Here is a 57671-nt window from a genome sequence, read left to right as displayed (position 1 = left end):
ATTTTGGTAATAATATACTACATGGCCTATCCCATCGCCAGCGATGAGATCTACATCACCATCATTATCAATATCCAGGATCACAGGTATATCTGTTCCTAATACCGATAAATTTATTTCACCAGATGAACTTTCTGTCATTAATAAATCCGTTACCAAAGTCCAGTTTAGTTGTCCGTTGGCAGATGTATTTCTGAAAACCTGGACGCCAAATTCTGTGTAGGTAAATAAATCTCGCTGCCCATCATGGTCATAATCGACAAGCAACATCCAGTTACGGATACCTGGAAATTGTGTTTCATAATAAGGCGCATATTTCCATCTGTAACTATTGTTATGTGGCTCCGCAATAAAAGTATGTACCTTATAGGTTGCTCTATCAAAAACAACAAGGTCTTCTATCGGGTCATTGTTTAATTTTATTCGATTGTATTGAGGTGAGTTTATCCCTCCTGCCCATGCATTTAGTAATGTATCTGACTCTGAATTTACTACAGGGATGGAAGTGTCCAGTTGAAAGCGTATTGTTTGAGAGATGGCTCTCGAAGAGAAACCTAAAAAGAAAAATATAGGTATGAGCAAGGTATATAAATTAAAACCAGCTGAGATCTTATTGAAAAGATAAAATACTATTATGTAGAAACGATGCATATTCTATTGTGTGCTAGCCTTTAAAAAGAAATTTGTCCCAAAAAATACGATCTTGTATTTTTGAGCACTCATTAGTGTTTTTCCACTGACATTCTTATTGCAGAAATGAATATAGAAACTTTATATCAAAAGTATTTACAATGTAATGCTGTTTCAACTGATACCCGAAAGATAACGCCAGACTCTCTCTTTTTCGCATTGAAAGGCGGTAATTTTAATGGTAACACATTTGCTGCTGATGCGATCTCCAAAGGTGCAAAATTTGCAGTGGTTGATGAAGATCAGTATGCACTAAATGATCGATACATTCTGGTTGATAATGCCTTAAAAGCATTACAGGAGTTAGCCCGTTACCATCGACAGCAACTATCTGTGCCTATCATCGCTATGACAGGTTCAAATGGAAAAACTACTACAAAAGAACTTATTCAACGGGTGCTAGCCAAGAAATATAGTGTTTATGCAACACAAGGCAATCTGAATAATTACATAGGGCTTCCCTTAACACTGTTATCAATTCCCAAAGATACTGAGATTGTAGTACTGGAAATGGGCTCTAATCAGATTGGAGATATCAACGAACTGACCACTATCTGTGAACCTACACATGGCCTGATAACTAACATTGGAAAAGCACATCTGGAAGGATTTGGCGGATTGGAAGGTGTGAAGCAGGGAGAAGGTGAGTTATATGATTATTTCAAAACCCATTCCGGAACTATCTTCGCTAACTCACAGAACACTATTCTGCAGGAAATGCTGGCAAATCGTAGTCTTCAGGCTGTAATGTATCCCTCTGCTGATGATTTTCTGCATTGCCAGTTGCTGGAGTTTGCTCCTAATGTAGTGTATCAGGACGAAGATGGTGAAATTGTAAGAACACATCTTCCGGGAAAGCATAATTTTGAAAACATCGCAGCAGCCTTATGTATCGGAAAATATTTTGGAGTGCCACTACCCTTAGCTAATGAGGCAATCAGTGGGTATATTTCACAAAATAACCGTTCACAGGTACTCCAGAAAGGCTCCAATACTATATTGTTGGATGCATATAATGCCAATCCAACATCCATGCAGGCATCTTTGGAATATTTCGCTGCATTAAAAGCTGATCATAAGATTGTCATACTGGGAGACATGGCTGAGTTGGGTGAAGAAAGTGCTCAGGAACATTTACATATAGGAGAAGTAGCAGGGAAGGGAAAGTTTGATAAAATACTTTTATGTGGAAAGCTGATGCAAAATGCCATTGTTGGCGCCCCAGACGCTTATTACTTTATCGACAAGTTTTCATTGAATAACTGGTTGATGGATTATAAGTTTGAAAATACTCACTTTCTAATTAAAGGTTCTCGCAGTATGGCAATGGAGACAGTTGTACAGTTCTTGTAAAAAATACTGAAACATCTTGGTCGCCTCTACAGATTACTAGTTTGTGGAGGCTTTTTTATTATATGGGCCTTACGAAATCGGATTGCTTCATTGGTTATAGTAAAAATATTTTTTCAACGAAAAAGTGTAATTCATATCAGGAGAGATACCAATATTTCTTTGTGACTTTTTCAATAAAAAATTAGATTGTTTTAGAGAAGTGTTTAGTGTAAATTAGGAGCCTGTTAGTCTACGTGTCAGATTAACATTTATAATTGTATACGCTTTAAATAATCTATTCTCATGTTTCAAGTCTTACAAACCTGCCGAACGATAGTGTGGATGGGTGTTTTTGTGATACTCAATCTTCAGACGTATGCGCAAACCAAGCCACAAACGAAAACAGCCTCTGCTGCAAAACCTATGAAATTACTGGTCTTTTCCAGAACAAAAGGTTTTCGACATGCTTCTATTCCAGCAGGTAAGCTGGCCATTATTAAGCTGGGAAAGGAAAAGGGATTTGCTGTAGATACTACAGAAGATGCAAGCAAAATCAACGAAAAAAATCTGAAACAATATCGGGCAGTCATCTTCCTGAGTACTACCGGAGATGTATTGGACAATAACCAGCAGGCTGACTTTGAAAGATATATTCAGTCCGGAGGCGGATTTGTTGGCATTCATGCGGCTACAGATACAGAATATGACTGGCCCTGGTACAATAAGTTGGTAGGGGCTCAGTTTGCCTCTCACCCAGGAAATCCCAATGTGCAGAAAGGAACAATGCATGTTGTAGACAAAAACCATCCGTCTACAAAAGACTTACCTGAACAGTTTGATCGTACAGACGAGTTTTATGATTTTAAATCCTATCAGAAAGATCTGGTTAAACCTCTGATTACTGTTGACGAGAAAACGTACAAAGATGGCAAAATGGGTGATTTCCATCCTATGTCCTGGTATCATGCTTTCGATGGAGGTAAAGTCTTCTACACTAACTTCGGTCACACCAATGAAACCTTTACTGAAGATCTATTCCTGAAGCATTTGTGGGGAGGGATTCAGTATGTAACAGAAGGGCAGACAATCGACTACAAGAAAGCCAAAAGTATGAGGGTTCCCGAAGAAAACCGGTTTAATAAGATCAATCTGTCCAGCAAGTTGGATGAGCCTACCGAGTTAGCTGTATTAGATAATGGAAAGGTATTATTTACAGAGCGGAAAGGTGCAGTAAAACTTTACAATCCCAAAACGCAAAAGACCAAACTGGTTGCTACTATTCCTGTATACAAAAAGTTTGAATATGGTTTAATGGGTTTAAACATAGATCCTAATTTTAATCAGAACCAATGGGTATATATGTATTACTCTTATGATGTGGCTCCTGATACAGCCAATCGTTTGGTTCGGTTTAAATTTGATCCAGTGAAAGACACTATCTTACTGAGTACAGAACAGGTAATTATGAAAGTCCCGGTAAAACGGACAGATTGTTGTCATACAGGAGGATCCATTGCATTTGATAAACAAGGTAACTTGTACTTGTCTACAGGAGATGACACCAATCCATTTACACAAAAAGGCTATGCCCCATTGGATGAACGGCAGGGACGTGAAGGTTGGGACGGACAGTATACATCAGCTAATAGTAATGATCTTCGTGGTAAAATTCTGCGGATTAAAGTGAACGAAGATGGCACCTATTCTATTCCGGAAGGAAACTTATTTCCCAAAGGTACTCCCAAAGCCCGTCCAGAAGTATATGTGATGGGAAATCGTAACCCTTACCGGATATCAATAGATCAACATACAGGCTATCTGTACTGGGGAGAGGTAGGACCTGACGCAGGTGAAGACAGTGAAAGACAAGGCCCTCGTGGCTATGATGAAGTAAATCAGGCTCGCAAAGCAGGTTTCTTTGGCTATCCTTACTTTATTGGCGATAACAAACCGTATCGTCATTTTAATTACGCAGATAGTAGTTCGGGTGAGTGGTTTGACCCTCTGCATCCGATTAATAATTCACCCCATAATACAGGCGTAAACCAATTGCCTCCTGCACAAAAGGCCTTTATCTGGTATCCTTACGCTGAATCGCCAGACTTTCCCATTGTGGGTAAGGGGGGGCGTAATGCAATGGCAGGTCCTGTATACTATCCCGAAGATTATCAGGATTCTAATGTGAAGTTCCCTGCTTACTATGCCGGTAAGTTCTTTGCTTACGATTGGATGCGTGATTGGGTTATGTCTGTGACCATGAATGAACAGGGAGACTTTGTGAGTATGGAACGTTTTCTACCAAATACAAAATTCAGCCATGTCATTGATATGCAATTTGCCAAGGATGGTTCTTTATATACTCTGGAATATGGACCCAACTGGTTTGCTCAAAATGATGAAGCGATGTTAAGTCATATTACCTACAATGCAGGTAATCGTACTCCTGCGGTTGTCGCTACTGTTTCAAAAAAAGCAGGAGCAGCTCCTCTAACAGTAAGTTTTTCCTCCAAAGGAACTGTAGATTATGACAATGATGCATTGAAATATGAATGGACTTTTGCGCCAGGAGCTCCTAAAAGTGAATTGCCTAACCCTTCGTTTACCTTTGCGAAACCAGGAGTGTATAAGCCTCTTCTGAAAGTAACAGATGCGAAAGGCAATGTTGCTACAACACAACTAGAAGTAAAAGTTGGAAATGAAGTACCTCACGTAGATATTGTAGTAAAAGGAAATAAGTCCTTCTTTTGGGATAATGAGTCGGTTGATTATGAAGTAAAAGTATCTGATAAGGAAGATGGAGATTTGACCAAAGGAACCATTCATACAGAGGATGTAGCTATGAATATTAACTATCTGGAAGGCTTTGACAAAACAATGATTGCACAAGGTCATCAGATGAATACAGGCTTTATTACAGGGAAACGTCTTATTGAATTAAGTGATTGTAAAGCATGTCATTCCATCGACAAAAAGTCTATAGGCCCAGCTTATTTAGATGTTGCCAAAAAATACAAAGGCAAATCGCGCATTGCACCGCAACTGGCAGATAAAGTAATCAAAGGAGGAGGTGGTGTATGGGGTGAACAAGCTATGAGTGCACACCCTCAACTGACAAAAGATGAAGCTACTGACATGGTAAAATATATTTTATCATTGGCAGACGAAAAGAAAAGTGATCCACTAAAAGGAATATATGTAACCAAAACAAATGGAAAAAATGGAACCTATTTGTTTACTGCCTCTTATACCGACAAGGGTAAAGGTGAGATTGGACCTGCTACTGCACAAAAGACGCTTGTATTGCGCAATGCAAAAATGAAAGCAGCTGATTTTGATGGATCTAAAGAAATCATGAAATACAAAGCACCTACAGGTAGCGAATTGGCTGTAGGGACTGCTCACAATAGCTACCTGATGTACAATGGCATAGATCTGACAGGAATTGAAGGAGCGGTTATAACCGTTTTTAGTAATCCAGCTTATACCAAAGGTGGGACACTGGAAATACACCTGGATGCACCTGATGGCAAGTTAATCGGACAAGGGGAAGTCGCGGCAACTGCTACAGGAGATGTCAAAATACCATTTGCTACTGCAACAGGAGTTCATTCACTTTTCTTCGTATTTAAGAATGAAAAAGCAGGAGCTCAGGGTGTATTTGCATTGGATACAATTTCCTTCCAGAAAAAAGCATCCTTTCAGAGTTTGAAATAGATAACATTCGTAACTTTTGGAAATCGGTTTGCACCAGAATGATATCTGAGCAAACCGATTTTTGTATGTATAGTAGCCCTGTTATCAACTTTTCCGGATTACTATTTGTTACGAGAAGTAGAAAGCAAATCCCAACCTGATAATGAAGTGTCCAGTTTCTTCACATTTTAATAAAAGATTCGCATTTTTGTGAATCTGTAGCGAGTTATACCTATTATGCAATCCTTATATCAACAGTTTCAGGTCAGATTTCAATATCCCGTACATTTTACCAACGGATTATTCAAGCTGGATAACCCTCTTTTTGCACAAACTATACAGCCTTCTTATCCAGGAGCTATTGGTAAGGTTTTATTTATAATTGATAGTGGGGTGGCCCTTGCATACCCCCAACTGGAAGAGCAAATACAAACCTATGCAGAAGCAAACCGAACCATTTTCCAGCTTGCGGGAAGTCCTATTTTCGTAGAAGGTGGTGAAGCTTGCAAAAATACGACAGAGTGGGTAGAAAAGATAGAGCAGGCTGTAAATGAGTTTGGCATAGACCGACACTCCTATATTGCTGTCATAGGTGGTGGTGCAGTATTAGACATGGCAGGGTTTGCTGCGGCGGTTTCGCATCGTGGTGTACGTTTGATACGGATACCAACAACAGTATTGGCACAGAATGATTCCGGCATTGGAGTGAAGAACAGTGTAAATGCATTTAACAAAAAGAATTTTCTGGGCACCTTTGCTCCACCTTTTGCCGTTTTGAATGATTTTGACTTTTTAGCAGCATTACAGGATAGAGATTGGCGGAGTGGAATTGCAGAAGCAGTTAAAGTAGCATTAATTAAGGACTCTGCTTTCTTTTCATTTCTTTTTGAAAATGCCTCTGCCCTGGCAACGAGAGACATGCCTGCTATGCAACAACTGATTCACCAATGTGCAGAGTTACATCTGAATCATATTGCGGGTGGAGATCCATTTGAGATGGGATCGTCTCGTCCCTTGGACTTTGGTCATTGGTCTGCTCATAAACTAGAAGCATTGAATGGCTACCAGATACGGCATGGCGAAGCTGTAGCCATTGGGATTGCATTGGATAGTATTTATTCTCAACTTGTAGGCAAACTGTCAGCTGAGGAGTCAGATCAGATAATAGAGCTGTTGGAACAATTAGGTTTTGAGTTATATATCCCTGAACTATCAGCCAGAACATCTACCGGAGAGTTGGCAGTAATTCGAGGCTTGCATGAGTTTAGAGAACACTTAGGCGGGCGCCTTACAATTATGTTGCTGGAGCGAATTGGAAAAGGGGTAGAAGTCCACGAAATCAATACCGAATTAATGACAAAAGCAATTGGTATTCTGGAGACACGAAAACAGAAAACCGAAGTTAATATTTAGTTTGAAACAGGTAGATGATGTATTTTAAGTGATAGATACTTCATCTACCTTCACTTTTTGATTATTACCCCATGCATCTGAGTAATAATATTCATCTCACCTACTGCACCAATATTCATGCAGGTGAATCCTGGAAAGATATATTTCAAAGTCTTCAGGAGTATGTACTACCACTTAAGGAATCTATTGCACCAGATAATGCTTTTGCAATAGGTCTACGATTACCAGATCAAGCCAGTCGAACACTCATTCAACCAGCCGAACTGGATGCTTTCAAAAAGTGGCTTATGGAAAACAACTTGTATGTGTTTACCATGAACGGCTTTCCTTATGGAGGTTTTCACCGACAACGGGTAAAAGATGATGTACATCGTCCTGACTGGACAACAACGGAGCGACGGGATTATACTATCAGACTAGCACAGATCCTGGCAGAGCTACCTAATGTACCCGATACTTGTGACAAATGTGATGCAGGTATCTCTACTTCTCCTTTTTCTTATCGGGGATGGTATACTAATCCGTCTGCACACCAGGATGCTATCCGAAAAGGATGTCTGCATATGGCTGAAGTAGTGAAGGAACTGGTGGGACTGTCTCTGGAAAAAGGAAAAGTGATCCATATAGACATAGAACCAGAACCTGATGGCTCTATTGATCATGTACAGGATACGATTGAGCTTTTTAATAAAACGTTGATACCTATTGTCGCTGCTTATTTGGTAGATAATCTTTCAGTTAAACATGAAGCTGCAGAAGAGCTAGCCCGCACGCATATACAGTTATGCTATGATGTATGTCATTTCGCTGTAATGTATGAAGAGCCAGCTGCGGCAGTAAAAGCCTTTAAGGAAGCGGAAATCCGTATTGGAAAGATTCAGATTAGTGCTGCCCTCAAAGCGGATTTGCCTACACCTGTTGAGTCCAGAGGACCTTTACTACAAGCCTTTCAAAATCTGTCAGAATCGACATATCTTCATCAGGTTGTGGCCAGAAAAACAAATTTACATGCAAATGAGAATTGGTCTGCTCGTCAGCAGTATCCAGACCTTTCCGACGCCTTGCCACATATTTTTGATCCGGATGTGGCAGAGTGGCGTACACATTTCCATGTACCCTTGTTTATTAAGGATTATGGTCTACTACAATCTACCCAGGAAGATATAGAAAAGGTATTGCGTATTCAAAAAGCCAGTCCATTTACAAATCACCTGGAGGTAGAAACCTATACATGGGAAGTATTACCTGCAGAATTAAAAATAAATTTAAAAGATTCTATTGAGAGAGAGATGAAGTGGGTTTTGCACAAACTAATTGAATAACAAACAGATATAGCAGCTCAAAAAGCATAATCCTGTATATTACATATACAGGAGCAGACTTATTAAAGCTAGTTTACTTACTTTATAAAGGCATAGTTATCAAGTGATAGCAATGCCTTCATCTTTAAGAGATATTTATCTTAATATCCAACTAGTACTCATGTGGAAAAAGTGAAGAAATGAAATTCATGCTCAATGGAAATTAAGTATAAATACTTGTGTGATATGCTTTGTGAAATATTTATTAATGCTTGTTTGTCAGAGTGTTAGTTGATTAAGAAAAGATATCGGTAGATGTATTTTTTATAGTATTTTTACTCTGAAAAAAACTTCTAATCTATTGCCTTTTACAATTTTTTCAGGAAACTTTATATCTCTGATACCAAACCTCTCACCAACCAATAATACAGGGCTTGAAAGTCACTTTTCTGTATTCCCTGGTATTTTGACAAGTATTTCTTTCAACATTGCAACCTTTCATGAATAGCATTCTTTACTTTTCATTAGGTAATAGAAATACAAGTCAGCAGTTCAATACTAATTTGAGTTAATCGATAATGTAAGAAACAATAATTTCTTTCCCATTTTATCATTTTAAGCTCTAATCATATGTACGGAATTGTCAATAAAGCAATCCAAGGTCTCGTTACTGAAAATTTCGGTCTTGAGAAATGGAATCAGATCAAAGTTCATAGTGGTATTGCAGATGATTTATTCATTAGCAATGAACCCTACGACGATTCGATAACCTATAAGTTAGCAGGCTCTGCCAGCCATATATTGGGTTTGAGCCTGCGTGAAGTATTACTTGCTTTTGGTAGATATTGGATACATAATACGGGCCATCAGCATTATGGCTCTTTGATGCTTACCGGAGGAAGGAACTTGCGAGAGTTTTTAATTAATCTGCCAAACTTTCACAGTCGTGTCATGCTTGTCTATCCCAGTATTACCCCTCCCGAATTCAGAACCCAAGCTATCAATGAGAAAGAATTACATATACATTATTATTCTACCCGAATGGGATTGACTGACTTTGCGGAAGGCTTAATTATTGGCTTGGCAGAAGCATTTCATGAGTCTGTATCAGTAGCATTACTTCAGGCTAAAAAAAGTAAAGACGAAGCAGATATCTTTAAGATAAGTTGGTAAGATATTATCTTCTCGTCCAAGAGTGTAGGTCTGAAAACTTATACCCTATCATCGAAAATATTTCTGACCTGTGTTTTTATAAGGGAGAATATTTACACAAATAGTATTCTCTTTGACAAATTTTCAACTTTCTCTGTAGAAATATGGAATTTCTATATAATAGTAATTCTATTGATGTGGATTTATTGTTCCCTTTCTTTTTTGAAATGGACCAATCTTTGATTATTAAGAAATCTGGGAAAAGCTTACAGAAGATCAATTCTCAAGTAGCCTCCTGTCCATTATTTTCAGCTTGTTTTCATATTCAGAGACCATGGAGTGCAAAGTACACGTTTGAAAGTATATTGGAATATTCTTCACAAATATTTATTCTCACAGAATCAACAAAAGGGCTTACTCTGCGTGGGCAATTTATCTTCTTAAACAAAAGTCATACACTTTTGTTTATAGGAACGCCTTGGCTTACCTCAACAGATCAGTTAGCACAATATTCACTAAGTGTTCCAGACTTTGCACTTAGTGATTCATTCACAGACATGATTCAGTTTCTGAAGATACATGAGATAAATACATCTGAAATCCGCTCATTAGCAAATAATTTAAAAGAGCAGAAACAGATAATAGAGCAGAAGGAGCTTCTTTTTCGTCAACTTGTTGAGAATGCAACTGATATCATTTTTCGGTATAATACACAAGGAACGATTACATATATTAATCCTGCAACAGAAGATATTACTGGATATACAGCAGAAGAAATTATTGGACAAAAGATACAATATGTAGTTTCACCCTCTTTTAAAGAAGAAGTAATACGAATTTTTTTGGATCAGATTCATAGACAATTACCTAAAGTCAGCTTTGACTATACCTTTACACATAAAGATGGCCGACAGAGATGGCTATCTCAGAATAGCATAGCCATTTTTGAAAATAATCAGATCGTAGGAATTACAGCGGTTGCCAGAGATATTACATATAAAAAGGAAGCAGAAGAAGAATTACTACTCTCACGTCAGAAGGCACTTGAACTGGCTGCTACCAAGGAAAGGTTTTTAGCCAATACCAGCCATGAAATCAGGACGCCTATGAATGCGATCATTGGGCTTAGTGATTTGCTACGGGAAACACCTTTAACTGAAAAACAGCAAGAATATGTGCATTCTATTCATACATCTGCTGAAAACTTATTAGTTATTATCAATGATATTCTTGATCTGTCTAAAATAGGTGCAGGTAGATTGGAACTGGAACATATCGATTTTGATCTCAATGAAAAGCTGTCAAGTCTGATACGTTCACTGCAAATTAAGGCTTCTGAGAAGAACATTACACTTTCTTCTTCTATTGATCATCATATAAACAAGTACATAAAAGGCGATCCTTACCGGTTAAACCAGATTTTAATGAATCTGCTGAGTAATGCTATTAAATTCACAGATCATGGACGAATTACTCTTACTGCTACATTATTAGAAGAATTGTCCTCCCATCAGATAATCCGTTTTTCTGTAGAGGATACAGGGATTGGAATTTCGTCCGATAAGCTATTCTCTATTTTTGAGGATTTTACACAGGCTGATACTTCCACTACCCGTAAATATGGTGGCACAGGTTTAGGGCTCTCTATTTGTAAAAAGTTATCAGAGTTAATGGAAGGATCGCTGGACGTAAGTAGTACACCTGGCAAGGGATCCATTTTCACACTGACTGTAACACTTGAAAAAGGTGTAGAAATAACTGCCAATAAAGAATCTATCCATGAAGCCAATTCTGATTTCCTTAGTGGAAAATCTGTACTCCTGGTGGAAGACAATGAGTTTAACCAACTCCTTGCAATCACGATTCTGCAGCAGTGGAATACAAAGGTTACGCTGGTTCCCGATGGCTTGGCTGCAATTGCGGAAGTACGAAAGCAGGAATTTGATATTATTTTAATGGATATTCAAATGCCTGTTATGGGAGGTATTGAGGCAACAGAGATTATACGAAAAGACTTGTGTATCACTACTCCTATAATTGCCCTGACAGCAGATGCTATTGTTGAGAATATAAAGGAGTATCTGGATAAAGGAATGAATGCCTGTGTGACTAAACCCTTTCAGCGAGATAACTTATTTAAGGTTATGTATGATCTGCTCAGTAATAAAGCGTTGACCAAAGTAAATAGCCGGATGATTTAAAAGGATTTTATAGATAGGGCGTTCAGGCTATTTTCTACCAGATTCGCGATTAGCTTTATTTCCATGTTTTATTTATGACAAAGAAGTCCAATGTGCATAGTTGTTGGCAAGCAATAGTTTTGCGGTGAATTCCGATCAGATTTTGTTTGTGCCGTGAATTATGCGCAAAACGAAAAATGAACGGAATTCCGATCATAACTCAACTTGTCGTGAGTTATGCGCAAAAGAAAAAGTGATTGTAGTTACAGGCAAACTCTTTATTAATTGAACAGATGATACTACCTTCACTGAAAAATCTTTTGCACTGAATTATGCACAAACAAAAAATCTGTGTTAAAGGATACTCATCCTAACATTAGAAAAGTGTATAAAACAGCAGTACTTCGCTCTTTTTCATTTTCTGCATTTAAATGCGTACTTTGGGTGCATGTTAACACTTCTGAAAGCATACCAAAAACGGCTAACTAATCTTACCTCATCCAATAAGTCACTGCTTTTGTTGACACTACCTTCAGAGCAGTTTTTCGATCTTCATGAATTGGATTTTCTTGATAATAAACCTTCATTTGATATCATTCGCCAACTGATTGCAGGAAAGAATAAGATTGCCCTTTGTGATGTATTGGACAGTCGGTATGACAAAGTGAATGAAGCAACCAAACGATTACGACGTATCGTGCGGACGGCTACATTTATTGAACAGGAACGTGGTGCTCAGGATTTGTATGTTGGTTATCCCATGATACATGGTAAACTCATTGATGGCACACCCGTTCGATGTCCATTATTATTTTTTCCTGTACACCTGGGACAATCTGGTAACCGTTGGGAATTATATCAAAGAGAAGGTGAAGAGATCCAATTGAATAAAAGCTTTTTACTAGCCTATTCCTACTTCAATAATGTAAAGATTACAGATGAATGGATAGAGACGGACTTTGATGATTTTAGTAAGGATAGTCTGGAATTTCGAACCCGACTATATGAATTATTAAAACAAAGCCCTCTTGAGATCAATTTCAATCAGGATACTTTTACAGATAAGTTGCAACCGTTCCAAACATTTAAAAGAGGGGATTTTGAGGCTTTGCAACGTAATGGAGAGATTAAATTATATCCTGAAGCAGTTCTGGGAATTTTTCCACAAGCAGGATCTTATTTAATGCCTGATTATCAGTATCTGATTGAAAAGGATGAGTTCAAAGAAACTGAAGACTTTTTTCTTCGAAAGATCACAGAGGAAAAAAGTCGTAAGATTGCGAATGAAGAAAATTTGTTGACGCCATTGCCTTTAGATGCCTCACAGGAGCAGGCTATGCAAATGGTAAAGTCAGGTAAGTCGATTGTGGTACAAGGACCTCCTGGAACAGGTAAATCGCAGTTTATTGCCAATCTCATGGCAGACTATGCCGCACAGGGGAAACGGGTGCTGTTGGTTTGTCAGAAACGGGTTGCACTGGATGTCGTATATGAACGACTTCGGCAGGTGGGGATTACAGATTTTCTGGCGTTAGTCCATGATTTTAAACAAGACCGCAAGGCTCTTTATGAGCAGATAAATCGGCAGATAGAACGTATAGACGAATACAAACGTCTCAATCTGAGTCTGGATGCTATCTATCTGGAACGTAACTTTACACAAGAATGCCGGCGAATTGATAAGCTTACTCAGGAACTGGAAGAGTTTCGGAAAACATTATTTGATGAGACAATTTGTGGTATCTCAGTAAAAGAACTGTATTTGACCAGTAGTCCTGAAAAGCCAGGTGTTTCTCTTAAAAAGGAATATAAACATTTTCGGTTTGGAGAAACGGATGATTTTATGAGACGTTTGGCTGTATATGAATCCTATTTGCCCTTAGAAGCTGAATTTTATCCCTTGCATGATCGTGTTTCCTTTCATGCGTTTACTTATTCTGACCAGGATCTACTTACAGAATATCTTCAGGAAGTACCTGCTACTGCACAAAGTGTATTGACACAGGCAGATCGAATAGCCAATTTGAAGCTAAGTATCTCAGATCTGGAAGTATTGACAGAAGAAGAACGAAAGATGCGGCAGGTATTTGAATTGATCCCAGATGAATCTGTATGGCAGATTTTTCTTCACTATTATAAAGGCAATAACGCATTTGTGACATCTAAGTGGTTAGATAAACATGAGAAAGAGATATTAAAATGCCTTAAGGGAACAGGTATCGAGAGGAGTCTTTCTGTGGATCAACTAACTCGTGCATTGGAGTTATGTATGAATGCGCTGGAAGCACGACAAAATCTGTTCTCTTGGATCAGGTGGAGTTGGTTTTCAGGAGAAAAAAAGGAAGTACAATCCATTGCAAATGATAATGGATTATCTCTGGAACGGAGTGATTTAAAGAAACTGGTAGAGAAGATTAAACGACGAATATCATTCGAGAAAGTAAAAGATAATCTTACTGTTGCCTGGAATACTGAAAATCTGTATGATCCAGATCTGGCTAAGCAATGGTTTGAAAATCAACGGACTGCCCGGAAAGCCTACAAACTATCCAAGAAACTGGCTTCCTTCTATCCGTTAGCAGCTTTATTACAGGGCTCTTATAGAGTATTTCAGGAGAAACTCTATCAATTGCAGGCAATAGCAGATGAGTGGAGGCAAAGTAAAGTGAGATGGAGACGGTATCTGACACAGGAACAGGTGACACGTGCCTGGAAAAATCCGATGAGTATTCAGGATCAACTCATTGCTCTTGCAGAAGACTTTGATGCTCTTTGCGAACTGGATAAGATTAAGATTAGTTTTTCCTCACAAGAACGTGATGTATTAACCAAGCTACATACTTATTATACTGCATTGAGTAAAGATGACCTTTCACAAAATACTTTCTCTGGATGGGCCTCTCTTTTTGACAATAGCCTTCGACTGGCATGGATTGATCATATAGAAGGACAATATCCTGTGTTACGGGCAGTATCAACACATAAACTCAAGCAGATGGAGGATGAGCTACAGGAAGCTCTGTTAAAAAAGCAAAATCTGAGTCGGGAGATGTTGTTGATGAAACTGAGGGAACAGACCTATCGGAATGTGGAGTTCAATCGATTAAATAATCTGGTTACCTATCGTGATCTGAAACACCAGGTCTCAAAAAAACGTCACATTTGGGCTTTGCGGAAATTATTTGGAGCGTTAGGAGATGAAATATTTCAACTGGTTCCTTGCTGGATGGCTTCTCCTGAGTCCGTTTCTGCTATTTGGGATATTCAATCTTCGGATATTGGTTCTGGTGAAGACAACTCTGCTGTTGCAAAGGCCGGAAAAACAATATTTGATCTAGTAATTTTTGATGAAGCTTCCCAGTGTTTTGCGGAACGTGGCTTACCTGCCATGGCTCGTGCTCAGCAGATAGTTATCACAGGTGATAGCAAACAATTGCAGCCGAATGATTTGTATCAAATTCGGTATGAGGAAGATTCAGAAGATGTGCCTGACCTGGAGGTTAATTCTTTGCTGGACTTGGCATCAAGGTATTTGCCTCAAACTCAACTTAAGGGACACTATCGTAGTCAATCGTTAGAATTGATTGATTTTTCTAATCGTTACTTCTATCAGCAGAACCTGGAACTACTTCCTGACTTTAATCTGATTAACAAAATAGATCCTGCCATCCATTATGTTAAAGTAGATGGTGTTTGGAAAGATAGCCGGAATTATGAAGAAGCAGATGTCGTTGTTGCATTGGTTCAAAAGCTGGTTCTGCAATATCCTGAGAAACAAATAGGGGTAGTTACATTTAATTACAAACAACAGGGCCTGATACAGGATAAGCTTGATGCAGTCACTATAGAACATGGGTGGTTGTTGCCAGATAGTTTATTTGTCAAGAATATTGAGAATGTTCAGGGAGATGAACGAGATATAATAATTTTCTCATTAGGTTACGCTCCGGATAGTGCTGGACGACTGATGATGCAATTCGGTAGTTTAAACCAGCAAGGAGGGGAAAACCGATTGAATGTTGCTATTACTCGGGCCAAAGAACGTATTTATGTTGTTTCCAGTCTTCATCCACAACAATTACGTACAGATGATGTCTTACATGAAGGACCTCGGTTGTTACAAAAGTACCTGGAATATGCATGGCAGGTCTCTGCTGGGGAGTATGTCCCTAAACCTAAAATATCAGATAGGTTTGTATCTAAAAAATTACTAAAAGATAGGATTGCAGACTCACAATCTGACGCGATAAAAGAATTACCCTTTGCTGATATCACTTTAAAACAGGAGGGAAGATATGAGGCTTTGATCCTTACAGATGATGATTTATATTATCAAAGCCTTTCTGCTAAGGATGCACATGCTTACACACCTTTTCTACTAAGCGCTAAGCATTGGAAATTTAAGCGTGTATATAGTCGGGAGTGGTGGAAGAAGTCAGGACGCTTGCCTAAACAATAAAAGTAAAAGCCCGTACTTTACAGATACGGGCTTTTACTTTTTCTACTTCTTATTCAGTAATTTACTATATCTCGCAGGATCATTCAGAACTTCTACGGCTGCTTTTAATTCTTTATCATTATCAAAAGAAGCTTCTACCATACCCTTCTCAAAATAATAACGGGCTACTATTTCTTCTTCCAGTGCTTCTTTAACCTCTGTCTTGAATTTTTGCAGGTCAGATTCCTTGTTATGATACATCTTGTTTTTCAAGGCTTTGATCTGTTCCTGAATATCCTCATAATATTTTTCCTTTTTTGCATAAGCGATCAGATCTTCTACGCTTCTTTCTACCTGGGTAGTATAATCATAATCTTTACTGCCAAGCCATTTTACAAATTCCTGATATTCAGCATCTGTAAGCTTAAACTCTTTCGGGGACTTTATAGAAGCATGTTCATTCGTATACTTATTGGCATAATCGAATAGTAAATTCTTATTATCCAGGCTGAAAAGAATCTGAGGAATCAGCGACTTTTCTACTTCTACATCAGGTGAAATACCTCCTCCATCATATACTACACGCCCACTTTTAGTTTTAAATGCAACACGTAAGGAATCAGGAATCTTGCCAACGCTGCCATCTTCATTGCGATGACTGTAATCTATTGCCTGAATACAACGGCCACTAGGAATATAATATTTAGCTGTCGTCACTTTTAGTTGTGAGTTATAAGACAATGGACGGGTAACCTGAACAAGGCCTTTACCATAAGTACGTTGTCCTATCAAAACACCTCTATCATAATCCTGAATTACGCCAGACACAATTTCTGCAGCAGAAGCACTCCGGCTACTGGTTAATACTGCTACAGGAATATCTGTATCTACTGGCGGGTTCAGTGCTGTATAGACTTTGTTCCAGTCTGTAACCTTTCCTTTGGTGCTTACAATCTCAACATCTTTAGAAACAAACAGATTGGAAATATTAACAGCCTCACTTAATAAACCACCCGGGTTGTCTCTTAAATCCAACACGATTTTCTTAGCTCCCTTACCTTTAAGTTCAATCAAAGCATTTTTTACTTCACGAACAGCACCACTAGTAAAGTCTTCCAGATGAATGTAGCCAATATCATTAGTTACCATACCATGATAAGGTACATTATCGATCTTAATATTTTCACGTGTCAGAGGAACTTCTATTGATTTATCTTGTCCATATCTCTTAATTGTGAGCTTCACCGGAGTTCCTGCCTGCCCGCGGAGTAGCTTATTTACATCCAAGTAGGTTTTATTCTTCAGATCAATATCGTCAATCTTGGTAATCTCATCACCTACTTTTAATCCTGCGCGAACTGCCGGAGAGTTGTCGTGAGGCATGATCACGTAGGTTTTTCCCATGCGAGAACCTACAACTGCACCAATTCCTCCATACTGTCCGGTAGTCATGGTTCGATAATCTTCAATTTCATCTTCAGGAATATAATCTGTGTAAGGGTCCAGAGATTTTAACATGGCATCGATGCCTACTTTCATCACATGATTGGGATTGACTTCATCAACATAGAAGTTATTTACTTCACGGAAAAGTGTACCAAAGATCTCCAGATTCTTCGCTATTTCGAAGTAACGCTCTCCTGGATCAGAGAATGCAAAGCCTCCCAGTAATGCTGCCGGAATTGCTGCAAACAATAAAGATTTACGAACTTTAATCATAATATTTTTCAATGCTGATTAATTACAACTGAAAAAAGTTGTAAAATTTAGCAAATAGATAACGAAAAGCCAAAGATTAAATTGTTAAAATGATGAATGGCTAGTAGTCTGAAGTCCAGCGTCTTGTAACTTTTTCCAAACCGCATTAAATTTTTTGCTCAGAATGTCAGAAGGCAGTATTTCCTTACTTACATAGATAACACTCAGATAGGCTGGAAAGACGGAAGGAGGGGTAGCTGAAAGCCATTCATACTTATGATGACGATAGATTTCCTTTAATCTGCGGCGTATAAGATTTCGTTTGTTTGAACGCTTAAAATTTCGCTTGGAAATAGAAAAAAATATTTGGGGATAGGTGATTTCTTCGTCTGTTCTGGGAAGATACTGAATCCGAAAAGGATATAAATAAACAGAGGAACCTTTCTGAAAAAGTTCCTCGATTATCTTTTTGCTACAGAGCCGTTCAGCTTTGGGAAGATTTTGGTTTTTTACCAACATAAGAAGTAGTGATCAGCAAATAATCATTAGTATAATAGCCAATGACAAATGCCAGAAATGACCAGCTAGTATAATTATGCTTTATGTCTTCTTTCGTCTGACACAGTTAGTTTTTTGCGTCCTTTGGCGCGACGGCTTGCTAACACCCGACGTCCATTAGGGGTCGACATTCTCTCAAGAAAGCCGTGCTTGTTTCTTCTCTTGCGCTTGGAGGGCTGAAATGTACGTTTCATGACAATAAACTTAATATTATTATTTTAGATGCATTTCTAAAAAACAGGGTTGCAAAGATAAAGAAAGCATTTTAAAATAAAAATATTTGATCGTATTTTGTTATATATTAATCTGAATAAGCTTGGTTTAGGCTTATTTTATTCCTGATATACTACCTGTAATACGGTTTGCCCAACTGCTTTAAGTGTATTCTTATCTATAATCTGCATGTTATCTGCATGAGTGTGATGGTATTTTCCAAACTCGCCTTCTGTTGAGAAATCGATGATATCGATAGTTGGGATACGCGCATACTCATTGATATATACATGGTCATCTATAATTTCAGGTGCCTGACCATTACGGAAATATTGTCCATAACCTAGCGCCTGACCTATATTCCATACCTGATCTACAATGCCAGCAGCATATCTTACTGAACTTCCTTCTTTATTAAAAACAGCGTTTTTAGCCCCTGCCATGTCAAGTAATATCCCGAAGTAGGCTGAATAACCTGGTTTGTGCAGGTTTTTACCCCAATGCTGAGAGCCTAGGCAATAATATTCTACATTAGATTCCGGATTTGTGTATTTGTCTCTGTTTTCAAAGTCTGGAATGCCATAATCTTCCACATCAAAAAGAATAATATCAACACCAACAGTCGGTTTTGTTGATGCTGTTGATAAGACTCTGGCTATTTCCAGTAATATGCCAGTTCCACTAGCTCCATCATTAGCACCATCAATAGGTTGTTTGGTTTTAGCGCTATCTTTATCGGCTACATGGCGGGTATCCCAATGAGCTGCCAGGAGAATGTGTTTTGGTGCTTTTGCATTGAATGACGCGATAATATTGCGTGCTTTAAGTGGTGTTCTATCATAGGCATTCGCTGTAAACTCCTGTACAGTTACCTCGGCTCCATATTGTTTTAATGTAGCTATCAGATAATCTCCACAGGCACGATGCCCAGCAGTGTTAGGCACTCTTGGACCAAATTTGACTTGTCTGTCTACAAAGGAGTAAGCAGAATCTGCCGAAAAATCAGGTGCTTTGGTTGTAATTACAGATTGGCTTTCTGTTGTTTGTGTGGTCTGGGTCTCACTCCCTTTTGCACCATCCTGACAGGCTGATAACCACACTACTGCTCCTATAAAAAATATAATCTTTTTCATCAGAAAAAATAATACCAGATCCTTCGGTTGATAAGATAGTTGTTTCAGGTGTATTCGAAAGAGGATAAAGAAACGTTACAAAAATCAACTTTGCAAACATTCTTTCTTTAATTCTGGCCGGGTTAACTCAAACAGGATATTAGAAGTGAAAACTCATCGACGCATTTTTAGTCTCAAATATTCGGATGAACTGGATTCGAAAGACAATTTAATGAGCATAGAAATTTCATTTTCCCATATTAATGTGCATGCCATAGGATATTTTTGATCACTGATTGCTATATAGGTGGTATCATAGCCAGAAATCTGCTTGGCGGTAAGCTTATATGTACTAATCTGAATCATTGGTAATTCAGTTTGGTACATATCATAATAAACACAGGCTAGCTTTCCATTGAGAGGAGATATTTGTGGTTTTTCAAAGAAGATTGCTGTATCACCCGTTTGCTTATCTACTGTGAAATATTCGTACCATTCATAGCCTGTACATTCCATTAAATATTTATCAATATCTGGTAAGTATCCAATGTATTTGTATTCAAGGAAATTATCATCCTTAGAAAGATTGTTCTTTACAACAAATGATTTTCCTGTAGCTAATGGTAATCTGATTTCTCCGTTAATTATTTTAAACCGGTTAGTATCTCTCTTTATTTTATCCTGATAGGTTATTTCACTGGATGCAAACTCTTTTTCTGAGATAACAGACAATACAAAACGTGTAGAGTCGGTAGGCTGAACAAAAGAAAAACGGGTAGAAGCAACTACCTGCGGATCTTGTTTGCGTCCTTCCAGCTTATGCACTGCTACTGTTTGGGCTAAAGCAGATTGCCTGCCACTGTGACATGAGAACACAGTGACAGGAATCGTTATTACTAAGAGTATCTTTTTGACCATCAGAATACACTGGAAAAAGAACCAATACTTGTTGTGAGAGTGCATAGGCGTTCCTGTTCAAAAAAGATACTTACCCAAAATGACAACTTATCAGCCATAGGCCACTCAATCAAATAACTACTCTTCATACGCCCAGGCTATACCAGTTTTCATATCACGTACAACAACTCCAATTTGTTTCAATTGAGCCCGGATTTCATCTATTTTTGTGTAATTTTTCTCAACTTTTGCATCTTTATAGATAGCAAGAAGCTCAGAGAGTAACAACTCAAATGCGTCAGGTTTCTCTTCTTTGAGTCCTAATACTTCTTCGATAAAAGTTACGTACGTGATACGGAGCATATTAAATCCTTCTTCTCCCAGCTCTGCACTTTGTATTTGTCCTAATTGTAGTTGATTTATTTTCTTAAGCAGATCGAATAGCTTGGCAATAGTGACTGCCGTGTTCAGATCATCATTCATGGCATCATAGCAACCTTGTGCGGCTGTTTTGATGTCTTGCAGATGTTTTTCATTTACCAATACTCCATCTACTTCTGAAAAGGTTTTTGTTTTGATATAAAGAAGCCCATTTATTAAGCGCCGATAGGCTTTGCCTGCTGCTTGTAGTGCATCATTTCCCAGATCTAATACACTTCTATATTGCGATTGCAGCATAAAGAACCGTACAGTCATTGGGCTATATGCCTGAGTTAAGAGTAAATTTTGTCCTGTAAACAGTTGATCTGGTAAAATGGAATTACCTTTTGCTTTGGACATTTTCTCTCCATTCAATGTCAGCATATTCGAGTGCATCCAATATTTTACTGGCTGTACTCCATTAATACCTACTGCCTGAGCAATTTCACATTCATGATGTGGAAATTTCAAATCCATACCTCCACCATGAATATCAAAGTGATTACCCAGATATTTCGTACTCATACAAGTACATTCCAAATGCCAGCCTGGAAAGCCATCACTCCAGGGAGATTTCCAACGCATAATATGCTCTGGTGCTGCTTTCTTCCAAATTGCGAAATCCAGCGGGTTCCGTTTTTCCGACTGCCCATCCAGTTCACGGGTTTCATTGATTAGTTCTTCTATTACCCGACCAGAAAGTTGTCCGTAATTCTGGTGTGATGACTGGTATGTATTTATATCAAAATATACAGACCCATTTGATTCATAGGCGTATCCTTTTGTGATTAGTTCTTTTACTGCCTCAATCTGTTCTACCATATGCCCTGTCGCAGAGGGTTCTATACTTGGAGGTAACATGTTCATGATACGTAGTACATCATGAAAATTGTTAGTATAAAACTGGACAACCTCCATGGGTTCCAGTTGTTCCAAACGAGCCTTTTTGGCAATCTTATCTTCTCCGTCATCGGCATCATTTTCCAGATGGCCTACATCTGTAATGTTTCGCACATATCTGACTTTATAGCCTAAGTGAAGCAAATATCGATACAGTATATCGAATGTAAGAAATGTACGTACATTGCCCAGATGGACAGAACTATATACTGTCGGGCCGCACACATACATACCAACATAAGAAGGGTGTATGGATTCAAACAGTTCTTTCTGACGTGTAAGTGTGTTATAAAGTTTTAATGGCTGGGGATTCACAAAGAGTAAAGAATTAAAATTGAAAGATCAGGAATGTTTTATGCATGAAAAGGTTTACATGCAACAACATCGATCGAGGTATTTGTTCAGTAGCATACTTCTTTTGTGGAAAAATTTGAGTTCACCAGAACCATATATGAAAAATGGCAACAAAGATACAGAGAGTTTAACTATAGCAAATAGTTTATCTACAGTAAAGTTAAAAACTACAGATATTCTTCATTTTTATAAGTGGGTTGCTTAGGAAAGGATAGTGGTTTGAATACCAGCCATAAAGATAGTTATTTTACTTGTTTCTCCTTTTGGAGTGAAGTAAAATATTTCTCTAATTCAGATTCAATGACCGTAAAAGTCTGATCTTTCAATGATTCCATATCATCAACTGTCATTCCTGTTGTTGGAATAGGTTCATGAATGATTACTTTTATGCCTTTACGTAAAAATAACAGCTTTCCATCATCTGGTAGGATCTGCCAGTTATATGGGAACGTTATGGGAACAATAGGCACCTGTGTATCAATAGCCATCCGAAAAGCCCCATCCTTAAAAGGTGCCATTCGTGGAGGTTGTTTGGATTTAATGCCACCTTCCGGAAAGATTACAATGCTACGATTGTGCTGAAGAAAATGCACGGATTTCTGTACAATTCTGTAACGTTCCAGTTTGCTCTCCCGATTGACCGGAATATGAAGCTTGCGAAACATATAGCCAAACAGAGGAACTTTGGTAATCTGGCTTTTTCCAATGAAAGCATAATAGTGAGGCAATACCACTCCCATTACTGCAATATCCAGATAGGAAAAATGATTGGAGCAGAATACATAGGCTTGATTATGAGATAATGTTGCTCTGTTCTCTATATCAACAGAGATCCCACATAACGGAAAAAATAATTGGCCCCATAAACGATTAAGGTAATGGGCTTTAGGATGCCATTTTTCTCGTTGCAGAAACAACCAGAAAAATGGAAACAACAATAAAAACAATCCAAGAAACCAGAAATAACACCAAAAAGAATACAGTCGTCGCATGAGCTAGTGAGAACAATTATTCCAGCAAACTACATAAGCTGAAATAGTTGGAACAGAAGCGCAAATTAGAGAAAAGCAGGGGATTGCCCGAATAATTGGTTTAAAATTATTTGTGAACAGCAATATCTGAATGTTGATAGTCAATACAATTCACCCTTCATAACCGTAATAGCCTGCCCACCAAGTAATACCCGGTCATTCAGTAGGCGAACTTTCACAACACCTCCTCGTGAAGATGCCTGAAAACCCGTCATAGTTGTTTTGCCCAGTTTTGCTGCCCAATAAGGTGCTAAAGCTGTATGCGCAGAACCTGTAACCGGATCTTCGCTCACACCTACAGCAGGGGCAAAAAAGCGGGAGATAAAATCATACTCAGTTGATTGGCTACGAGCTGTAACAATCGTGCCTCTTATGGGCAATTTGCTTAATTCTGAGAAATTGGGTTGTAAGTTTCTAAGTACTTCCTCTGACTCAATTTCAACCAGATAGTCCATTTTATTATTTCCTGCAAAAATAGGATTAACACCTAATGCTTCTGCTAATCCTCCTGGAGCTTTTACTTCTGTTGCTTGTTTTGCTGGAAAGTCCATTTCAATCCAGTCATTATTTTTTGTACAGGTAAGAAGGCCACTTCGTGTAAAGAAACGGGCTGTATCTTCATGAGATAGTTTTTGAAGCTGCCAGAGTATATGTGATGTGGCTAAGGTTGCATGGCCACATAAGTCTACTTCTACTTTAGGCGTAAACCATCTTAGTCGGTATCCATCACCTTCTGGCCAGGCAAAAGCTGTCTCAGAAAGATTCATTTCCATAGCCAGATTTTGCATCCATTCTTCTTTTGCTGGTTCTTCCAATAAACAAACTGCAGCTGGATTGCCTCCAAAAATGCGTTGAGTGAATGCATCAACCTGATAGATATTCATAGACATGTTCGGTAAGGTATGGTCAATAAGATGTTACACTATCAAAGGAATACTTTTTTCAGTGTTTTTTCAAAATAATTTTTTGAGTTCTCCGTCTAGCACAAAACCAGTTATCCAATCAGACCTTTACATAAACTACTATATTTCATGCTTTCCAGATTAATGGTTTTATTGCTCATCGTAGTTCTATTCTTTGGAGTTGACTATTATGTATATCATGCTTTACGTACTCTGCCTGAATCGTTTCGGCGACCAGCCCAATGGATCTCACTTTTTTTCTCTATTGGATCAATAGTTTCATTAGTATTATTCTTTTTAATACCTGGTTTGCAAGGTTCTGTAATGCGGAATTTTCTTATGACTATGGTATTTACTAATCTGCTTATCAAGCTTTTTGCAGGGATTTTTGTGCTTTTGGATGATATTATCCGATTAGGAAAATGGGTAGTTTCTAAATTTACTTCTTCTGACGTGCCTGCCCAAGTTTCAACCACAACTCCTCAGGATGCCGCACCCATAATTCCTCGTTCTGAGTTTTTGATCAAAGCTGCTGCCATTGCAGGTACGGTTCCTCTTATAGGAGTAGGATATGGTATATTGCTGGGAGCACATGATTACAGAGTTCGTAGAGTAACTTTACGATTACCTAACTTACCCCGTTCATTTGACGGACTACGTATTGCTCAGATCTCAGATATTCATTCAGGTAGCTTTTTTAATAAGAGAGCTGTTACTGGAGGAGTAGACATGTTGTTGAAGGAAAAGCCAGATATGATATTCTTCACAGGAGATTTAGTTAATAATATTGCAGAAGAAGTTGCAGATTATGTTCCAATCTTCCAGAAGTTAAAAGCGCCTCTGGGTGTATTTTCGACATTAGGTAATCACGATTATGGAGATTATGTGAATTGGGAAAGCGCAGCTGCAAAAACAAAAAATCTCCAGGATTTAATGCATGCCCATAAGCTGATGGGATGGGACTTGCTAATGGATGAAAACCGGAAAATTGTTCAAAGTGGCGATGAAATCAGTATTATTGGGATTCAAAACTGGGGACGAAGTTTTTCAAAACATGGAAATCTGGCAAAAGCCTATAAGGGCGCAGAAGATGCTCCAGTAAAACTGCTTCTGTCACATGATCCTACACATTGGGATGCTCAGGTTCGTTCAAACTTCCAGGATATTGATGTTGCATTTGCCGGACACACACATGGCGCACAGTTTGGTGTAGAAATAGGGAATATTCACTGGAGTCCAGTTAAATATGCTTATAAACAGTGGGCTGGTTTGTATCAGGAAAAAAATGATGTAGGAAAAACACAATACCTATATGTGAACAGAGGATATGGATATATTGGTTTTCCAGGACGTGTAGGGATGCCTCCTGAAATAACCATTTTTGAATTAAAGACAGTTTAATAAGAAATAAACTTTATAGGAATAAATGCTTATTGATGAGTGTTTTAGTATAATCATATGATGTGTTGTAATTTATTTTTCTGCAAAATGAACCATTTCTGTAGAAAAATAAATTACATGTAAACACAGAATATCCTTTCAAAACACTTACTAACATGAAAAGACTACTTTTTACCTGTTTTACACTTTTAGCAACGGGTATTTTTACATTTGCACAGAAAGTTGAGAGTTGTTGCCAGATCTCAGCCACAGACGCAATGGCCCGGTTAGTAGATGACCCGGAATTTGTAGCAAGCCACCTGGCTCCGCTTCCGTATGTATATAAAGGTAAAGATGGCAAAATGATTACTTTTAAAACAACAGACGGTAAAACCGCTAATGCTTTTGAATTAAAGGCAAAAACAAAATCCAATAAGTATCTCTTTGTGTTTCAGGAGTGGTGGGGATTGAATGACTACATCAAACGTGAATCTGAAAAATACTATAACGATTTGAAAGGTGAAGTGACTGTGATCGCATTGGATATGTATGATGGAAAAGTAGCTACTGATCCTGAAACTGCAGGGAAATATATGGGAGAAGCTAAACCTGAGCGCTTGGATGCTATTACCAAAGGGGCAGTTGAATATGTAGGAAAGGATGCAAAAATAGCAACCGTTGGTTGGTGTTTTGGTGGTGCGCGTTCTCTTCAGGCGGCTTTAGTCAGTGGCAAACAAGCCGTTGGGTGTGTGATGTTTTATGGTATGCCTGAAAAAGATGTAAATCGTCTAAAGACTTTACACACAGATGTATTGGGCTTGTTTGCAGGAAGAGAAAAATGGATTAATTCAGAGGTTGTTTCCCAATTTGAAAAAGATATGCAGGCAGCAGGAAAAAAAGTGACTGTAAAAACATTTGATGCAGAGCATGCCTTTGCCAATCCAAGCAACCCCAATTACGACAAAGCAAAAGCGGATGAAGCTTATATGATGGCAATTAATTACCTGAAAGAAAAGTTCAAGGTCTAAAGTTGAATAATATCACAACTCAAAACCCTGCTTCTTTCCTGAGCAGGGTTTTGTTTTTTATGTCTATACTACTACTGAAAGTATAATTTCACTGTTTCTTTGCCAAATTGTTTTCAAGTTCATTTCCCGATTTATTACTTTGCACACAAATTATTTTTAGCATTATATGATCCAGAATCCAAAAAGATATACTGTTACAGCGGCATTAATATATGCCAATGGCCCTATACACATAGGTCATTTGGCAGGATGTTATATTCCGGCTGACATTTATGTTCGCTACCTGAGAGCTAAGGGAGCCGATGTGCTCTTTGTAAGTGGAACCGATGAGCATGGTGTACCTATTACTATCCGGGCACAAAAAGAAGGTATTACTCCTCAAGAAGTTGTAGACAAATATTATACACAAATTCGGGATTCTTTTGCTGAATTTGGTATTTCATTTGACATCTATTCCCGCACAAGCAAAAAAGTGCACCATGAGACTTCTCAGGAGTTTTTTAAAGACCTGTATGATAAAGGTGTCTTTGTAGAAGAAGTATCTCAACAGTATTATGACGAAAAAGCAGGGCAATTCCTAGCTGACAGATATATTGTGGGAACATGTCCTAATTGCGGAAATCCCAATGCATATGGAGATCAGTGTGAGAGATGCGGGAGTACCCTAAGCCCGATGGAGCTTATCAATCCACACTCAATGCTGAGTGGTGGAAAGCCAGTTTTGAAATCAACTAAAAACTGGTATCTGCCTTTGGACAAAATGCAGCCACAAATTGAAGAATATATTGCCTCTCATCCAGAGTGGAAGGTGAACGTTGCTGGGCAATGTCAGTCGTGGCTGAAACAAGGGCTACAACCACGCGCAATGACTAGAGATCTGGATTGGGGAATTCAGGTGCCTTTACCTGACACAGAAGGCAAAGTGTTGTATGTGTGGTTTGAGGCACCGATTGGCTATATATCTGCAACGAAAGATTACTTTACTGCCAAGAAAATGGGTGCTGCTCCTGAATTGTACACAGCTCCTGTACCAGAGACAACCACACCTGGTGATTGGGAGGTATACTGGAAAGCCAAAGATACCAAACTGGTACACTTTATTGGAAAGGATAATATTGTGTTTCACTGTATCATTTTCCCGGCAACCTTGATGGCTGAAGGAAGTTACATTCTGCCAGAAAATGTACCCGCTAACGAGTTTATGAACCTGGAAGGAGATAAGATCTCTACCTCACGTAACTGGGCTGTATGGCTGCATGAGTATCTGGCTGAGTTTCCCGGTCAGCAGGATGTATTACGGTATGTACTTACTACGAATGCACCAGAAACAAAAGATAATGAGTTTACCTGGAAAGATTTCCAGACTAAAAACAATAGTGAACTGGCGAGTAACCTAGGGAACTTTGTAAATCGGATTATCACATTAACACATAAGTATTATAAGGGAGAAGTTCCTGTCCGTGGGGAATTATTTGATATAGACAGGGAACTGATAGAAGCATTGGCAAAAGCCCCTGCAGAAATTGCCGAAGCAATAGAAAACTATCGGTTTAGAGAAGGTTTATCTCTGTTGATGGATATTTCCCGTATGGGCAATAAATACTTGGCAGATACTGAACCCTGGAAAAAAATCAAGGATGACCCTGAACGGGTAAAAACTATCTTAAATCTTAGTGCTCAGGTTGTGGCTAATTTGGCTGTTCTGTCAGAGCCTTTCCTGCCATTTACATCACAAAAGATATATGACATGTTAAATATTCCTATTTTGAGATGGGGACAGGCAGGAAGTGTGAATTTAATTCCTGATGGACAAGTTTTTGGAGCCGCGGAAATATTATTTTCTCAAATCGAAGATGCTACTATTCAGGCTCAGGTAAAGAAACTCGAAGATTCTAAGAAAGCAAATGAATTAGCCTCTAAAACAGTAGCACCTGCTAAGGAAGCTGTAACATTTGATGACTTTCAAAAGATGGATATTCGAGTGGCTACCATTCTGGCTGCTGAGGCTGTTCCTAAAACTCAGAAGTTGTTAAAGCTTACACTGGATACAGGATTGGATCAGCGTACTGTCGTGAGTGGAATTGCTGAACATTACAAGCCAGAAGAGATTATTGGAAAACAGGTATGTTTGCTGGCAAATCTGGCCCCAAGAGATATCAAAGGAATTTCCTCACAGGGAATGATACTTATGGCTGAAAATATAGACGGAAAACTGGCATTTGTAAGTCCAACTACATTGATTATAAATGGAGGTACCGTACGATAAGTAGTAACTGATTAGAGATATAAAAAGCCGCTGTCTGTGAAAACAAATAGTGGCTTTTTATATCTCTCTTACCTGAAGTGTAGAGCAAAGTCAATCGTTCTATATTCAGCCCAGGTCATCTCTTCATTAAAACGACTGAAGCCTACATGTCCGCCTAATGCAGGGGTTTCCAGGAATAAGTAATCGGAATGAGCAGCAATATCTGCTGGGGAACAACTTGCTGAAAGCACAGGATCATTTTGTGCATTTAAAATCAATGTAGGAACCCTGATTTGAGAAAGATAAGGTAGTGAACTACAGCGGATACAATAATCATTGTCGTCTTTAAAACCATGTAATGGAGCAACATAATGTTTGGTTATATCCATTAAGGTATCATAAGCCAATGCTTTTTTTAGAGCTTGTTGATCAATAAGAGAGGATTTACTAAGTAAAAATTTTTTGAGCTTATCCCGAAACATCCGGGCATATATGCTATGATTTCCCATAGCTTCTACACTACCTAATACGTCACAAGGAGAGGAGATGGCAACAATACTTTTTATTTCAGATGGAATGGCATTTTCCAACTCACCTGCATATTTTAATGCAATGTTACCACCTTTACTAAAGCCAACTACTGAAATGTCTTTGTATTCTTTTTGTGCTAAAACATGCTGAATAATTATATCCAGCTCGTCACTACTGCCGTGAGTAGTCATTCGCTCCAGAAGATTAGGCTCACCACTTAAACCTCTCATATTCCAGCTTAAAATATCCCATCCATTTCTGTTAAATGTCTTTGCCATTCCCAGCATATAGGTACGGGTTGAATTGCCTAATAATCCATGTGTCAGAATAGCCAACTTTGTAGTAGGAATCTGTGCATAACTCCAATCCAAATCCAGAAAATCATGATCTGGAGTCTTTATACGTTCTCGAGAGTAGTGTATCCCTTCAACACGGCGAAAAACGTTAGGCAGAATCGTTTGTAAGTGACGATTCCATTGATGGATTGGGGGATTGTAAAATGGTATAGGTAAAACAGGCATATGCTTGAATATAATGTTGTAGAACCGCAGGTTATCTGAACAGGTTCCCTTAGAGAAAATAAAGTTAAGAGCTTATACGCAAGAAATATTCAGCAATAATTTACCTTATTGAGATTCAAAGTGGCATCTTTTTTTATCTTGATATGTAATTCGGTTACCTATTTTGTTTTCTGCAATTAATGTTGTGACTAACAAGGTATTTACAGGATTTTATTTTTAAACTTTTATACTACAGACACCATACTATGAACGAAGTATTTTCCGCCAGTCGTCTTAAAGACATGTTCACTCCTGATCAGGTAGTGTTAAACGAAAAAGGCGTTTCTTTCCGAACCAAACGGTTATTAAGTGGATCCGATAATTTTGTGTTTTACTCTGATATATCAGGTGTTGATATTGATAGTGGACTTTTCTTTGCTACTATTCGTATACTTCCAAGAGCCAGGCCTGAAATCGTAATCAAGGGATTCTCGAAAGGGGATGCTGAACGAATCAAAGAATTGATTCTTGAAAGAGCATAGATTAAAAAATAATCTGAGTCTTAATAGTGAGTAGTAAAAGTTTCTTTTACTACTCACTTTGTATTGTTGCGTACAACTAGGTGCAATTTCAATCTTTAATATAGTTATGCGCAACAACGAAAATGATTGGACTTGTGTATAATCTATCTGCTGAGCAAACCCACTGCCTTGCCTTCATTGAAAAAAAATGAGCCGAACTATGCACAAATCAAAACTTTCTCCAAAAGGGTTATATCCTGCCTATCCAACGAAAAAAGAGTGAATGCCAACTTACATTTAGTTCTTGTAGAATTTTAACAAGTGATGTCTTTTCTGCCCTTATTAAGTATAAAAGATATCTTCTAGAAGAGTAATGGCCTGAGTTTCGGAAATCTTACTAACTATTTACAATCAGGCTTGAAATTGGCAACTTTGTATCGTTTGCCTTTATAGGAGTAATGCCACCACTCAGATGTGATAGGACTAAAGCCTGCCTGGATCATGGTTTGTTTGAGTAGCTGTCGACGTTGAAGTATATCTGCTGGTAGTTTTGTATAGGCATGATAGGCTTCTTTCCCAAAAAAATCAAAAGGAGTTCCCATGTCTAATTCTTTGCCTGTACTGTCTGCTAGTGTAAGATCCAATGCAGCCCCTTTATTGTGCATAGAGCCATTACCATAAGGATTTCCTACAAAGTGATCATTAGGCATTATCTTCCACATCTTTTTCTGTACATCAAGAGGCCTGTAACAGTCAAATAATCGTAATCTGTATCCTTTACCCAATAATATATGCTGAGCTTTAATTAGAGCCAGTGCCGCTTCCTTTCGAAGAAGACATTTGGCACAATCATAAACTTGTTCTTTTAGGAAGTTATTAGGAGTTGCATACCGCAAATCCAGTACAAAAGACGAATCTAACAGGATAAGTTCTACAAATCCACTATCCGGAATCTCATGAAGTTGGACTGGTTTTGGTGTTGATAGAGGTTGTTGAACCGTATCTGTCTGTTTTACATAAATTGTAGTGTCACGTAGTGAGTCGGGAGTAGGTATACCTATTTGTTTAACGGACTGGTGAGAACTTGTATCTTCTATTTTATTTGCCTTTTCTTCCTGTGAAGAAGTACAGCCATAAGACAAAAGTGTAAAAATAAATATAGATACAAATCGAGTTTGAACGTACATGAAGATAAAATAGAATAGTATAATCAATAAAATATATTGTCTACATTCACAATTACATACGGCGAATGTGGTGTAAAGTGTCAAAATTACATATTTTACTGGAAGTAATTGAGTATTTCACTAAGAGGCTATACTTATGAATTAGGTAGGGAGTAGGTTTCAGACAAGATAAAGATCTTAAAAAAAAGCGTTTTTGATAGATTTACTACATGTAGAGAATACCAAGGTTACAAAATAAAGGCAAGTTGTAAAATAAACTATGGTCCTAACGGAATTATGGTAATTTTCAACGAATAAAATGCGGGATTTGCCGAATTTTTTAAAAAAAATGGGTTGGGTATTGGCGTACATCAAAATCTTTTAACATATTGGACGCTCTTTTTGATGAGAATTGTTCTTCTGATTAAAGAAATTTAAGCTATTCATCAACCTAAAACAAACATAAAGTATTTATTCTTACATCCTTATGAATTTATTTGTAAAAAAAAATCTAGAACAACTACTTCAGGAGGCGGAGTCCAAGGAGCTTAAGCGGAGTATTGGAAAGTGGGCGTTGGTGGCTTTGGGGATTGGTGCTATTATTGGGGCTGGTCTATTTGTGCGAACAGCTGCTGCTTCTGCCGAATCGGCAGGCGCTGCTGTAACAATATCATTTATTGTAGCCGCAGTAGGTTGTGCACTGGCTGGTTTGTGTTATGCCGAATTCGCTTCTATGATTCCTATTGCTGGTAGTGCTTACACTTACTCTTATGCCACAATGGGCGAATTTGTTGCCTGGTTTATTGGATGGGATCTTGTTCTGGAATATGCATTGGGTGCTGCTACGGTTTCAATTGCGTGGTCTGAGTATTTGAATAAACTTTTAAAATCTGTTGCAGGTTGGGAAATACCTTATGAGTGGTGTCATTCCCCATTTCAATCCGATAATGGAGTGCATGGTATTATGAATATACCTGCGTTGTTCATAATTTTTATCCTTACATTGATATTAATTAGAGGTGTATCTGAATCTGCTACTGTAAATGGTATCATTGTAATTGTAAAAGTTGCCATCGTTATATTATTTATTGCTTTGGGCTGGTCTTATATTAACCCTGTTAATCATACCCCTTATATGATTCCGGAAGGAACTGCAGGACATGAAGGCTTCTTTGAACATGGATGGGGTGGTATCCTGGCAGGAGCAGGGACTGTATTTTTTGCATTCATTGGATTTGATGCTGTATCAACAGCTGCTCAAGAAACTAAAGATCCTAAGCGTGACATGCCTTTTGGTATTTTAGTATCTCTTGCTATTTGTACAGTTTTGTATATATTATTTGCTCACGTACTTACTGGTGTAGCCAACTACACTGAATTCGAAAAAGCTGGTAAAGAGGCTTCTGTTGCCTATGCAATTGAGACCTATATGACCAAATATAGTTGGTTAGCACTCTTTGTAACTATTGCTATCCTGGCAGGGTTCTCTTCTGTGATTCTTGTAATGCTTCTAGGGCAATCCCGCGTATTCTTCTCTATGTCAAAAGATGGATTAGTACCTCCAATTTTCTCTAAAGTACATCCCGTCTACCAAACACCTTATAAGTCGAATCAGATTTTCTTCATATTTGTGGGATTATTTGCTGCATTTATTCCTGGTGATGTAGTAGGCGATATGACCAGTATCGGCACATTGTTTGCCTTCGTACTTGTTTGTATAGGTGTGATTATTATGCGGAAAACAGATCCTAATACTCCACGTCCTTTTAAAACTCCATTCTCTCCAGTTGTACCTATATTAGGAGCATTGGTTTGTTTGGCAATGATCATTGGTTTGGGTGCAGAAAACTGGATTCGATTAATTGTTTGGATGCTTATCGGATTAGTAGTGTACTTTGTTTATGGCCGTCATCATAGCAAATTACAAAAACAAAAAGTTGCCTAAACCAATTCTAAAAGCAATATTGAAGAAAATAGAGGTTCTGGTAAATGAAGTTGTTATTCAAATCTTAGACTTTTTTTATAAAAACTTTAAGAAAATTGCTTTCAGACATTTACCTTTCTGTCATATGTAATATATATAGATAGCTTTACGAACCCTAAATTATTTTTTTGTTAAAAATGGGGTTTGTGTATAGGAATCTTTAATTAAATTTTAATATTTTTGAAGTTTAGATATAAAAATTGTTCATAACCATTTAAAAACCGCCTTTTATTTTGTAATTGTCAGAATGTAATAAGTTTAATTTATTTTTAATATTATTGTGTCGTTTTAAACCTAATCTTTTAATTAATCACTTATAAACGTTTAAATTGGATGAAAAATCAAGCAACAAAGCCCGCTGCTCCAAAGACAGGTGAAAAAAAATCATCAGGTGGTAACTGGTTCGCCGTTTTAACTATTGTACTCATTTTTATTATTGCCGTTTGTATTTATAATTTCATTCTGGGAGATGGTTCTCACTTCGAAGGTGGAGATAACAAAAATGAACCTATCCCTGGCGATTATTTGGGTACAGTTTACAAAGGTGGATTCATCGTGCCAGTTTTGATGACAATGTTGTTATCTGTAATCGTTTTCTCTATTGAGCGGGCTTTCACTCTTGGTAAAGCAACAGGTACTGGATCAATTGACGTGTTTGTTAGAAAAGTAAAATCATCTCTTGCTTCTGATAATATCAACGAAGCACTTGCTGAGTGTGACAAACAAAAAGGATCTGTAGGAAATGTTATCAACTCTGTATTGCATAAATACAAAGAGATGGCTGTTGATACTACTATGAGCAAAGACCAAAAAGTTCTGGCTATCCAGAAAGAGTTGGAAGATTCTACTGCATTGGAATTGCCTATGTTGGAGAAAAACCTGACTATCATTGCAACTCTTGCTTCTGTAGCTACGTTGACAGGTCTGTTGGGAACAGTAATGGGTATGATCCGCGCATTTGCCGGTATGGCACAAGCAGGTGCTCCTGATTCATCTGCACTTTCAACTGGTATTTCTGAAGCCTTGATTAACACTGCATTGGGTATTGGTACCTCTGCTCTTGCAATTATTGCTTATAACTTCTTTACAAGTAAAATCGATACGTTAACGTATAGCATTGATGAGGCTGGTTTCAGCATCATGCAGAACTTTGCTTCAAAACATAACTAATCTGATAAAGATTGAAGTAACCAACAAATACTATTCATGTATTGGTTGGTTACTTCTTATTGATTGAACTCCGCGTAGTTGAGCAAAGTGAACTTTTTGAAAAAAAATATAAAAAAGTTTATGGAATATGCAGGCCTTCTGCATCTATAGATAAAACGGATTTAATCATGCAAGATTTCTTTATAATGCTTGTAAAAAAGAAACATCATTATGGCAAAAGTAAAAGTTCCCCGTAAATCCATATCGCTTGATATGACTGCAATGTGTGATGTGGCTTTTTTGCTACTTACCTTCTTCATATTAACCGCGACTGCAAGAGAAGAAGAGCCTGTTGTTGTTGATACACCTGGTTCCGTATCAGAGACTGTATTACCTGACCGCGATGTCCTTATTATCAGTATTGACAAAGGAGGACAAGTATTCCTGAAAGTAGACAGTGAAAAAACACGTCTGGCTATGCTGGATAAAATGGCAGGAAGGTATCAGGTTTCTTTCAGCGAAGGAGAAAAGAATCAATTTCGTCTGACTGAGATGTTTGGTGCACCAATTGCTAATCTTAAGAGTGTACTACACGCAAAAGGAAAAGACAGAGTTGCCTTACAAAAAGGTATTCCTACGGACTCTCTTGACAATCAGTTAGATAATTGGGTTTCGTATGCTCGTTTGGCGCAGGTAGAAACATTTGGTACTCAACAACAACTGCGTGTTGTGATTAAAGCTGACAAGGATACAAAATACGAAGTGATCCAAAAGGTAATTGATACCTTGATGAAGCAAAATATGAACAAGTTCAACCTCATTACTAATCTGGAGCAAATGCCTGCAGGTTTTGGTGGAGAAAGAGAGAGACATTAATAAACATACTAGTTTATTAATGATTTCTAAAAACTGTTCAACTAGTTTATTTGTTAACCTTTTAACTGATTTATAGAAATGGCAGATGTAGATACCGGTGGTAAGGGTGGTGGTAAAAAGAAAGGTGCCAAGAAAGCATCGACAAAAGTTGATATGACACCAATGGTAGATTTGGCATTCTTATTAGTGACGTTCTTTATGCTTACTACTACCTTGAGTAAGCCAAACACAATGTCACTGAATATGCCAGAGAAGCCTAAGCCTAATGACCCTCCACCACCTAAAGTAGATGAACGTGTGACAACTACTGTAGTACTAGATAAAAACAATCGTATTTTCTATTACAAAGGTGTTGAAACTCCAGAAGTTTTCACAACTGATTATTCTGCAGAAGGATTTCGGAAAATGGCTGTAGAAATGGTTGCGAAGGGTAAAAGCTTGCAAAAGGATGCTGTATTCATCATTAAGCCAACAGCAGAGGCATCTTATAAGAATGTGGTAGACATTTTGGATGAGATGAAAATTACAGATGCCAAAGTATACGCTATCCAACAGCTTTATCCTCAGGATAAGGAAATTATTCAAAAGTATAAAACAGAACATAATATCACTGACTGATCATGATAGATTATAAGTCGCCGAGTGTCACCTTAGACGATATCGTCTTTGAGGGCAGAAATCACTCTTATGGAGCTTATATGATCCGTAAGAACTATCAGCGTATTGTGCTGCGTTCTTTGTTGATTGGTGGTGCGCTTTTTATCGTTGCTTTCTTGTTTATGCAGTTTGTTACAACACAGGAAGACACTGAAGAAGCGGTAGAAGTAGTAGCTGACTTAGCTAACCTTCCACCTCCACCACCTGTAGATCCCAATGAACCACCTCCACCTCCACCTCCACCTGCCCCACCGCCACCCAAAGTAGCAACCATCCGGTTTGTGGAGATGGAAGTTGTAACTGCTGAAGAAGCTGTAGAACCTGTAACACGGGTTGAAGAGACAGAAAACAAGCAGATTGCAATGGAAACACAGGAAGGAGAGGAGACAAGTGTTGACTTAGGTTTACCTGAATCTGCTCCCTCTGTGTTGTCAGAAGGAACAGGTGAGGAAGAACAACCTTTCGTTGCTGTAGAACAGATGCCTGAATTTCCAGGTGGAATTGCAGAACTTGGTAAATACCTGCAGAAAAACCTGCGTTATCCTGCTCAGGCTCGTAATCAGAATATTCAGGGCAAGGTTTTTGTATCGTTCGTTGTAGGTGCCGATGGCACTATCAAAGATGTTACAATTGCTAAAGGTATAGGATATGGTTGTGACGAAGAAGCGAAACGTGTAGTTAGCTCTATGCCAAAATGGAAAGCAGGTCGTCAAAGTGGACGTAGTGTTCCTGTTCGTTATAGCTTACCAATCAGCTTTACACTGGCATCTCAATAGTTTAATAAATTAAAAATTCTGAATTACAATGAAATCGCATAGACCTTTGCACGAAACTATTTTTGCCATTTTTGGAATAGTTATGGCACTGGTCTATGTGATTTTAGGTATAGCAATCATATTCACTGACTTTGCAGATGCTATATTGCCAAAAGGAATGAAATTAATATTAGGAATAGCCATTATTGGGTATGGAATATTTAGAATATACAGAGCTGCGAAACAGCTATTGCCCAGCTAGGCAAACAACTGGAAAGTATCGTAAAGGAATTCTAGCATTATTACAAGGATTCTTCTTTATTGCCTCGTTTATCTCATTCACTGCGTGTCAGGAAAGAGCAGCAGACACGCCCACCCAAGGTAAAATTGCGATTGCTGTTGATGAGTCATTTCAACCATTAATACAAGCGGAAGTAGATGCCTTCCAGGCTTCTTACAAGTATGCAAAAGTAACACCTATTTACACTACAGAAGCTCAGGCAATGCGTTTAATGTTGGCTGATAGTGTGCGGTCTGTAATCATTACAAGATCTTTTAGTGCTGAGGAGTTGGAGTTTTATGCGAAGAGAAAAATAACACCTGATAGTTTGAAGATTGCTACAGAAGCCGTGGCTCTAATTGTCAACAAGAAAAATGCAGATTCTTTATTGACGATGAATCGCTTTCGTGCTATTCTGAATGGCTCTATTAAAACATGGAAAGAGGTAAGTGGGCAAGGTCCTGCAAAGGATATTGTGATTGTTTTTGATAATGGAAATTCCAGTAATCTCTCCTTTATCAAAAGAAAGTTTGGTTTAGGAAATGACTTTGATAAAAAAATATATGCTGCTCAATCCAATAAAAAAGTAATTGAGTATGTACAGCAAAATGAAAATGCGATAGGTCTCATTGGGGTAAGCTGGATTAGTGATGTGGACGACCCAAAACAACAGTTTGCCAGAAAAGATGTTTCTGTTGTGGCATTAGCAGAGAAAGATGATCCTACAATAGACGATTACTATCAACCTTATGCTGCTTACCTGAAAACAAAGCAGTATCCGTTATATCGGGACTTATACATTGTAAGTGGAGAAGCAAGAAAAGGCCTTGGCACAGGTTTTGCAGCATATGTTGCCAGTGAGAAAGGTCAACTAATTATATTGAAGGCCGGATTGCTACCTGCAACTCAGCCTATTCGTTTGGTCAAGGTCAATACAAGATAGAGTTACCAAACTATACATAATACTATCCATTTACTTAACTTAACCAAAAACCCTTTAGTACTAATGCGTAAATTCATTTTTGTTTTTATGGGAATGCTTGCCATGATGTTGGTGGGGCAAAAAGGAACTGCACAGACAATCAATGAAGGTTTGAACTATCTTGATTTAGATAAGTTTGCCAGTGCAGGAAATGTGTTTAAGACCCTGGTGAAGAATAAACCTACTGGAGAGAATAATTTCTATCTAGGTTATTATTATATCCAGGTTGGAGAACTGGATTCTGCTAAAGCTCAGTTTGAAAAGGGAGTTGCTGCTGATCCTAAAAACGGACTTTCATATGTGGGTTTAGGTTCACTTTTGTTAAAACAAGGTAAAAAAGCTGAAGCTAAAGCTCAGTTTGATCAGGCAAAAACTGTCACGAAATCTAAAAATGCTGATGTTTTTTATCGCATAGGAGAAGCTTATGTTTCATATGAAGGAAATACAGACCCTGTCGAAGCTGTAACTAATGCTGAACAAGCCTTAAAATTAAATAAAAATCTTGCAGATGCATATGTTGTTATTGGTGATGCTGCTTTACAAAAATTAGATGGTACAACAGCTGCTAATAACTATGATAAAGCAATTGGATTAAATCCTAAGTTATTGAAAACACACGTTCGTTTAGGTAATCTTTTTGTAAGAAGTAAAAACTTGAACGCTGCACGTGAAAAATATAATGAAGCTATTGCTGCTGATGCTAATTATGCACCAGCATATCGGGAATTAGCAGATCTTTATTATCTGGCAAGACAGTATGATAAAGCATTGGAGAATATGGAGAAATATATTTCACTTGCTGATAAGAGCCCTGCAAACCAATTCCGCTATGCTGGTTTCCTAATTCTTGTTGAAAAATATCAACAGTCTTTGGATATTTTAGCTACTCTAAAAAATCAATACAGTAATAGTGCTGTTTACAATCGTTTGATGGGTTATGCTTCTTATGAGACCAATCAATGTCCACAAGGTTTAGAATATTTGAATAAATATTTCACATTAGTAAAACCTGAAGGTATCCTTGGATCTGATTATGAATACTTAGGTAAATTGGAGATCTGTAATGGTGGAGATACAACTAAGGCACTTGAGAATATTGTAAAAGGTGCTAAAATTGATACCAATAGAGTAGCAGGATTAAGAGATGTAGCTCAGAAGTTCTTTGATGGCAAAGCTTATGTAAAGTCAGCTGAGGCAATCCAACAATATATTGCTTCTCCAGGTAAAAAAGTTAATGCAAACGATTATTATTTATCTGGTTTGGCTAATTATTATGCCAATGATTTTGTAAAAGCTGATTCTGCTTTCGGTACTATGATTACGATGCTTGAAGCTCCTAAACAAATTATTGGCTATCAGTGGAGAGCAAAAACTCGTGCAAAAGAAGATGCTGATGGAACACAGGGTATTGCAGAGTCAGACTATCAGAAGTTTTTTGAATTGGTAGATGCTGAAGCTGATAAGACCAAATATAAAAGAGAGGTGTCTAATGGATATTTCTATTTAGCTATCCTTAATCTGAAAAAATACAAAGATCTGGCAAAGGCACATGAATATGCAAACAAAATGCTGACTCTTGACCCAGCTGATAAGAGAGCAAAGAACGTGCTTACTTTTACACAGAAAGATCTAGATCCTAAAGCTGCTGCACCAGCTAAAGCAACAACATCTAAAACTCAGCCTAAAACAAAATAATCTAGGCTTTAGTATAAACAAAAAAACCTGTCGTACGACAGGTTTTTTTGTTTATACTAACTAATAAATAGTTTTAATTTACATCTTTACCAATGCTCCATTTCGGAGAATAGGTACTACATTATATAAATCCTCACGGAGGCAGAATTCAATATCACGTGTAAGATTTAAACGAGCTAGTCTACGAACATGAGAAGAATGAGCAATAAACTTGATCATATTATATTTTGCTGCATCATAGATCATATTAGCTGCTAGCGCTGCATCATCTTCTATTGCAAACTCATTTTTGAGACTACAAACCACTGCTCCTGCAAATAAAGTATCTTCTAAATTATACTTTCCTTTCCATCCTGCGCAAACCACTAGTACATCATAAGGCTGAGTTAACAGATAGTCAGTGATAGCTTTACGATTAAGAAAAGATCCTATCAATACCTGCTGGGCAGATTTGGATTTGGTCAGAGCCAGTGTACCATTAGTAGTTGTCATTGCTAAGGTTCTGCCTGTAAGATCAGGCTTCATATAGCTGAATGGCGAGTTATCCAGATCAAATCCTTCAACTTTCATCGCATTTCTCTCTGCGGCTGCAAGGTAGCCTTGCTCCTGTAATACCTTGCACTCTTCTATCTGAGCAACTGGAATAATCTTTTCAATTCCATGAGCAAAGGCCGTTGTCATACAGGATGTTGCACGAAACACATCTACAATGACAGCAATCTTGTTTTCTAAGTTATATAGGTGCAACAGCTCCGGAGTAGGGCAAACGTCAATCTTTCTCATCAGAAAAGTATTATTTCACAAATGGTAATTTAACGACTTTGGCTTTTAGATTCTTGTCACGGATAGTAACATATATCTCTGTTTCAGGAGTAGTGTAGGCAGTTTGCACATATCCCATACCAATTCCTATTCCTAATGTTGGAGATTGTGTACCAGAGGTTACTTCTCCTATTTTCTCTCCTGATGCATTCACAAGGTTATAATGAGCTCTTGGAATACCTCTTTCTTCCATCTGGAAACCAATAAGTTTTTTAGATACACCTTCTTCTTTTTGAGACTTCAAGTTTGCGGAATTTATAAAGTTCTTTGAGAACTTAGTAATCCATCCAAGTCCAGCTTCCAGTGGAGAGGTTTTATCATCAATATCATTTCCATACAGACAATAACCCATCTCAAGGCGTAAGGTATCTCTGGCTCCTAGCCCAATCGGCTTGATACCGTACAAAGAACCAGCTTCCATAATCTGAGTCCAGACATAATTGGCATTGTTTGCAGGTACATAGATTTCGAAGCCGCCTGCACCTGTGTAGCCTGTAGCAGATATAATCACATCTTTAACATCTGCAAAAGGTCCTTTTGTAAAAGTATAATATTCGAGTGATGATAGATCTACAGATGTAAGCGACTGTAATGCCGAAGCAGCTTTGGGACCCTGAACCGCAAATAGACAGAGTTGGTCAGAAATGTTTTCCATCTCTACACCAAATGTATTGTACTGTTGAATCCAGTTCCAATCTTTTTCAATATTAGATGCATTTACCACCAGCATGTATTCATTTTCCTGCATGCGGTAAACAAGAAGATCATCAACTATTCCTCCTTTATCGTTGGGTAAACAGGAATACTGAATTTTACCATCAGCTAGTTTGGAGGCATCATTGGAGGTAACATATTGAATAAGGTCTAATGCTTTTGGTCCTTTTAACATAAACTCTCCCATGTGAGACACATCAAAAATCCCAACGCTATTACGGACTGTATTGTGTTCTTCAATATCAGATGAATAACGTACAGGCATAATGTAGCCAGCAAATGGAACCATTTTGCCACCAGCTTGTACATGGACATTATGTAAGGGTATCTGTTTTGCGGAGGATATTTCTGTCATAAGGATGAAGTTTACAGCGCGCAAAGGTAGTAGTTATGAATTAAAAATTAAAAGTGGAGTTTGAAAAATACAAGGAAATAATCTCTGTATAACAATTAATATAAAGATAGACCTGGTTTTTGTACAAAGTATGGGACAATCAGCCAGTAAAAAAGGTATCATAGTCGGAGAGATAAATAGATTTGTTTGTAGGCAAGATTAAAACGATAAATAGATATATTTTAGATTAGCCAAATATTATTTGCTATAAGATTACATGGTAGTATATTTATGTGGAGATAACCGCTTTGTGCAAAAACGAAAAAAGTCCCTATATTTCTAAAATAGTTTAGATAGCCCCATTCTAATGTCTCATTTTCCTACACTTGATTCTTTCTTAAGAAACTTCTTTGGAAACCCTGTTCCCTCGCAGAAACCAGAAGGTAACCAATTTCTAACAATTATAACATTTCAGTTTACTTTAGTTTGTACAGGTGTTTTTTTAATAGCTGCTATTCTTGATTTTATAGTTGCCGAATATATGTTAGGATCTGCAATCCTGATGGGCTTTTTTACATTTTTATGGATTTTGTATGTTCGACATGAGGTGTATTATGCATTTACTTCGACATTATCTATTCTAATTATTAATACACTTATTTTTGTACATGATGCTCGGTATGGTATACAAGCAGGCGTATATCTCTTTTACTTTCCATTGGTATTTGCAATCTTTTCCACTTTTTCCTACGAAAATATACTCCTTGTAATCTGTCATTTGTTAATCACAATTGCAGGATGGGGAGTAATGGAATTAACACATCATTCACTTTATTACTCAAAAATACATGATTATGAAACGCTGCACGGACTTTTTATTTTTTGCATGGTTACATCATTGTGTATTACAATAGTATTTGTCTATTTGATCCTGCAACAAATACGAACAAATGCTATCAATCACGAACAGGAGAAGCTAAAATCAGTCTTGGATAGTAACAATCAGATGTTGATGCTGATTAATAAGGAGAGGAAGATAGAACTTTTTAATCGGAGATTTTTTGACTACTATCAAAATGTATATGGAGACACATTGCAGATAGGGAATAATTATCTTGATTATGGAAATCCACAAAATCGAGAAATGGAAGCAGAAGCTTTGAATAAAGCATTTTCTGGCCAGGCTATTCAAAAAGATATGTTGGTGATGATGGGAAATGTTCCTACCTGGATGAGTTTGAATTTTGTTCCTGTTGTAAACAAAAGAGGCGAAATACATAATGTAGCCTTTTCTGTTTTGGATATTTCTGAGCGTAAGAACTATGAAAAAAGTCTTAGTGAAACTAACGCGATTCTTACTAAGTTAAATCATGAACTGGATCATTTTATCTATCGGTCTTCACATGATATGCGAGCTCCATTGGCATCTGTATTAGGATTGGTTGAATTATTTCAGACAGAAGAAGATGAATCTGAGCGTGAAGAATATATATCAATGATTGGTAAGAGTGTACATAAGTTAGATCAGTTATTAATTGACATTACTCAATACGCTAAGAATAAAAAGCTTGAAATCAGAAATCAGCCATTGTATTTTTCAGAAATAGTTAATGAATTAATTGAAGCATTGCGATTTGCTAAAAATGCACAAAGCATTGCCTTTAAAGTAACTATTATCCAGGAGACAGCCTTTTATAGTGATGAGGAAAGAGTAAGATCTATCATTGGTAATCTACTATCAAATGCTGTACGATATCGTTCCTTACAGGTAGAGTCTTTTGTAGAAATAGCAGTAATGGTAAATGAAAAACAAGCAAGGATTAGCATTACAGACAATGGTATCGGAATTGAATCAGAATATCTAAGTCGAATCTTTGATATGTTTTTTAAGGTTTCTCACAAATCAGTAGGATCTGGACTAGGTCTATATATTGTAAAGGAAACGGTGACTGCTTTGAGAGGATCCATAAATGTGAAATCTGCAGTAGGGTTGGGAACAACATTTATAATTGAATTGCCTCAGCCTCACACAGGAATATCTTAAGGAATTGCATTTTCCTTCATAGAAAATATAATAAATCAACATTTTTTGCACCTTCGTATTTGTATATACTTTAATTCTGTCGTGTTAACATCTTTCGAGTCCTTTTTTCATATTGAGAATACATTTATAAACATACTCGGATACTCATTGAGTTATCTTGAGTTCTTTGGTGTTATTACAGGTATTGGCGGGGTTTGGCTTGCTTCCATAGCACATGTGTGGACATGGCCAGTAGGAATTATGAATGTAATCCTATCCTTTTTTCTGTTTTATCAGATACAGCTTTATCCGGATATGTTTCTTCAGGTATTTTTCTTGATAACCAGTCTTATGGGATGGTGGAAATGGCTGAATCCGGAAAAATATGAAGCAGACCAAAGAGATCAGTTAAAGGTAAGTTTTCTCTCATCAAAGGATTGGGCGACATGGGGGATTGTCACGCTTGTCGCGACAGGTGCACTTGGAACCTTTGCAAGTTATTTGCATGTATTATTTCCAGTATTTTTTTCAAAGCCTAGTGCTTTTCCTTACCTGGATTCATTTACAACTGTTGCCAGCATTATAGCTACATTCTGGATGATTCGCAAAAAGATAGAATGCTGGTATGCATGGATCCTAATAGATATCATCAGCACCTACATGTACTATACCAAAGATGTTAAATTTTATAGTTTGCTCTATCTGATATTCTGTTTTCTGGCAGCAAATGGTGCATTTAACTGGTGGAAGATTCACCAAAAGTATTCTTTAACTTAATTTTCCTTGCGATTTGGATGAGTCGCCGTAGATTGCTCTTTCTGAGCTTTTTTCTGATCCTCTTGTCTCTCAAATTCTAATTTTTCTTTTGTATCATCTATTGCTTCTTCTATGGAATGCGATTCGTGTATATTGGTTGCTTTTGATGAGACATCTGCTAGGGTTGCATAGTATTGGCTTAGAGTTCGTAATTCTTGTTCGGTCAAGGATTCAACATCCACAAGGCGGTTACTGGCACGTTGACTGGCTGCAATTAATTCATTTAGTTTTAATTGCATGGCCATCCCATCTTTATTTTGGGATTTCTGAATGAGGAAAACCATCAGGAATGTGATAATTGTAGTGCCTGTATTGATAATTAACTGCCATGTATCTGAATAGTGAAAAATTGGACCTGTTGATAACCATATGATAATTGTCAGAAGAGCTAGAGTAAAGGCTCCCGAACTGCCAGCCAATTGGGTAGTTTTATTGGCAAATTTTTCAAAAAATAAAGCAATTCTATTCTCAGACTTTTCCATAGTGTATATACATTATACAGTGACATTGAAAAATAGTATACCAACTATAAGTTAGGGCTAACAGGGCTTTCAAAAATAAAGCTTGACATGAGTTGTATATTTATCTTATCTTTGTGTAGTATTTACACTAATATATGGCTGCAACTCTACTAACTCTCATTACTATACTAAATTTCTCTATATCAGGTATTGTCAAGGATCAGGCAACTCATAAACCGATTGCAAATGCAACAATCTTGTTGGTAGAAACGCAACATGGAACAATTACGAATGCATCCGGAAATTTTGAACTGAGGAATATTCCTTCTGGAAATTATACATTACGGATAAGTCATGTGGGATATGCTACGTATGAGGTCAAAGTGAATCCCGAAACTGTTTTTAATGGTAGAGATATTTTTTTAGTAATTGCTGAAGCTGTTACTGAAGAAATCATTATTCAGGGAATACGGGCTGATGAAACAACGCCTGTATCACAAAAGACATTAACAAAAGCTCAAATCGAGCAGAACTATATGGGACAGGAAATGCCCGTATTACTAACACAGACTCCCTCCATAAATTATTATTCAGATGCCGGCAATTCCTTTGGATATTCCTATATGCGATTGAGAGGTATCGACCAATCACGCATCAATTTTACACTCAATGGATTACCTCTGAACGAACCAGAAGATCAGGGAGTATATTTTGCCAACTTTGCTGATTTTGGAAATAGCCTGCAATCAATTCAGGTGCAGCGTGGTATTGGAACAAGTACTTCTGGCACAGCATCTTATGCAGGCTCTGTTAACTTTGAAAGTATCAATCTTGCAGATTCAATAGGTTCATTAAACCTGCAGACAGGATATGGCTCTTTTGGTTCTTATCGGATTAGTCCGGAATTCTCAACTGGACAATTGAAGAATGGCTTTGCTTTGTATGGACGCTATTCACTGTTACATACAGATGGACATAAATATCATTCAGGTACACATGCTCATTCCGGATTTATCAGTGCAGGTTATTTTGGAAAGAAGGATCTATTCCGGCTTACTGCATTTACCGGACATACCCGAAATGATATGGCATATGTGCCAGTCGCATTAACAGATATTCAACAGGACCCACGAACCAATTACTTATCGCCAGAAGAAAAGGATAAGTTTTCACAACAACTGGTACAATTACAACATACGCATAAATTCAATCAATCTACATCATTAGTGACATCCGGATACTATATTCATCTGACAGGAGGATATGATATTCGCTTTGATCCGATTTTACAGAACTTTTCAGTTGCTTCTGATTTTGGTGGAGGAATGATGACATTGCACTATACTAAAGATCGGTTAACAACACATGTAGGTGTTCATGCTAATACATACAAACGTGATCACTTTTCCAGTATACAGCCTAATACCTCTGATCGATTGTATACCAACACAGGGTATAAAAAGGAGATTTCTGCTTTTGGTAAGATTAATTATGCCTGGAATAAATTTAATCTCTTTGCAGATGCTCAGATTCGATCTGTATTTTTTCGATATAGTCCAGAGAAAAGTTATGAGTTGCCAGAGCTGTCCACTCAATGGACATTCTTTAATCCCAAAGTTGGCATTACCTATCAGGCAGGTCCGGCTGTAAATGTATATGCCTCTATTGGCAAAACAAGTCGCGAACCTACCCGAAATGACCTTTTTGCTGGGTTTGATGATGTAGATTCCAGTAATATTTCATTGATTGGGGACTTAACAAGGATAAAGCCGGAATCTGTAACAGATATCGAAATAGGAGCCCGATGGATATTACCTACATTGGTTGTACAGGCAAATGTATATACGATGCAGTTTCATAATGAGATTGCCCCTATTGGTCAGTTGAGTTACATCGGATTGCCATTGCGAAAAAATGTAGCTCAAAGCTATCGGCGCGGAGTTGAGGTGGATCTGAGCTGGAAGCTGCTTTCCAACCTTTCAATTGTGCAGAATACAGCTTTTATGGATGCACAGATTAAAGAATATACTAATGATGTAGACAATCAAACATATCGGAATGTTAATCCATTATTATCACCTAAATGGATTTTAAATCAAGGTGTGATTTATCAGTTGCCTTTCTCCAAACCAAAAAAGTTGAGAGGTGATGTAGAATTATCCAGTAGATATGTAAGCAAATCCTTTCTAGCAAATACCAATGAATCTCAGTTTATGACACCAGACTTCCATTTGCTGAACCTGCGCATTTCTATGGATTTTCTTCAACATGTCAGATTCTCATTTATGGCTAACAATCTGACAGATAAGTTATACTTTACCAGTGGGCAGGTTACAGATCAGCAACCGTATTATTTTGTGCAGGCTAGAAGAAACTATTTTGTAACACTACAACTAAACTTTTAAAACATGCTAGGGGCAATTGCCGGTGATATAATCGGATCACTTTATGAAATACGTGGTTTGAAGACAATGGATTTTCCATTGTTTGTTCCTGAATCCAGATTTACGGATGACACTGTTTTGACTCTAGCGGTAGCAGATGCCTTGTTACATGGAGGAAACTATGCAGAGAAGATTCATTCGTATGGAAATGCATATCCTTTGGCTGGATATGGAAAATCTTTCAGAGATTGGTTACAATCGACAGATTTGCAGCCTTATACTAGTTGGGGTAATGGATCTGCCATGCGTGTGAGTCCAGTCGCTTATGTTTATGGTTCTCTGGATGAAGTTTTGCAGGAGGCAGAAAAGAGTGCATTTGTTACACATAACCATCCGGAAGGTATAAAAGGTGCTCAGGCGATTGCCGCAGCAGTGTTTCTGGCTCGGAAAGGAAGTTCCAAGCAGGAAATAAAAGAATATGTTCAGAACAAGTTTGGATATAATCTGAAGCGAAGCATAGAGCAGATCAGACCTGATTATAAATTTGATGTTAGTTGCCAGGGATCTGTGCCGGAATCCATCATTGCTTTTTTGGAAAGTACAGATGTGGAAAATGCAATTCGACTAGCCATTTCGTTAGGAGGAGACACAGATACAATGGCTTGTATGGCAGGTTGTATTGCAGAGCCGTTTTATGGTGGTATACCAAAAGAGATTGAAACAGAAGTGAGAAAACGCCTTCCGCAAGACCTTTTGCTGACACTAGATGCATTTCTCACACAGTTCCCTTCTAAATAATTATATAGTGATTACAAAGCATAAACATTTTTGAGTGCATGCTTTGTTTAGAATTAGTATTCTGATGATTGGTTTTACACTTGGTAAATTTCTGCCTCCACATAACGGACATATTCATCTTATTCGGGAAGGAGCTAGACAAGTAGATCGCATGTATGTATTAATGTGTTCTATTGAACGGGAACCTATTCCTGGTTATCTGCGACATCACTGGATGAAAAAAATATTTGCCGATGATCCGAACATTCAGGTAATCCATGTTACAGATGAAAATCCTCAGGAACCAATAGATCATCCTGATTTTTGGCGTATCTGGGCTGGAACGTTTGAGCGTAATCTTCCTGAAAAGCCTAATATCTTCTTTAGTTCTGAAACCTATGGTTTTGATCTGGAAAGAGAACTTGGAATCAAACATATTTTGATTGATTTACAGCGAAATACTATTCCTGTTTCCGCCAGATATATACGACAAGAACCTTTTAAACACTGGGAATATATTCCAGCAGAAGTGAGACCTTACTATGTGAAAAAGATAGTGTTAACCGGACCGGAGTCTGTAGGGAAATCTGTTCTTACAGAGCAGCTTGCCAGGCATTTTCAAACAGAATGGTTGCCAGAATATGGAAGAACGTATTATGAGGAAAAAATGCCCCATTTTGAGTATATGGGGATTTCTCACATAGCTGGAGGCCATCTAATGTTAGAAGAGCAAGCATTATCCAAAGCAAATAAGATCTTATTTCTGGACACAGACCTTATTCTGACACAGATATGGAGTGAAATCTATTTTAATCAATGCCCTGACTGGATCATAGAAGTCAATCATCAGCCTCGTCAAAGAGCAGCCTTGTATCTGTTGCTGAAACCTGACCTGCCATGGATTGATGATGGAACCCGTAGCTATGGCCATATCCGTGAGGAACAGTTTCAAACCATTCGTAGAGAACTGGAGAAACGAAGAATGAAGTATGTAATTATTGAAGGCGATTTTGAAAATCGTTTAGCTCAGGCTATAACAGCAGTAGAAAGGCAGATCTTGCCTGAAATAAGAAATAGCTAAGCTCTTTTGTCATTTGATAATTTCTCCCAAACGAAAAGTGCGTCGATGGTGTGGTGTAATTCCGTATTTCTCCAATGCCTGATAATGGGCCTTAGTCGGATAGGCAGCATTGGTTTCCCATCCATACTGAGGGAAGTCTTTGGCTAGTTTTTCCATCAAGTCATCACGATATGTTTTAGCAAGTATGGATGCAGCAGCAATAGATAAAAACTTTGAATCACCTTTAACAATACAGGTATGAGTAATAAATGGGTACGGTTTAAATCGGTTTCCATCAATCAGTAACATCTGTGGTAGAACCAAAAGATTGTCTACAGCCCGATGCATAGCAAGGAAACTTGCATTTAACACATTGACTTGATCAATTTCAGAATTGGATGCTTCTGCTACTGCAAAAGTAATCGCATCTTTTTGTATCTCTTCTCTTAATTTTTCTCTTTCACTACGAGTTAACTGCTTGGAGTCATTCAGGGTATTGTGCTTATAATCTTTTGGCAAAATTACAGCAGCAGCAACTACAGGACCTGCCAGGCAACCCCGGCCAGCTTCATCCAGTCCAGCTTCAATCAGATCTTGAGTATAGGCAGATTGTAACGACATTCTAGTATTGAGTAGAGAACTAGTAAGTTGCAAAACAAATAAAAAACCTCCTTGATAACAAGGAGGTTTTTTATTCGGAAAAGCGATTATGCTATAAAGTTTTAATGCTTATGCCCTGCATGATGATGAACATGGCGTAGATTTAGTACATGTCCAACAATTAGCAATACAGAACCCAGATACATAAGAATGGAGGCAAATGGTATGCTTTCTTCCCAGATAATACTACCTGCAAATACAGCCCAGGCAACTATAAGGATAATACGAACTAACAGAGAATGTGCTTTACGAGCTGATAACCAAACAGCAACAGCCGCAATTGCTAAAAAAAGGAAGTCAAGCCAGCGATATTCCTCATGTGCAGTAAAACTAGCTGCACTTGATAGAAGTACAGGCATAAACATACAGTGGATAATACAGCCTACTGAACTAATAATCCCCATCCAATCTGACTTGCGCGAAACAGAAAAATTTTTCATTGAAGAGGCGATAGCTGAATTTGTAACAACGTTGCAAAAATAATAGCTGATTTACTATATTGCAACAGAAATAGAAACTTTTTTGCAACCAAGTTGCAGCCAACATATGAACTTATTTATAGTAAGCTGGGCGTATATCCGCAACCGAAAACTCAATACATTTCTCAATACGTTGCTATTGGCTTTGGGTGTTGGAATAGTAGTCTATCTATTATTGGTAATGACACAACTACAAAATAAAATGCAAGCTAATGCAAAGGATATTAACTTGGTAGTAGGGGCCAAAGGAAGTCCTCTGCAGCTAATTTTATGTAGCATTTTTCATATAGACAATCCAACAGGAAACATTAAGTTATCGGACGCCAATAAAATAGCTGCTAACAGGCGATTTGTCAAAAAGGCAATCCCATTGGCTCTGGGGGATAGCTACCAGGTTTTTCGCATTGTCGGAACCAATAAATTGTATCCGGAACATTATGGTTGCCAGCTAGCTACTGGAAAGTGGTGGAGCAATGTAATGGAAGCAACTATTGGGGCTGAGGTTGCCCGGCAGTCAGGACTTAAGGTGGGTGATACCTTTCATAGCTCACATGGATTAGATGGGAGCGAGGATAATCAGCATGAAGAGCAGAGTTACAAAGTAGTGGGTATCATGCAACCCAGCGAAACAGTTTTAGATCGGTTAGTACTTACCAGTATAGAAAGTGTATGGGCCATTCATGAACATCATGAAGAAGCTGCTATGCCTGTTAGGCCGATTGGACCACCTGCCAAATATACAAAAGCACATAATGACACTACCAGTGAGGAAGATGATAAGGAAATCACTGCATTATTGCTGACATTCTCTAACCCGATGGCCACACTAATGATGCCCAGAATGATTAATAACCAAAGTAATCTACAGGCAGCTTCCCCTGCAATGGAAATCGTGCGTTTATTCGACCTGTTTGGCGTAGGAGCTGATGTGATAGAGTATTTTGCCTATGTGATTATTCTGATTGCAGGGTTGAGTATCTTTATTGCTTTGTATAATGCGCTAAAAGAGAGACAATACGATCTGGCCATTATGCGAACATTAGGAGCCTCACAAAATAAATTGTTTACCCATATTATTTTAGAAGGGCTGTTACTAGCTGCCTTTGGTGGTATATGTGGTTTACTGTTAGGACACGGAGCCGTGGAATTAACAAGTGCTTTACTGGATAAGACATCACAGATCTCATTTACTGGATGGCAGTTCCTTACAGAAGAGTATTATATTTTTGCAGGTGTATTGGGAGTGGGATTCATAGCATCATTGTTGCCAGCCTTACAAACATACCGCCTTGATATCTCAGAAACGCTGGCAGCATAAAGCTATGCTCCTATAACTGCACAAAATACGCAACCTTCATTGACACCCGAATGTTTCAACTTACAGGAATACGTTATAATTATACTTCGGAACATACGCTATCCTTTCCTGACTGGACAACAACCCAAGGAGATAATTGGTTGTTAACAGGAATATCAGGAAGTGGTAAGACAACCTTATTGCATATGCTTGCGGGTTTGAGAAAACCTACACAAGGTACTGCAATAGTTGCAGGCACAAATTTGTACATTCTTTCGGGAAGCAAAGCAGATCAGTTTCGAGGGAAAAACATTGGCCTGGTGTTGCAAAAGCCACATTTATTATCTGTATTAACAGTAGAGGAAAATCTGTTACTGACTCAATATATGGCTGGATTACCGCAGAATAAACAACGAATCAAAGAAGTATTAACTATATTGGGTTTATTGGATAAACGGAACTCCAGGCCTCATCAGTTAAGTCAGGGACAGGCACAACGTATTTCGATAGCCCGGGCTGTATTGAATCGCCCTAAGCTAATTCTGGCTGATGAACCTACATCTAGTCTGGATGATGTAAATTGTATGAGGGTATTGGATCTGCTTGAAACACAAGCTGCGGCTTGTGCTGCTACATTGGTTATTGCTACACATGATGCGCGTGTCAAAAAACGGATAACAAATCATTTTCACCTGGACAGTGTTCAGATGGTATAGGGAACTGTATAAAATTGTATATTTGTTGAATACACAGAACATCTATTTCGCTCAAAAGAGTTATAACTATACTTTATGAAACGTATTGTTTTTCTATTATTTATATGCAGTGTTAGTTGTCTGACCCTTCAGGCACAGACAGCTCCCAAGGATCAGGCCAGTGCTACAACAGTATCTTCAGCAGATTTATGGAAAACTTTAATGGCGGTAGAGTATAAAAATGTTCCAGACCGATACTATCCTCAACCTATATTTAGCAAAGATTTAAAGGCGTTGGCTGGAAAGCGTGTCACATTGAAAGGATTTATTATTCCACTCGATGAAGCCAAAAAGCAGATGAATTTTATGCTTTCAATGGTGCCGTTTAGCCATTGTTTCTTTTGTGGTGGTGCAGGTCCGGAATCTGTTGTAGAAGTAAAAGCTTCTACCTCTTTTGATTACACAGCGAAACCTGTACAGGTAAGTGGTGTCTTACGACTGAATGAAACAGATGAAAATCATTTGTTTTATATTTTGGAAGAAGCAAGCCCAGTTTTGTAGAAGATATAAATTAGCCATAAATGAAAAACGCTTAATCAGAGTATGATTAAGCGTTTTTCATTTATGGCTTACTAGTTTTATTCACACAGATAAATATTGTATACATCAAAATAGCGATGATCATACAATTCATCAAAAAGATAGCTAAACTTCAGTGTGCTTGGCTTATGACCAAATACTACATTGCGAATGTATTTGTATAACTGTTCGAATATTGCGGATTCCGGGCTAATTTCTCCATACAAAGTTACCTTGTGGACTTCTGGGTTAAGTTGCATTTGATGAAACACCAGCATAACATAATACAAGAAGTCATTAGCACTTACATAAAAGAATGTATTGCAATACTCTAATACTTTTCCATTAGTAACCGCAATTGTCAGGTGAGATGATTCTACCAATACTGTTACTGATCGTACAGGTACAGGTTCGGTATGAAATACACCTTCTACCAATGCACTTGAATAATGTACGAATTCTACATTTCGTGCAGGATAATTTTGCCGGAACCATTCAATTACCTTTCTTTCCTCTGCAAATACGTTCACCATTTCACTATGCGGATGGCGATAGTAGAGTACTTCGTAACTTTCAGGCAATGTATGAGTTGCCAGTTGAAGATACTTGCGGGCATGCTCCTTGTAAAACAAAGAGCTAGGTAATAATGTGAAAAACTGATTTTTTACAGAGACTTTTATTTTTTGCCAGAATCCAGCTTTCAGAAATTCGTGTTCTTCATACAGGAGTTCCAGTTGTTCCAGCAGTTGTTCTTTTTGTAAGAGTGCAGAGAAATGCCGTTCTTCCAGCCATAAGCACCGGCTCGCATGTGTATCCACTACACTTATTCTAAATCCATCCTTGCTTAATTCCAGATTTAGCGCATACTGAGGAATAAGCTCTATATCAAATACAGTTGTATCTTTAATTAGTTGATTTTGTTTAAACTTTACTACTGTAGTCTCCAACTCAATATAATAAGTTATGTGTTTACCCTTTTTATCCTCTTTTAGGCTTACAAGTTTACAGAATACGAACCTAATAAACTAATTTTGAGATTCTATTTTCTTATGCACCTGCAGCATCCATAGCCTGGTAAAATCTACAGAAAAGATTGATTATGAACGGTAAGCAAAATACATATTATTCCCTAGATTTTCTACTGATACAATTTTTTTTATGACAGCAACCATAAATAATTTTATCCTGGTATAAGTCAATGGGAGTATGTATTTCTACTTTCGTCATTTCTCTAAAATATATCATTTATACATGTGATGCAACCTTTCATAAGGTAGTGGTGTCTACAGTCTGTCAACTTTTTTATTTTCTATGAAAACTATTAGAATTTTATCTCTTACATTTCTTATTTCTGTTGCACCTTTATTTCTTACAGGATGCTGCTGGTTTAGTACTTGTGGTTGCGGAGATAATTTTTCTCAGAAGTATTTTAAGGTAAACGGCTGGAAAGCAACTAATGTATTAATTGATAGTACAGTGACCAACGGATACCCATATGTGCGTTTGGATTCGTTATCCAAAACAGCTTCTTATGCATATAATAAAGTAGGTATAAATCTGGAAGTAAAAGCAGAATATTATTCAGCTATATCTATCAATAGTTATGGAACATTGATGGCTTGTGACCCTTTGCCTAATGGACATGAGGGATCAAAAGAAAAAATCAGTACAATACAAATTATCAGTAATCAGGATTTTGATACTGAACATCCAGCGGGTACAGATTTAGCCGATTTATTTCTGATCAAGAAAATGGGCTTCTATAACTCCTGGTCAGAGGATGTTGCCGTCAATCTGCGGACTTATAGTAATGGACAACCCTCACCTGAGCTGGCCTACACACTCTGGCTAGCCAAGCCTCCTGTATCCTCTAAAAAGCATATCTTCACTATCACTTACGAGCAGACAAATGGAGATAAGTATACAGTGACAACCCGAGAACTAACATTTTCGTAAGAAATATCTTATAAATGGCATTATCAATCAAATAGGTTTTTTCTTCACCTATTTGATTGATAGTACATGATGAGTACTAGGTAAGTTGTTGATAACCTGTCTGATATAGGTAGTTAATATACCTGCATATACTACTACTATTCTTTTGCTAATCTTTATGTATACCACAAAAACAGGCTATAGATAGGTTCATTATTGCATTATGAACAAATAAAGTAGTATCTTTCAAGCCCCTATTCAGAAATCGTATTTTCATCATTGTATTTTATCCTCCATGGCAAGTGAGATTTCCTATCCAAAACTTTCTGTAACAAACTGGTGGGCGTTACGCAAAAAGTTTCAGAGCAATCCAAATATTAAGATTACTCCCGGATTTCTGGCAATGCACTTTGAGATGGGTGAAGATTCTGCACGTACTAATGTGTTACCACCTTTACGAGCCATTGGTTTTATTGATGATGACGGACGACCTACTGATTTAGCCTATGACTGGCGTGATGATGAGAAGTATGGAGAAGTGTGTGATGTGATCCGTAGGACTGTTTATCCTCAGGAACTTAATGATGCTGTCATTGACCCTGCTGACAGAGTTAAGGTAGAAACATGGTTTAAGAATAAAGCCAGAGTAGGAGAGGCCTCTGCCCGTAAAATGGCAGCTTTTTATCTAATGTTGTGTGAAGCGGTGATTCCGGGTGAGCAGAGAAATGGAAAAGCTAATTTGGAAACTGCTCAGAAACCTAAAGAGAATAAATCACGTCCTGTAACATCCCGTATTGAACAAGGTTCATTGTTTGCAGAGGACAAACCACAGCCTCAAACAATCCATGTATCTGATTCAAAGGATGTAATAACAGTTCCTACGCCTGCTATTTCTTCTTCCCCAAATATTCAAATTACCATTCAGATACAGTTATCCTCTGAATATACCCCTGACCAGTTGGATCAGGTATTTGCCAGTTTAATCAAGAACATAAAGAAGCTTCAGGAATAGGTATGAATCTATTAATTTGAAAACTTCAGTATCTACCGAAAAAGGGGATAGTTACCTCTGTAATTACCTGGAACAGAATTTACTGCAAAGCCATTTGCGTTTCTACTGAGACCGCATTCCTATATCCTGCCATCAACGAGGCGAACTTCTATACAGATTGAAGTTTTGTGGTGAATTCCGATCACTTTCTCTTCTTGCGTTGAATTCCAATCATATTTTGTTTTTGCGGTAAACTATGCGCAACAGAAAAAATGATCAGAATTCCGATCAAAATAAAAGTTGTTGTGAGTTATAAGCAAAAACAAAAATGATTGGAACTCTACTCAAACTCAAAAGTGATTGGAATTATATACAATTCCTTTAGTGATTGAGCAGAGTGCCTTATCCTTTCGAGAAAAGTTTTTGACTTGAACTATACGCAGACAAAATACTTTCACTAACAATAAAGAAAAAGGCAAGAAAAACTTTATCCCCGATATAATTATTACATAGATTTTTTTGCCTTTCTATGACTATTGAATAGGATGTTTGATGCGTATTGCCTTGACTGTTAAGTCTTTAGCTTATGAGCGAGTGTTTTCTCCCTGAATAAAGGTTTTTCTTTATGTGTATTTTTTGCTAGCAAAATTGCGTTTTTAGAGAATTTCTTACATCAAATTTACATGAGTTTGTTGGTTAGAGAAAAAAATGACTTGAATGTTCTTGATTACAGATCTTGAGTTGTTTTTAGTATTATTTGTATATAAGGGTTTTCGGTATGGAAAGCCTTTGTATAGGAAAAATTATATTTATATCTCAAAATAAGACAAAGACTATTTGCAAGAATTTGACTTTCCTTTGAAAAATATTGTACTATAGGAAGTCGTGGAAAAGCAATAGAAGTAGCAATTGAAGCAGTATAGATAACTTATTGCTTAAGTGTTGGTAGGTAAAGGCTTTGTGTAAAATAGGATTTTTCAAATGTAAGTGTATTACTTTTTCCTTGCCTGGTTTCAACTTTTTGGCTTTTCATTACGAATCCCCTTTTTGAGGCTAATTATACTTTTTTTAGGTAAAAGTCATAGTACCTTTGTATCGTTAAGAAAATGAAAAAGGGACATGAGAGGCAAGCCAGACAAACTAAGTAAATCTCTAAGAAAATAAGTAATCAAAATATTATAGACATCAAATCAATCAAAACTATGAAAAAGTCAATCATCTTAGCCGTATTAGCAATAGCTGTTAATGCGTCTGTATTTGCTACTGATAATCTGGATAATGCGAAAGGTACTGCGAGTGCAGTTTTGACTACAACAGCCCGTCCAAATGTATTTAACTTAGTATATAGCTCTGCTAAGTCGGGTTTAGTAAAAGTAACTATTAAAAATCAGGATAACAATGTAGTGTTGGAAGATGAAGTTTTCAGTTCAAAAGGCTTTATTCGTCCATATAACTTCACAGGAATGCCTGCTGGAAATTACAACGTTTTAATTACAGATGCTGCTGGTAAAACAGAATTAGCTGTAGCCTATAGCAATGCTGTTGTAAATGCAGTACGTAAGGCTGAGTTTAAATCTCTGGAAGAAGGTAAATATCAATTGAGACTGGTAG

General features: G+C 37.7%; 46 protein-coding genes (2 of these 46 only partly in view). 29 read left to right on the top strand and 17 right to left on the bottom strand.

What is annotated here, in order from left to right:
• Positions 1–651 carry the beginning of a T9SS type A sorting domain-containing protein gene (locus QNI22_RS16945; RefSeq protein WP_314512385.1) on the bottom strand. The gene continues 1644 nt to the left of window position 1, outside the view, so the window shows 651 of its 2295 coding nt (coding positions 1–651); the start codon lies at positions 649–651; its stop codon lies beyond the left edge, outside the window.
• A gap of 105 nt (positions 652–756) precedes the next feature.
• Between QNI22_RS16945 and QNI22_RS16940 the strand changes: the two genes are divergently transcribed.
• The 7 genes from QNI22_RS16940 (at position 757) to QNI22_RS16910 (ending at position 16220) form a co-directional block, all read left to right on the top strand.
• The gene (locus QNI22_RS16940) at positions 757–2043 is read left to right on the top strand and encodes a UDP-N-acetylmuramoyl-tripeptide--D-alanyl-D-alanine ligase (protein ID WP_314512383.1); all 1287 of its coding nucleotides are present in this window, start codon (positions 757–759) and stop codon (positions 2041–2043) included.
• A 282-nt stretch (positions 2044–2325) separates the two neighbouring features.
• Positions 2326–5736 (top strand): ThuA domain-containing protein, encoded by a 3411-nt coding sequence (locus QNI22_RS16935; protein WP_314512381.1) that lies wholly within the window; start codon positions 2326–2328, stop codon positions 5734–5736.
• A 216-nt stretch (positions 5737–5952) separates the two neighbouring features.
• On the top strand, positions 5953–7128 hold the full coding sequence (locus QNI22_RS16930; protein WP_314512379.1) for a 3-dehydroquinate synthase: 1176 nt from the start codon (positions 5953–5955) through the stop codon (positions 7126–7128).
• Positions 7129–7199: 71 nt separating this feature from the next.
• Entirely contained in the window at positions 7200–8450 is a 1251-nt protein-coding gene (gene eboE, locus QNI22_RS16925) for a metabolite traffic protein EboE (RefSeq protein ID WP_314512377.1), read from the top strand.
• A 609-nt stretch (positions 8451–9059) separates the two neighbouring features.
• Entirely contained in the window at positions 9060–9602 is a 543-nt protein-coding gene (locus QNI22_RS16920) for a heme NO-binding domain-containing protein (RefSeq protein ID WP_314512375.1), read from the top strand.
• A gap of 143 nt (positions 9603–9745) precedes the next feature.
• Entirely contained in the window at positions 9746–11782 is a 2037-nt protein-coding gene (locus QNI22_RS16915; protein WP_314512374.1) for an ATP-binding protein, read from the top strand.
• A gap of 427 nt (positions 11783–12209) precedes the next feature.
• On the top strand, positions 12210–16220 hold the full coding sequence (locus QNI22_RS16910; RefSeq protein WP_314512372.1) for an AAA domain-containing protein: 4011 nt from the start codon (positions 12210–12212) through the stop codon (positions 16218–16220).
• Between the two features lie 42 nt (positions 16221–16262).
• Here the strand turns inward: QNI22_RS16910 and QNI22_RS16905 are convergent, their stop codons facing one another.
• From QNI22_RS16905 to QNI22_RS16870, 8 genes are all read right to left on the bottom strand, one after another.
• Positions 16263–17918, bottom strand: coding sequence for a S41 family peptidase (locus tag QNI22_RS16905; RefSeq protein WP_314512370.1), 1656 nt, complete (start codon positions 17916–17918; stop codon positions 16263–16265).
• A gap of 84 nt (positions 17919–18002) precedes the next feature.
• Positions 18003–18416 carry a ribonuclease P protein component gene (gene rnpA / locus QNI22_RS16900; protein WP_314512368.1) on the bottom strand — a complete coding sequence of 138 codons (414 nt, stop codon included), beginning with the start codon at positions 18414–18416 and terminating at the stop codon, positions 18003–18005.
• 74 nt (positions 18417–18490) lie between these two features.
• Positions 18491–18649, bottom strand: coding sequence for a 50S ribosomal protein L34 (rpmH, locus tag QNI22_RS16895; protein WP_313979147.1), 159 nt, complete (start codon positions 18647–18649; stop codon positions 18491–18493).
• A gap of 138 nt (positions 18650–18787) precedes the next feature.
• Positions 18788–19801 carry a M28 family peptidase gene (locus tag QNI22_RS16890; protein WP_314512366.1) on the bottom strand — a complete coding sequence of 338 codons (1014 nt, stop codon included), beginning with the start codon at positions 19799–19801 and terminating at the stop codon, positions 18788–18790.
• 153 nt (positions 19802–19954) lie between these two features.
• Positions 19955–20743: a hypothetical protein gene (locus QNI22_RS16885; protein WP_314512365.1), complete on the bottom strand. Its 789-nt coding sequence runs from the start codon at positions 20741–20743 to the stop codon at positions 19955–19957.
• A gap of 72 nt (positions 20744–20815) precedes the next feature.
• Positions 20816–22312 carry a cysteine--tRNA ligase gene (cysS, locus tag QNI22_RS16880; protein ID WP_314512363.1) on the bottom strand — a complete coding sequence of 499 codons (1497 nt, stop codon included), beginning with the start codon at positions 22310–22312 and terminating at the stop codon, positions 20816–20818.
• A 281-nt stretch (positions 22313–22593) separates the two neighbouring features.
• Complete coding sequence (locus QNI22_RS16875; protein ID WP_314512362.1) at positions 22594–23343, bottom strand: lysophospholipid acyltransferase family protein; 750 nt, start codon at positions 23341–23343, stop codon at positions 22594–22596.
• 140 nt (positions 23344–23483) lie between these two features.
• Positions 23484–24266 (bottom strand): PhzF family phenazine biosynthesis protein, encoded by a 783-nt coding sequence (locus QNI22_RS16870; protein WP_314512361.1) that lies wholly within the window; start codon positions 24264–24266, stop codon positions 23484–23486.
• A gap of 147 nt (positions 24267–24413) precedes the next feature.
• Between QNI22_RS16870 and QNI22_RS16865 the strand changes: the two genes are divergently transcribed.
• The 3 genes from QNI22_RS16865 to metG all read left to right on the top strand — a co-directional run bounded on the left by QNI22_RS16865 (position 24414) and on the right by metG (position 28958).
• On the top strand, positions 24414–25685 hold the full coding sequence (locus QNI22_RS16865) for a metallophosphoesterase (RefSeq protein WP_314512359.1): 1272 nt from the start codon (positions 24414–24416) through the stop codon (positions 25683–25685).
• A 155-nt stretch (positions 25686–25840) separates the two neighbouring features.
• The gene (locus QNI22_RS16860) at positions 25841–26692 is read left to right on the top strand and encodes a dienelactone hydrolase family protein (RefSeq protein WP_314512358.1); all 852 of its coding nucleotides are present in this window, start codon (positions 25841–25843) and stop codon (positions 26690–26692) included.
• Between the two features lie 166 nt (positions 26693–26858).
• The gene (gene metG, locus QNI22_RS16855; protein WP_314512356.1) at positions 26859–28958 is read left to right on the top strand and encodes a methionine--tRNA ligase; all 2100 of its coding nucleotides are present in this window, start codon (positions 26859–26861) and stop codon (positions 28956–28958) included.
• 68 nt (positions 28959–29026) lie between these two features.
• Here metG and QNI22_RS16850 read toward each other — a convergent pair whose 3' ends face one another.
• The gene (locus tag QNI22_RS16850; protein WP_314512354.1) at positions 29027–29989 is read right to left on the bottom strand and encodes a YheT family hydrolase; all 963 of its coding nucleotides are present in this window, start codon (positions 29987–29989) and stop codon (positions 29027–29029) included.
• Between the two features lie 245 nt (positions 29990–30234).
• Between QNI22_RS16850 and QNI22_RS16845 the strand changes: the two genes are divergently transcribed.
• The gene (locus tag QNI22_RS16845) at positions 30235–30510 is read left to right on the top strand and encodes a hypothetical protein (protein ID WP_313979124.1); all 276 of its coding nucleotides are present in this window, start codon (positions 30235–30237) and stop codon (positions 30508–30510) included.
• 380 nt (positions 30511–30890) lie between these two features.
• Here QNI22_RS16845 and QNI22_RS16840 read toward each other — a convergent pair whose 3' ends face one another.
• Positions 30891–31676 carry a M15 family metallopeptidase gene (locus QNI22_RS16840; protein WP_314512351.1) on the bottom strand — a complete coding sequence of 262 codons (786 nt, stop codon included), beginning with the start codon at positions 31674–31676 and terminating at the stop codon, positions 30891–30893.
• Positions 31677–32142: 466 nt separating this feature from the next.
• On the opposite strand from QNI22_RS16840, the gene QNI22_RS16835 reads away from it, so the two are divergent.
• The 7 genes from QNI22_RS16835 to QNI22_RS16805 all read left to right on the top strand — a co-directional run bounded on the left by QNI22_RS16835 (position 32143) and on the right by QNI22_RS16805 (position 40033).
• Positions 32143–33600 carry an amino acid permease gene (locus tag QNI22_RS16835; protein WP_314512349.1) on the top strand — a complete coding sequence of 486 codons (1458 nt, stop codon included), beginning with the start codon at positions 32143–32145 and terminating at the stop codon, positions 33598–33600.
• Between the two features lie 372 nt (positions 33601–33972).
• Positions 33973–34809 (top strand): MotA/TolQ/ExbB proton channel family protein, encoded by an 837-nt coding sequence (locus tag QNI22_RS16830; protein ID WP_313979117.1) that lies wholly within the window; start codon positions 33973–33975, stop codon positions 34807–34809.
• A gap of 210 nt (positions 34810–35019) precedes the next feature.
• Positions 35020–35664 carry an ExbD/TolR family protein gene (locus QNI22_RS16825; protein ID WP_314512347.1) on the top strand — a complete coding sequence of 215 codons (645 nt, stop codon included), beginning with the start codon at positions 35020–35022 and terminating at the stop codon, positions 35662–35664.
• A 78-nt stretch (positions 35665–35742) separates the two neighbouring features.
• A complete protein-coding gene (locus QNI22_RS16820; protein ID WP_314512345.1) occupies positions 35743–36282 on the top strand; it encodes an ExbD/TolR family protein in 540 nt (179 codons plus the stop codon).
• 2 nt (positions 36283–36284) lie between these two features.
• Positions 36285–37097 (top strand): energy transducer TonB, encoded by an 813-nt coding sequence (locus QNI22_RS16815; protein ID WP_314512344.1) that lies wholly within the window; start codon positions 36285–36287, stop codon positions 37095–37097.
• Between the two features lie 191 nt (positions 37098–37288).
• Positions 37289–38299, top strand: a complete 1011-nt coding sequence (locus tag QNI22_RS16810; protein ID WP_314512343.1) for a PstS family phosphate ABC transporter substrate-binding protein — start codon at positions 37289–37291, stop codon at positions 38297–38299.
• A 63-nt stretch (positions 38300–38362) separates the two neighbouring features.
• Positions 38363–40033, top strand: a complete 1671-nt coding sequence (locus QNI22_RS16805) for a tetratricopeptide repeat protein (RefSeq protein ID WP_314512339.1) — start codon at positions 38363–38365, stop codon at positions 40031–40033.
• Between the two features lie 78 nt (positions 40034–40111).
• On the opposite strand, the gene QNI22_RS16800 is transcribed toward QNI22_RS16805, so the two are convergent.
• Positions 40112–40816, bottom strand: a complete 705-nt coding sequence (locus tag QNI22_RS16800) for a 2-phosphosulfolactate phosphatase (protein WP_314512337.1) — start codon at positions 40814–40816, stop codon at positions 40112–40114.
• Positions 40817–40826: 10 nt separating this feature from the next.
• Positions 40827–41924 (bottom strand): glycine cleavage system aminomethyltransferase GcvT, encoded by a 1098-nt coding sequence (gene gcvT, locus QNI22_RS16795; protein ID WP_314512335.1) that lies wholly within the window; start codon positions 41922–41924, stop codon positions 40827–40829.
• Positions 41925–42270: 346 nt separating this feature from the next.
• On the opposite strand from gcvT, the gene QNI22_RS16790 reads away from it, so the two are divergent.
• Together QNI22_RS16790 and pnuC are read left to right on the top strand one after the other, a co-directional pair.
• A complete protein-coding gene (locus QNI22_RS16790) occupies positions 42271–43947 on the top strand; it encodes a PAS domain-containing sensor histidine kinase (RefSeq protein ID WP_314512334.1) in 1677 nt (558 codons plus the stop codon).
• A gap of 81 nt (positions 43948–44028) precedes the next feature.
• Positions 44029–44703: a nicotinamide riboside transporter PnuC gene (gene pnuC, locus QNI22_RS16785; protein ID WP_314512331.1), complete on the top strand. Its 675-nt coding sequence runs from the start codon at positions 44029–44031 to the stop codon at positions 44701–44703.
• Here the strand turns inward: pnuC and QNI22_RS16780 are convergent.
• Positions 44700–45224 (bottom strand): low affinity iron permease family protein, encoded by a 525-nt coding sequence (locus QNI22_RS16780; protein WP_314512329.1) that lies wholly within the window; start codon positions 45222–45224, stop codon positions 44700–44702. The two genes, pnuC and QNI22_RS16780, sit on opposite strands and share 4 nt — an antisense overlap.
• A 134-nt stretch (positions 45225–45358) precedes the next feature.
• On the opposite strand from QNI22_RS16780, the gene QNI22_RS16775 reads away from it, so the two are divergent.
• The 3 genes from QNI22_RS16775 to QNI22_RS16765 are packed head-to-tail and all read left to right on the top strand — an operon-like array spanning position 45359 to position 49445.
• Positions 45359–47608, top strand: a complete 2250-nt coding sequence (locus QNI22_RS16775) for a TonB-dependent receptor (RefSeq protein ID WP_314512327.1) — start codon at positions 45359–45361, stop codon at positions 47606–47608.
• A gap of 3 nt (positions 47609–47611) precedes the next feature.
• Positions 47612–48385, top strand: coding sequence for an ADP-ribosylglycohydrolase family protein (locus QNI22_RS16770; protein WP_314512325.1), 774 nt, complete (start codon positions 47612–47614; stop codon positions 48383–48385).
• Positions 48386–48428: 43 nt separating this feature from the next.
• Positions 48429–49445, top strand: a complete 1017-nt coding sequence (locus tag QNI22_RS16765; RefSeq protein WP_314512324.1) for an AAA family ATPase — start codon at positions 48429–48431, stop codon at positions 49443–49445.
• A gap of 9 nt (positions 49446–49454) precedes the next feature.
• On the opposite strand, the gene QNI22_RS16760 is transcribed toward QNI22_RS16765, so the two are convergent.
• Both QNI22_RS16760 and QNI22_RS16755 read right to left on the bottom strand, forming a co-directional pair.
• Positions 49455–50045 (bottom strand): ribonuclease HII, encoded by a 591-nt coding sequence (locus QNI22_RS16760; RefSeq protein WP_314512323.1) that lies wholly within the window; start codon positions 50043–50045, stop codon positions 49455–49457.
• Positions 50046–50146: 101 nt separating this feature from the next.
• Positions 50147–50524, bottom strand: a complete 378-nt coding sequence (locus tag QNI22_RS16755; RefSeq protein ID WP_314033135.1) for a MerC domain-containing protein — start codon at positions 50522–50524, stop codon at positions 50147–50149.
• A 106-nt stretch (positions 50525–50630) separates the two neighbouring features.
• Between QNI22_RS16755 and QNI22_RS16750 the strand changes: the two genes are divergently transcribed.
• From QNI22_RS16750 to QNI22_RS16740, 3 genes are all read left to right on the top strand, one after another.
• Positions 50631–51881, top strand: a complete 1251-nt coding sequence (locus tag QNI22_RS16750) for an ABC transporter permease (RefSeq protein WP_314512321.1) — start codon at positions 50631–50633, stop codon at positions 51879–51881.
• A 50-nt stretch (positions 51882–51931) separates the two neighbouring features.
• Positions 51932–52576, top strand: a complete 645-nt coding sequence (locus QNI22_RS16745) for an ABC transporter ATP-binding protein (RefSeq protein ID WP_314512319.1) — start codon at positions 51932–51934, stop codon at positions 52574–52576.
• A gap of 75 nt (positions 52577–52651) precedes the next feature.
• Positions 52652–53116: a DUF3299 domain-containing protein gene (locus tag QNI22_RS16740; protein WP_314512317.1), complete on the top strand. Its 465-nt coding sequence runs from the start codon at positions 52652–52654 to the stop codon at positions 53114–53116.
• A 77-nt stretch (positions 53117–53193) separates the two neighbouring features.
• Here the strand turns inward: QNI22_RS16740 and QNI22_RS16735 are convergent, their stop codons facing one another.
• Positions 53194–54081, bottom strand: coding sequence for a DUF3822 family protein (locus QNI22_RS16735; protein ID WP_314512315.1), 888 nt, complete (start codon positions 54079–54081; stop codon positions 53194–53196).
• A 364-nt stretch (positions 54082–54445) separates the two neighbouring features.
• Here QNI22_RS16735 and QNI22_RS16730 point away from each other — a divergent pair, with 364 nt between their 5' ends.
• From QNI22_RS16730 to QNI22_RS16720, 3 genes are all read left to right on the top strand, one after another.
• Positions 54446–55090, top strand: coding sequence for a DUF5034 domain-containing protein (locus QNI22_RS16730; RefSeq protein ID WP_314512314.1), 645 nt, complete (start codon positions 54446–54448; stop codon positions 55088–55090).
• Positions 55091–55364: 274 nt separating this feature from the next.
• A complete protein-coding gene (locus QNI22_RS16725) occupies positions 55365–56081 on the top strand; it encodes a DUF5343 domain-containing protein (RefSeq protein WP_314512312.1) in 717 nt (238 codons plus the stop codon).
• Between the two features lie 1181 nt (positions 56082–57262).
• Positions 57263–57671, top strand: the 5' portion of a protein-coding gene (locus QNI22_RS16720; protein ID WP_314512311.1) for a hypothetical protein. Its footprint extends 182 nt past the window's final position; 409 of the gene's 591 nt are visible here — the first part of the coding sequence; it begins with the start codon at positions 57263–57265; its stop codon lies beyond the right edge, outside the window.

It is taken from the genome of Xanthocytophaga agilis, assembly GCF_030068605.1.
GTDB lineage: Bacteria > Bacteroidota > Bacteroidia > Cytophagales > 172606-1 > Xanthocytophaga > Xanthocytophaga agilis.
This window is presented reverse-complemented; position numbering and strand designations above follow the sequence as displayed.

Coding starts and splice junctions, on each gene's coding strand:
- QNI22_RS16730 (WP_314512314.1), top strand. CDS start 54,446: ATGAAAACTATTAGAATTTTATCTCTTACATTTCTTATTTCTGTTGCA.
- QNI22_RS16760 (WP_314512323.1), bottom strand. CDS start 50,045: ATGTCGTTACAATCTGCCTATACTCAAGATCTGATTGAAGCTGGACTG.
- QNI22_RS16840 (WP_314512351.1), bottom strand. CDS start 31,676: ATGTACGTTCAAACTCGATTTGTATCTATATTTATTTTTACACTTTTG.
- QNI22_RS16780 (WP_314512329.1), bottom strand. CDS start 45,224: ATGGAAAAGTCTGAGAATAGAATTGCTTTATTTTTTGAAAAATTTGCC.
- QNI22_RS16745 (WP_314512319.1), top strand. CDS start 51,932: ATGTTTCAACTTACAGGAATACGTTATAATTATACTTCGGAACATACG.
- gcvT (WP_314512335.1), bottom strand. CDS start 41,924: ATGACAGAAATATCCTCCGCAAAACAGATACCCTTACATAATGTCCAT.
- QNI22_RS16805 (WP_314512339.1), top strand. CDS start 38,363: ATGCGTAAATTCATTTTTGTTTTTATGGGAATGCTTGCCATGATGTTG.
- QNI22_RS16940 (WP_314512383.1), top strand. CDS start 757: ATGAATATAGAAACTTTATATCAAAAGTATTTACAATGTAATGCTGTT.
- QNI22_RS16755 (WP_314033135.1), bottom strand. CDS start 50,524: ATGAAAAATTTTTCTGTTTCGCGCAAGTCAGATTGGATGGGGATTATT.
- QNI22_RS16910 (WP_314512372.1), top strand. CDS start 12,210: ATGTTAACACTTCTGAAAGCATACCAAAAACGGCTAACTAATCTTACC.
- QNI22_RS16870 (WP_314512361.1), bottom strand. CDS start 24,266: ATGAATATCTATCAGGTTGATGCATTCACTCAACGCATTTTTGGAGGC.
- QNI22_RS16825 (WP_314512347.1), top strand. CDS start 35,020: ATGGCAAAAGTAAAAGTTCCCCGTAAATCCATATCGCTTGATATGACT.
- QNI22_RS16725 (WP_314512312.1), top strand. CDS start 55,365: ATGGCAAGTGAGATTTCCTATCCAAAACTTTCTGTAACAAACTGGTGG.
- QNI22_RS16905 (WP_314512370.1), bottom strand. CDS start 17,918: ATGATTAAAGTTCGTAAATCTTTATTGTTTGCAGCAATTCCGGCAGCA.
- QNI22_RS16935 (WP_314512381.1), top strand. CDS start 2,326: ATGTTTCAAGTCTTACAAACCTGCCGAACGATAGTGTGGATGGGTGTT.
- eboE (WP_314512377.1), top strand. CDS start 7,200: ATGCATCTGAGTAATAATATTCATCTCACCTACTGCACCAATATTCAT.
- QNI22_RS16740 (WP_314512317.1), top strand. CDS start 52,652: ATGAAACGTATTGTTTTTCTATTATTTATATGCAGTGTTAGTTGTCTG.
- QNI22_RS16930 (WP_314512379.1), top strand. CDS start 5,953: ATGCAATCCTTATATCAACAGTTTCAGGTCAGATTTCAATATCCCGTA.
- QNI22_RS16820 (WP_314512345.1), top strand. CDS start 35,743: ATGGCAGATGTAGATACCGGTGGTAAGGGTGGTGGTAAAAAGAAAGGT.
- QNI22_RS16830 (WP_313979117.1), top strand. CDS start 33,973: ATGAAAAATCAAGCAACAAAGCCCGCTGCTCCAAAGACAGGTGAAAAA.
- QNI22_RS16800 (WP_314512337.1), bottom strand. CDS start 40,816: ATGAGAAAGATTGACGTTTGCCCTACTCCGGAGCTGTTGCACCTATAT.
- rnpA (WP_314512368.1), bottom strand. CDS start 18,416: ATGTTGGTAAAAAACCAAAATCTTCCCAAAGCTGAACGGCTCTGTAGC.
- QNI22_RS16850 (WP_314512354.1), bottom strand. CDS start 29,989: ATGCCTGTTTTACCTATACCATTTTACAATCCCCCAATCCATCAATGG.
- QNI22_RS16815 (WP_314512344.1), top strand. CDS start 36,285: ATGATAGATTATAAGTCGCCGAGTGTCACCTTAGACGATATCGTCTTT.
- QNI22_RS16885 (WP_314512365.1), bottom strand. CDS start 20,743: ATGCACTCTCACAACAAGTATTGGTTCTTTTTCCAGTGTATTCTGATG.
- QNI22_RS16810 (WP_314512343.1), top strand. CDS start 37,289: ATGGAATATTTAGAATATACAGAGCTGCGAAACAGCTATTGCCCAGCT.
- QNI22_RS16750 (WP_314512321.1), top strand. CDS start 50,631: ATGAACTTATTTATAGTAAGCTGGGCGTATATCCGCAACCGAAAACTC.
- metG (WP_314512356.1), top strand. CDS start 26,859: ATGATCCAGAATCCAAAAAGATATACTGTTACAGCGGCATTAATATAT.
- QNI22_RS16875 (WP_314512362.1), bottom strand. CDS start 23,343: ATGCGACGACTGTATTCTTTTTGGTGTTATTTCTGGTTTCTTGGATTG.
- rpmH (WP_313979147.1), bottom strand. CDS start 18,649: ATGAAACGTACATTTCAGCCCTCCAAGCGCAAGAGAAGAAACAAGCAC.
- QNI22_RS16890 (WP_314512366.1), bottom strand. CDS start 19,801: ATGAAAAAGATTATATTTTTTATAGGAGCAGTAGTGTGGTTATCAGCC.
- QNI22_RS16775 (WP_314512327.1), top strand. CDS start 45,359: ATGGCTGCAACTCTACTAACTCTCATTACTATACTAAATTTCTCTATA.
- QNI22_RS16790 (WP_314512334.1), top strand. CDS start 42,271: ATGTCTCATTTTCCTACACTTGATTCTTTCTTAAGAAACTTCTTTGGA.
- QNI22_RS16920 (WP_314512375.1), top strand. CDS start 9,060: ATGTACGGAATTGTCAATAAAGCAATCCAAGGTCTCGTTACTGAAAAT.
- QNI22_RS16860 (WP_314512358.1), top strand. CDS start 25,841: ATGAAAAGACTACTTTTTACCTGTTTTACACTTTTAGCAACGGGTATT.
- QNI22_RS16770 (WP_314512325.1), top strand. CDS start 47,612: ATGCTAGGGGCAATTGCCGGTGATATAATCGGATCACTTTATGAAATA.
- QNI22_RS16845 (WP_313979124.1), top strand. CDS start 30,235: ATGAACGAAGTATTTTCCGCCAGTCGTCTTAAAGACATGTTCACTCCT.
- QNI22_RS16915 (WP_314512374.1), top strand. CDS start 9,746: ATGGAATTTCTATATAATAGTAATTCTATTGATGTGGATTTATTGTTC.
- QNI22_RS16835 (WP_314512349.1), top strand. CDS start 32,143: ATGAATTTATTTGTAAAAAAAAATCTAGAACAACTACTTCAGGAGGCG.
- QNI22_RS16865 (WP_314512359.1), top strand. CDS start 24,414: ATGCTTTCCAGATTAATGGTTTTATTGCTCATCGTAGTTCTATTCTTT.